We start from the raw sequence: 55,558 nt of genomic DNA on the forward strand, positions 1-55,558 counted from the left end.
CGTGGAGCTCGCACGCGCGGCGCGGTCCGAGGCGCCCGCGTCGTGGTGACGCTTTCTGAGACGTGCGGGGAGACGCCCCGCGCGATGGATTCGGAGGTTCTTCTGATGGCTCCACGGGGGCGGCGAGACGGCACGCCCGGACCGGAGGCCCGGTCCTGCGCGCACGAGGTGCTCGCCGGGGGACGGCGACGTGACCGGGGACGGCGACGTGACCGGGGACGGCGACGTGACCGGGGACGGCGACGTGACGGGGGAATCGCGTGAACGGCGTCGCGGAACCGGTGCGGGGCGAGCCCGCACGCTGGACGCGGCGGCACCTCGCCGCGCCGGTCGGCGGCCCGGCGACGACGGCGCCGGTCATTGGCCTTCCCGCGCCGCCGCGCGTGCTGCCCCACGACGACGTCTGGGATCTGTGGCCGATCCAGGAGGAGGACGGCTCGACGACCGTGGTCGGGGGCCGCGAGTTGTGGATCGCGCTCGCCGCGCCCGCCCTCGGCCACCCCGAGGAGCGTCACGACCACGCCCGTCTCCGGCTGCTCGGCAGGGACGCCGGCGGCTGGACCGACCTCGGCCACGTCTTCGCCGACGGCGCCTCGCCGGGCAGCCGCGAATGGTCGGGATCGACGGTCCGCAGACCGGACGGCACGGTGTCGGTGTTCTACACGGCCGCCGGCCGCCGAGGTGAGGCCCGCCCGACGTTCACCCAGACCGTCGTGGAGGCCCGCGCCCGGCTGGTGACCGACGGCGGCCGGATCCTGCTCGACCCGGCCGCCGAGCACCGGGAGGTCCTCCGTTCGGACGGCGTGACCTACCTGCCGGCCGACGACATCGAGGGCGGACCCGGGCGCATCAAGGCGTTCCGCGATCCCGGCTGGTTCCGCGACCCCGCCGACGGACGCGAATATCTGCTCGTCGCCGCGTCCGTCGCGGCGTCACCCGGCGCGGGCCACGCCTTCATGGGCGCGGTGGCCCTCGCCGCGGCGACGCCGGGCGGCTGGTCGCTGCGGCCGCCCCTCCTCGTGGCCGACGGAGTCAACCACGAGATCGAACGGCCCCACATCGTGGTGCACGGGTCGTCGTACTACCTCTTCTTCTGCACGCAGCGGCAGTCGTTCCACCCGAGGGGAAGCGCCCCCACCGGGCTCTACGGCTTCGTCGCGCCCACCCTCGCCGGGCCGTACACGCCGCTGAACGGCTCGGGGCTCGTGCTGGCCAATCCGGCGGAAGAGCCCGACCAGGCGTACGCCTGGCTGGTCCTGCCCGACCTGAAGGTCGTGAGCTTTCTCAACTACCGCTCCATCGGAGGGCCGGATCCGTGGACGGCCGGGCCCGGCGCGGCGCGGGCCGCCTTCGGCGGGACGATCGCGCCGGTGCTCGAACTCACCCTGCGCGAGGACGCCACCTCCGTGGTCGTTCCCGCGTCGGCGGGAGCCGTCAGCGGGTGAACCTCGCGATTGCCTCCGGGGTGACGGGGGTGAAGAAGTTGACCAGGTTGCCGTCGGGGTCGCGGAGCAGGAGCGACCGGTTGCCCCACGGCATCGTGGTGGGCTCCTGGACGAACTCCTCGACGTGGCCGGTCAGGCTCCGGTGCACGCCGTCCACGTCGTCGACGAGGAACTCGACGATCACGCTGTGGTCGGCGGACGGCCGGGCGGCGCCGGGTGCGAAGAGCGGGACGGTGCGGGTGCTGCCGATCGCGAGGGTCGCGGAGGCGGTCTTGATCTCGGCGAATTCCGCGCTCGCCCAGCGTGCCCGCACGCCCGTGGCCCGCTCGTAGAAGCCCGCGAGGCGCGCGACGTCGTCGGTGATGATGCGGATCGACACGAAGTCCATGGTGATCTCCCTGGTTCCCGGGTTGTTCGTCCCGGGAACACTAGGGCGGATACCGGACAGAAACCGCCCAGTATTGTCACTAGATTGTGTGACGTGGCCCGACCGACTCATCGCGTTCTCACGCTGCTGGAGCTCCTGCAGTCGGGCGGCACGCGGACGATGGCCGAGCTCGCCGACCGGCTCGGGGTCGACGAGCGCACCGTGCGGCGATATGTGGACCACCTGATCGACCTCGATGTGCCCGTCGAGTCGGTGCGCGGCCGATACGGCGGCTATCGCCTCGCCCCCGGATATCGCATGCCCCCGCTCATGCTGAGCGACGACGAGGCGCTCGCCGTGCTGCTCGGCCTGGTCGCCGGTCGCCGCGCGGGGCTGACGACGGCGGCGGGCACGGCGAGCGAGACGGCGGCGGCCAAGATCCGGCGCGTTCTGCCCGAGCGGCTCGCCCGCAGGCTCGACACCGTGCTCGAATCCCTCGCCTTCACGGCCCCGCCCGGCGAGTCCGCCGTTCCCGAGACCGCCGTGTTGCTCTGCGTCGCCGACGCGGTGCGCCATCACCGGCCGATCTCGATCAGGTATACCGCCGCCGATGGTCGGCGCAGCGAGCGCACGCTGCATCCGTACGGGCTCGTCGCCCATTCGGGCCGGTGGTACGTCACGGGCGCGGATCCGGAGATCGGCGAGGACCGGACCTTCCGGCTGGATCGCATCGCGGACGCGAGGACGCTGCCCGGCTCGTTCGAGCCGCCCGCCGGGTTCGATCCGGCGCAGCACGTCCTGGCCGGATTCGCGACGGCTCGATATCGGTACGACGTGGTGCTGCGGATCCAGGGGACGGTCGAGCAGATCCGCGCCCGGCTTCCCGCCGCCGTCGCGACCCTGGCGGATCCCGGGGACGAGGGCTGGCTCCGCGTCGAGGTGCGCGCGGAGCGGCTCGACTGGCTGCCTCCGGTGCTCGCCTCACTCGACCGGCCGTTCGTCATCGAGCGGCCGGACGAGCTGCGCGACCGTGTCGCGGCGCTCGCGGACCGGCTCGCGGCTTCCGCCCGCAGGACCGCAGAGTGACTGCGGGCGGGTGACTGCGGGCGGGTGACTGCGGGCGGGTGACTGCGGGCGGGTGACTGCGGGCTAAGCGCTGGTCGCCGGCGAACCGGCCGCGTGCAGATGGCGGTCGATCGCGGCGAAGGTGGCCGCCGGCTGTTCGATGTGCGGCAGGTGACCGGCCTCCGGGATCACCTCCAGCCGGCCGTTGGCGAAGGCGCCGGCGTAGGCGGCTCCGTAGGCGGGGGTGACGATCCGGTCGCTCTCCCCCACACCAGGAGCGCGGGCACGTCGACGTGCCGCAACCGGCGGAGCAGTTTGGGATCGTGCATGTAGGGGTCGCCCGCCAGCGTGCGCATGGTGGCCATGTCGGCCGCCCGGGCTGCGAGCTGGTCGGCGGGGACGCCGGCCGGGTCGACGTAGAAGCGCTGCGAGTCGTGCCAGGCGTATTCGGCCACGCCGCGCGCGTCCAGGGCGAAGAAGTCGCGGATCGGCTCGCCGGGGACGTCCACGCCCACGGCGTCGACCAGCACCAGCCCGGTGATGATCCCCGCCGTGTCGCGTACGGCCATCTCGGCGGCGGTCCAGCCGCCGAGGGAGGAGCCGGCGACGAGAACGTCGCGCAACCCCAGGCGATGCAGGCAGTGCAGGTAGGCGAGGGCGAGGTCGTCGATGCCGGTGAGCCACGGGGGACGGTCGGTGCCGTCCCAGCCGGGATGCACGGGCGTCAGGGTGTGTGCCGTCCGGGAGAGGTGCCCGGCGAGCCCGGCGACCGTGGCGGGGCCGCCGCCGCCGTGCAGGATCAGGGCCGGTCTGCCGGTGCCGGCCTCCGACATGGTGAGGGACAGGTCGCGATCTGCAACAACTCGGGCGGGCGGTCAAACAGGTCCAATATCGGCAGCACCGGGCCCTGGAGAGCGGGCTGTCGGCGATCGGCGCGACGCTCGCCCAGTGGGACGCCCTCCGGGCGATCAGCCGTACCCCCGGGGCGTCGGCCCGGGAGCTGGCCGCGGCGACGTTCCAGACCGAGCAGGCCTTCGGCACCCTCGCCGGGCGGCTCGTGGCCCAGGGATGGATCGAACGCAGGCCCGGGCACGGCAGGCGCATCGAGCACCATCTCACCCCTTCCGGCGAGCGGGTCCTGGAAGCCGGGCACAAGGTCGCCGACGAGGTGCTCGCCAGGTGCTACACCGCCCTGCCGGACGCGGACCGCGCGACCCTGCTGGCCCTGCTCCGGCGCCTCGTCGTGGAGGACGCGTAGCCTCCGGCCACGCCCTCGGCGGAGATGCGCTGCGCGGCGGCGCGTCTCCACCGAGGGCGTCCCGGGTCAGACGCCGGGGCGTACGGCGGTGAGGAAGCTGCCCCTCCAATAGGCGTTGAGCCTGTCGACACTGACCACCGCGCCGCTGTGGGGGGCGCTGATCACCTTCCTGTGCCCGAGATACATGCCCACGTGGCCGCCGCCACTGGTGAAGATGAGGTCGCCGGGCTTGAGGTGCGACAGCGAGACCCTCTTCTTGGCGTGCCTGAGCATCGCCCACGTCGTACGCGGGAGCTTGACGCCGGCCTTGCGCCAGGCGAACTGGACCAGCCCGGAGCAGTCGAACGCTCCTGGGCCCGTGGCGCCCCACACGTACGGGTCGCCGAGCTGCTTCTTCGCCACCTTGATGGCGCGCTCGGCCTTCTCCTGCTGGAGAGCCGCCTTGGTGAGCTTCCTCGTGGCGGAGTTCTCGGCCACGGGCGCGGGATGCAGGGGGGTGGTCGTTGTGGGGGGCACGGGCGGGATGACCGCCGAGGTGAGGGCGGGGGCGGGGGCGGGGGCCGGGGGTGGGGATGTCACCGTCGCGGACGCGGCGGCTGCGGGGAGTGCGCTCAATGCTCCGGCCGACGCGGTGAGCGCCGCGCTACCGATCGTGACGCAGGCGATGCGGAGCAGAGTGGTGGAGTTGGTGGACAGGAGGATCTCTCCCTTTGGTCTTCCGCTTGCGCCTACCGGGTTAGCTGACGGATTCGGGCAGGGAAGATCGCCCTACGGCGCCGGCGCGCCGATTCACCCCAGACCTTCGTCGAAGGTCGATTGGTTCCCCGGCTCCGAGCCTCCTAGCTGCTCGGATTCGGCATCACCGGCGCCCAGGGGGGCGGAGAGGCGGGGCGACGGCGACTGTGGATGGTCGAACCCGGCGGGGCCGGGTTCGTAACGACGAGGTCACGTGGATCCCGCCGATGGGCAAGGAAACTACCAAGAGCCCCATATATCCGCAAAGAGCATCAAAAGGATAAGAAGCGCATAAAAGGGATCAAATGCGCGAAGTTGCAGGTCAGAGTGCATCTGCGGAAGAGATGTGGCGCTGGTCACGCTCGTCCCATGGTGGGCCTGACCTGCGGAGGAAGGCGAGTAAGCCCTGTCGGCGGCGTACATCCTGACCCTGGCGGCCTTCGGCCCCTCGGCTGCCCGCCTGTGGTCCGGGGGGCGTTGATCGTCGCTTGCGCCGCCCGGCTGCCGCCCTGCACGAGCGGGCGTGACCTGCCGGATGGCTAGTTCGTACGCCAGAAGGCGCCGTTGGCGGAGGGGTCGTCGGGGTCGCCCTGCGGCGCGGTGAACCCGGCGCCCCACAGCGTCGTCGTCCCGGGCCTGCGCGCGATCGAGAACAGGGCGGCGTCGGTGCCGGCCTTCCGGGGGATCGGGGTGCTCCGCCACGTCGAACCCGTGACATGCCACAGGGTGGAGTTCCAGTCGCTCTGCACGATCCACACGCCGCCCGCGCCGTCGGGCTCCACCTCCGTGTACGGCTGGGCGTTGACGGCGCCGACCGAGGCGGTCCACGAGCGGCCGTTCCAGTGCATGACCAGGGGGCGGTCGTAGATCTTGTCGTCGCCCTGGTCGTCGGCGCCCTCCCAGCTCACGCCGCCGACGGCCCACACGTTGCGGGGGCCGAGGACGGCGATGTCGGTGAGCACCGCGGCGGCGTCGCGAGCGGGCAGTTTGATCGCGGGGGTGGGCACCAGCGCCCAGGACTTCCCGTTCCACCGCATGATCGCGGGACGGGTGCCCTTGGCCCCCGCCGCCCAGACGTCACCGGCCTTGTACGCGTCGACGGCGGCGGCGTGGGCCGGCAGCGGGACGCTCCGCCACGACGACCCGTTCCAGTGCCTGGCCGAGGCCGAGGAGTCGGCGACCGCCCAGACGTCCTTCGCGCCCGTGCCGTCGGCGTCCGTCGTGGAGAAGCCGCTGCCGAGCGAGAAGGTGGTCCATGTCCGGCCGTTCCACCGGCTCGCCTTCCCCGGGCCGAAGACCCACACGTTCTTGTCCGAGCCGGCGGTCACGGCCGTCAGCTCGTACGACGGGCTGCCGGGGAGCACCTTCCACGATCGGCCGTCGAACCGCTCGACCAGGCCCCGCCGCGTGCCGTTCACGACCCGGTGGCCGGCCGCCCACACCGACCCGTTGCCGAGGACCGTCACGTCGTCGAGCACGTCGTCCCCGGGCAGGGTGTTCACCTTGGCCAGCCGCCACGTGGGCGCGGTCTCCCCGGCCTGGCCGCCCTGGTGGGCCGCTCCCGAGGCCGCCGCGGCCGGCAGGAACGCCAGCCCGATCGCCGATATGCCCGAGACGAGTACGGTGCGCACGATGCTTCCCCTTCCGCTCACCAGTACGACGTTTGACCGAGGGGAGTCGTTCACACGTCGCGGAAGGGCCGGAGTCACTTCTTCTCCGTCCACGGCTCGTACGCGTCGTCACCGGGGAGCACCCAGATCTTCGCGTCGGGCCTGACCAGGCTCCGCACCCGCGTCACCACGCCGGTCGTCTTCGAGACCCGGTAGACCGTCACTCCGGTTTCGGTCTTCGACCGGACGACCAGGTGTCCCGCCTTGTCGAAGTCGAGGTCGTCGATCCGCCGCCCGCGCGGGAGCCGTACGGTCACGGTGCGGCTCGCCTTGCCGGTGCGCAGGTCGACCAGGCGCAGCGTGCGCGACTTCGGCCACGAGCCGACCGGCTCCGCCGCCGTGACGTGGTCGTTCGCCAGGGCCGTCGCCCACAGCCGCGTCTTCGACCGCAGGCGGGTGCGCAGCCCCCGGTCGAACACCGTCATCCGGCCGTCTTCCCCTTGCATCAGCAGCCGCGCGCCGTCCGGGCTGAATCCCGCGAAGTTCCAGGTGTCCGTCTTTCCGGGCAGCGGCAGGCTCCTGCCCTTCCGCAGGTCCAGCAGGGCTCCCAGGCCCGGTGCCGAGGTCTTGGTGACCACGAAACCGCCGTCGTACGACACCGACGGCCATTCTTCGCCGGTCGTGGCCACGGTTAGGTCGCGGATCACATGTTCCCTGCCGTGCAGGGTCCGCTCGGCGAACCGGCCGTCCGACTTGCGGAAGTAGAAGAAGCGCCGGCCGTCCCCGCTGACCAGGAACGCGGCCCGCGCCCCCGGGTTGACCGCGTCGGGGGCGCCACGGCGAGCGCTTCCGGCACCTTCACCACGTGTCCGTCGGTCAGCACCAGTTCCCAGGTGTGCGTCCACCTGGCGTACGCGATCGTGACCGGAGTGGCGGCCGTCGCGGGCTGCCCGCCCAGCGCAACGGCGGCCAGGACGAGTGTCGCGAGAACCGTGCGCAGTCTCATGCGGGGTGAGATGCCGGACAACCCGGAAATGTTGCCGGTGCGTGCGGGTGGCTACGCGGCCTGGGCCCGGTAGTCCCTGATCGTGATCGCGGTCGCGGCCTTGCGGATCGGCTCGGTGACCCGCTCGATCATGCGGTTCCTGCCCGGCAGGTGCGGCATCAGCCGCAGCATCAGCATCTGGAACCGGATCTGCGCCGCGGACTTCAGCACCATGCCCCTGAGGTTGCCCTCGGCGAGCTTCTGGTTCTCCTCCACGAAGTGCCGCAGCTCGCGCTCGTACGCGGTGAAGGCGGCGGCGTGGTCTCCCGCGGCCTCGGCGAGGCAGCCCGCGAGAACGTAGGCGCCGACCAGGGCCAGGCTGGTGCCCTGACCGGACGCGGGCGAGGCCGAGTAGGCCGCGTCGCCGACGAGTGTCACCCGGCCCGACGACCAGTGGTCCATGCGCACCTGGCTGATCGAGTCGAGATAGAAGTCGGGCGCGTCCTCCATGGCGTCGAGGAGGCGCGGAACCTCCCAGCCCTGGCCGGAGAAGAGGCCGGCGAGCAGCTTCTTCTGCTGGGCGGGGTCGCGCCGGTCGTACTCCAGCGGCGGCGAGGAGAACAGGAACATCGCCTTGGCGTCGTCGGCGCGCGCCGTGCTGTACATCCCGGTGCTCCTGCCCGGCGCCGGATGCATCATCTCCGTGCGGTCCAGGCCGAGGTGGTTCGGCACCGTGAAGATCGAGATGTAGTGCCCGAGGTCGTGGACGAACCGCGACTCCTCGCCGAAGGCCAGCGCGCGCACGTTCGAGTGCAGGCCGTCGGCCCCCACCACCACGTCGAACGTGCGAGGAGCGCCGTTCGCGAAGGTGACGTGCACTCCTTCGGGGGTTTCCCGCAGGGCGGTGATGGAGTCGTCGAAGACGTACTCGACGCCGTCTCCGGCCGCCGCGTGCAGGAGCCGGGTGAGGCCGCCGCGCATGATCTCGACGTCGTCGCCCTCGCGGCCGCCGAACAACTGCGCGCTCATCGTGCCGATCTGCCGGCCCCGGGCGTCGACGAAACGCGCGACCCGCATGTCCGTGCTGTGCCGCCGCACCTCGTCGAGCAGGCCCATGCGGGAGACGACGTCGAGCGCCGCTCCCCGGATGTCGATCTTGTAGCCGCCGTCCCGCAGGGAGGGGGCGCGCTCGACGACGGTCACCGCGAAGCCGTGCTCGCGGAGCCAGTACGCCAGCGTCAGCCCGGCGACGCTTCCACCGGAGATCAGGATGTTCGTCATGCCAGGAACTGTACAAGCGTCTTAATCATCTGTCTAGCACGATTGTCCAAGACATTTGTGTGAACCGTAGGCTAGGCTCTGAGCATGGGAAACCGGGAAGATCTGCTCGCGGGCGCCAAGCGGTGCCTGATGGAGAAGGGATACTCCGGCACCACCGCGCGTGACATCGCGGCGGCCGCCGGCACGAGCCTCGCCGCCATCGGCTATCACTTCAGATCGACGAAGGCCCTGCTCGACGCGGCCCTCATCGAGGCGATGGAGGAGTGGGGAAAGGAGATCGAGCAGACCCTCGCCGCGGACGCGTCACTCGGCGGCTCGCCCGCGCAGCGGTTCGAGGCGACCTGGACGCGGATCATCGAGTCGTCCGCCGCGATGCGGCCGCTGTGGGCCATCCAGTTCGAGCTCATCGCCCAGATGGACCGGCAGCCGGAGCTGCGCGAGGCGTTCGCCGCGGCCAACCGGCAGGCGAAGCTGGGCCTGGCGGCGATCTTCGAACATCTGGATCCGGCCGCGGACGAACGCAAGGCCATGGCCGTCGGCGCGTTCTACCAGGCGCTGCTCGGCGGGATGGCGTCCCAGTGGCTCGTGGATCCCGAGCAGGCTCCGTCGGCCCGCGATCTCCTCGAAGCGCTGCGTACGATCAGCGGGCGGCTCGGAACGGAGTGACGGCGGAAATCGCGGCTCCGCCGCGTGAGGCCGGCCGAGCGGCGGGTGGGCGCGCCCCAGCGCGTTTTGACGCGCTCCGGCACGCGCCCGGCGCGCCCGGCGTGCTCTGGCACCCTCCCAGCGCGCGCGGCGTGCTCTGGCACCCTCCCAGCGCGCCCGGCGCGCTCCTCGGCCGGCCTGCTTACCGGCGCCCGCCGGGTGGGCGGGCGCCGGTTGGGGTCAGTCCGTCGTGGACAGGGGTCCGTCGGCGTGCGGAACCCGCTCGGCGGGGATGACGCCCAGGCGGCCCGCCTGGTAGTCCTCCATCGCCTGGATGATCTCGGCGCGGGTGTTCATCACGAACGGCCCGTAGTGCACGACCGGCTCACGGATCGGCCGCCCGCCGAGCAGCAGCACCTCAAGATTGGGCTCGGCCTGCGGCTGGGCGGTGTCCGCCGCGAGGGTGAGCGACCCGCCCGGGCCGAAGACGGCGAGCTGTCCCTTGCGGATCGGCCGCCGCTCGGCGCCCACGGTGCCCTGACCGGCCAGAACGTAGGCGAGGGCGTTGAACTCCGGGTTCCACGGCAGGTCGAGCCGGGCGCCGGGGCTGACGGTGGCGTGCACCATCGTGATCGGGGTGAACGTGACGCCCGGGCCCGCGTGCCCGTCCAGATCACCGGCGATCACCCGCAGCAGCGCGCCGCCGTCGGCAGAGGCGAGCAGCGCCGCCTCCTTCCCCCGGATGTCCTGGTAGCGCGGCAGGTGGAACTTGTGCGCGCGAGGAAGGTTCACCCACAGCTGGATGCCGTGGAAGAGCCCGCCCGAGACCACCAGGTGCTCCGGGGGCTTCTCGATGTGCAGCAGGCCGGACCCGGCGGTCATCCACTGAGTGTCGCCGTTGGTGATGGTGCCGCCGCCGCCGTTGGAGTCCTGGTGCTCGAAGATGCCGTCGATGATGTAGGTGACCGTCTCGAAACCGCGGTGCGGGTGCCACGGCGTGCCCTTCGGCTCGCCGGGGGCGTACTCGACCTCGCCCATCTGGTCCATGTGGATGAACGGGTCGAGCATCTGCTGCGGCACTCCGGCGAACGCACGCCGTACGGGGAAGCCTTCGCCCTCGAAACCGCTGGGCGCGGTCGTCACCGAGCGAACGGGGCGTGGTGCCGCGACGGCGGGGTCCGGCGCGGCGACGTGCGGCAGTGTCAGGGTGTCGGCGGTGACAGCGGGCATGGCCGCCTCCTAATTGAATGTTCAACTTCCCTTGAAACGATCGGCGATCGTCCGGCATTCCCCGAAGATCGCCCGGTGCCTTTCGCATATCGTCACGCCCCACGGGGAGGGACTGATATGGCTGAACGCATGATCTCCGTACCTCGCACCCTCCGGGCCGCCGCGCTCTCCCTTGCCGTCCTTCCGATCACCGCTGTCGCGATCGCCCCGCAGGCCGCCGCCGACGCCCGCGGCCGGGCGGACGCGGGCGCGTCGGCCAGCCGCATGCTGGCGGATCTGAGGGTGGCCAAGCCGTTGTCAATACGCGGTTACAGCCACCGGCGGTTCCAGCCGCGATGGGCGCAACACAAGGGGGAGTGCGACGCACGGGAGGTGGTCCTCGCCCGCCAGGGCCGGGGCGTACGGAGGAACGCGGCGTGCCAGGCCGTGAAGGGCGTCTGGCACAGCCCGTACGACGGCAAGGTGCTGAAGAGCGTGAAGGAGATCGACGTCGACCACGTCGTCCCCCTGGCGTACGCCTGGCGCTCCGGCGCGAAGAGATGGAGCCAGGCGAAGCGGCGCGCGTTCGCCAACGACCTGAGCCGCCCCGAGCTGGTCGTGGTGAGCCACTCCGTCAACATCGCCAAGGGAGGCCAGGGACCGCAGAGCTGGCGTCCGCCGCGCCGCGCCTACTGGTGCCGCTACGCGACCTCGTGGATCACGGTGAAGCACCACTACCGGCTCTTCGTGACCCGTAAGGAGAGGACCGCCCTGCTCAACATGCTCCGTACGTGCGGCAGGTGAACGCCGCGAGGCGATCGGCGGCCCGGGATCGGCCCAGCTCTTTCCGGATGCGGGCGAGCACGTCGAGCCGTGCCGGGAGGCCGGACCGGCACGGCGGAGCGTGTCTTCAGGCGGTGGGCAGGGCGGCGAGCCATTCGGTCAGGAGCCGGTTGACCTCGGCGGGACGTTCCTGCTGCACCCAGTGGCCGCAGCCGTCCAGCAGGTGGGAGGAGACCAGCCCGGGAAGGGTCGCGGGGAAGGCGTCGATCGCGCCGGCCATCCAGGTCACGGAGGCGTCCGAACTGCCGCCGATGAACAGGGAGGGCTGCTTGACGGGGGCCCCGCGGAAACCGGCGAGGTCCTCCCAGTCGCGGTCCATGTTGCGATAGCGGTTGAGCGCGCCGGTCATGCCGGTGCGTTCGAACTCCCCGGCGTACACCTCCAGGTCGTCCTCCGTGAGCCAGGACGGCAGCGGCCCGCCGGGGAACCGGTCGCGCAGCGTCGCCCCCGGGCTGACGAAGTGCGGGGCGGGAGCGTCGGGGCCGGGCATGGTGTCGCCGGACAGCGCCGCGTAGATGCCCGCGAGCCAGCCCCGCACGTCGGGTTCGATCTCGGCCTCGGCACGGCCGGGCTCCTGGAAGTAGGAGATGTAGAACTCCTGGTCACCGCTCATCCGGGCGAAGACGTCGGTGGGCCGGGGGCCGCCGGGCGGAGTGTAGGGCACGCTCAGCAGCCCCACCGCGCGGAACACCTCGGGGTGCAGCAGGGCGGACGTGGCCGCGATGGGGGAGCCCCAGTCATGACCGATGATCACCGCGGACTCCTCGCCCAGGGCGCGCACCAGCGCGACGTTGTCCTCCACCAGGGCGAGCATCCGGTAGCCGTCCACCGCGGCGGGCTTCGAGGATCGGCCGTAACCGCGGACGTCGAGCGCGACGGCCCGATATCCGGCCTGCGCGAGCGCCGGAAGCTGATGGCGCCAGGAGTACCACGACTCGGGGAAGCCGTGGACGAGCAGCACCAGCGGCCCGGTCCCCCGCTCCGCGACATGGATCCGGCCGCCCGGCACGGACACCGTACGATGCGTGATCTCTGCGACGTGGTGCGACATGCGTCTCCTCCAAGTGGCGGTGCTCCAGGCCTTGTCCGCTCCGCGAGAGCCGCCACCGATCATCCCGCCGGCCTGGCCGTTCGCCCGAATCCCGTTGCCGGATCGGCAAATCTCATGCGGCCCGCCCTCAGCCGCCGCTCATGGCGTGGGCCTGCTGGATGACCTTGCGGAGGGCCGGTGTCGCCGGGCCGCCGCGTTCGGACAGCAGGGCGATGCGCTGCTTGTACGCCCGTCGCCTGGCGCGCGGGAGGATCGTCCCGAGCTCCGCCGCCGCGGCCAGGCCGACAAGGGCGGCCTCGTGGTCCCCGACGCGGGAGACCGGGCCGGTGAGAGCGGCGGAGACCCGCGTCGCGAGTCGCTTCACCACTCGCGTGTCGCGTACGCGGACGTGGCTCCGGTTGAAGACGAGGAACGGCTGTCGCAGCTCGACCCTGATCCAGCGTTTCGTCTCCAGCTCGTCGCGGACCGCCCGGGCCGTCGCGCGGGTGTCCTTGCCGATCCAGTGCCGCCACGGCCGGGGCCCCGACTGGGCGATCTGGTGCAGCAGGCCGTCGAGAACCGGGTCGGCGAGCCGCTCCTCCGACACCACGCGCACCTTGCCGCCGTCGTCGGCGATCCGGCCGGTCAGCAGCAGGTCGGTGAGCGCGGCGGCGCGCAGCAGGTAGGGGAAGCGGAAGTTCGTCACCACCCGCTCCTTGCGGGGGTCGTAGGCCAGCAGGTAGAGCTGGGCCGTCAGGGAGCGGGGGACGTCCACGGAGCTGCCTTCCTCTCAGTCGTCGTGTGGATCGGCGGCGGGCGGACCGGCGGCGGGCGGACCGGCGGTGGGCGGACCGGCGGTGGGCGGATCGGCGGTGGGCGGATCGGCGGTGGGCGGATCGGCGGTGGGCGGATCGGTGACGGGAGGCTTCGTGACGGGAGCCTCCGGAGGCGGGGCCTCCTTCTTGGCGGGCCTGCCGCGCCGGGGGATGCGACCGGCGTTGCCGGGCAGCCGTCCCGCCTCCGACAGCGCCCGGCGCAGCAGGAACTCGATCTGGGCGTTGGTGCTGCGTAGTTCGTCGCCGGCCCAGCGGGCCAGCGCGTCGTGCACCGCCGGGTCCAGCCTGAGCAGGATGCTCTTTCTTTCGGTCGCCACGGTCTAGTGGTACAGGGAGCCGGTGTTCACCACGGGCTGCACGTCGCGGTCGCCGCACAGGACGACGAGCAGGTTGCTGACCATGGTGGCCTTGCGCTCCTCGTCGAGCTCGATCACGTCGTGCTCGTCGAGGCGGGCCAGGGCGGCCTCGACCATGCCGACCGCGCCGTCCACGATCCGCTGGCGGGCCGCGACGACCGCTCCGGCCTGCTGGCGGCGCAGCATCGCCTGCGCGATCTCGGGGGCGTACGCCAGGCGGGTGATGCGCGACTCGATGACCTTGACCCCGGCGGAGGCCACCCGGGCCTGGATCTCGGCCGACAGGCGGCCGGTGATCTCCTCGGCGTTCTGCCGCAGGGACAGCATGTCGTCGTGCCCGTCGTACGGGTAGCTGCCGGCGATGTGACGCACCGCGGTCTCGGTCTGGAAGGCGACGAACTCCACGAAGTCGTCGACCTCGAAGACGGCCTTCGCCGTGTCCTCGACCTGCCACACGACCACGGCGGCCATCTCGATCGGGTTGCCGTCGGCGTCGTTGACCTTGGTGATGTCGGTCTCGTGGTTGCGGATCCGGGTCGACACCCGGCGCTTCTGCGTGAAGGGAGCCACGAACCGGAGGCCGGGCGTGCGGACCGTGCCCACGTAGCGGCCGAGCAACTGGATCACGCGTGCCTCGCCGGGGGCGACCGCGGTGAGCCCGCTGAAGACGACGATGGCCGTCAGGAGGAGCAGCACCCCGGCGATGATCAGCGCCGCTCCCGTGCCGCCGTTGCCGCCGGCCGCGACGACGGCTCCGATCGGGATCAGCGCGAACGGGCTCAGCAGGGCGAGCAGGGCCAGGACCAGCAGCGGCCACCCGGCCGTCGCCCGCGCCGTCCGCTCGTGGGTCTGGGGGGCCGGCATGTCGACGGAGATCTGCAGGTCTGTCATGTCTTCTCCTCGGTGTCTAGCACGACACTAGCAAAGTGATATCACTTTTCGCCAGACCCGCTCTGGTCCGAGGAGCCGAACCTTCAGTCGCCGGCTTCCAGGCCGCTGCGCAGGAGCGCGGTGAGCCGCCGGGCGTGGGCCACATCGGTTCCGGTGAGTGCCGCGCCGCCCGCGAGGGCCAGCAGGTCGGTCACGGTGACGCCGGGCCGTACGGCGCCTGCGTCCTGCGCCCGCCGCAGCAGGTCGGACGCGGTGGCGCGGATCGAGGCGTGCCACTGGTCGAACAACGCGCTGCGACGGCCGGTGGGACCTTCCGTGGCCGCGAGGGCGAGCGGCCGCTTCGTCGCGACGTGCACGACGAACGCGTCCAGCCAGGAGAAGAGCGCGTCGGCGGGGGACACGCCGGCCGCGCACGGACGGGACAACTCCGCGACCTCGTCCGCGTACACGGCGACGAGGAGATCGGCGCGGGTGGGGAAGTGCCGATACAGGATCGCGTTGCCGACGCCGGCTCGCCGCGCCACCTCGTCCAGCGCGACCTCCGGCCCCGGCTCCGCGACGAGCTCGCGTGCGGCGGCGAGCAGCAGTGCGGCGTTGCGCGAGGCCGCGCTCGCCGGATCCCCCTGACTCCTTGAGGGGGGTCAGACGGTGACGACGACCTTGCCGGCGGGGTGGCCGTCCATGAGGCGGCGGATCGCGTCGGGCGCCTGGTTGAGGGGATAGGCGCGGTCGATCGCGGGGGTGACGGCGCCCGACTCGATGAGCCGCGTCAGTTCCTCCAGGTGTTCGGCGCGATCCCTGGACATCACCGGGCGCAGCCGCTGCCCTCTGAACATCGACCCCGTGACCATCGACAGCAGCGGCGCCCGGAACGTGCGTCCCATGCCCCCGGTGAAGCGGTACGCCACGTGGCCGCCCCCGACGATCGCCAGCGTCCCGCGCGGGGTCAGGACGCGGCGCAGCAGAGACAGCGGCCGGTTTCCCGCGGTGTCGATGACGACGTCATAGCGTGCGCCGTCGCGGTCGATCTCCTCGCGGGCGTAGTCGATGACGTCGTCGGCTCCGAGCGATCGCACGAGCCCGGCGTTCGCCGCCGAGCACACGCCGGTGACGCTCGCGCCGGCCGCCTTGGCGAGCTGTACGGCGAACGACCCCACGCCTCCCGACGCGCCGATCACCAGCACCCGCTGTCCCGGCCGGACGTGGGCGACATTACGGACGGCCTGCAGCGCCGTCATGCCGGAGACCGGCACCGCGGCGGCCTGTTCGAAGGTGAGACCGGCCGGCTTCGGCGCGAGCCTGCTCTGCCGCGCGCACGCGTATTCGGCGTACGAGCCGCTTTCGCAGGTGCCGTACACCTCCTGGCCTGGCCCGAAGCGGGTGACGCGGGCGCCGACGGCCGTCACCACCCCGGCCAGGTCGCGGCCCCGGACCCCGACCTTGGGCCGGCGCATGCCGAAGCCCGCGAGGCGCATGAGGTAGGGCCGGCCGGTCATGAGGACCCACACACCGGGGTCGACGGCGGCGGCGCGGACCTCGACGAGCACGTCCTCGTCGCCGATCGGGGGGTGGTCGACGTCACGCAGTTCGAGTACGTCGGCCGGGCCGTACGTGTCCTGGACGATGGCTTTCATGGCGGTCCTTCCGGGAGGTCGGGATACTGGAACACGTCGTCGAGCGGGACACCGAACACCCGGGCGATCCGGAACGCCATCTCCAGGGAGGGCGAGTAGCGCCCTTGTTCGATGGCGATGACGGTCTGCCTGGTCACGCCGATGCGCTCGGCGAGCTCGGCCTGGGTCATCTCGTCGTGGGCGAACCGCAGCGCGCGGATGCGGTTCGTCACATGCGTGGGCTTCACCACGTCGGAACGCTCCTGCGATAGAGAATGATCTTGGTGACGTCGCCGAGGATCGCCGACAGGACGAAGAAGAGGTAGATCACGTTGGCGATCCAGAACCTGTCCCACTCGGCCACTGCCATGAGCATCGCCGCGACCGCGCCGATGGCGACGAACGCCTGGCCGGTGTAGTCGCCGAACCGTCCGATCTCCTTGTCGCGGACGTCGATGACGCGCGATGCCCGCGGGTTGACGATCGCCATCCCGATCTCGGCCAGGATCGCCGCGGCGATCGCCCCGCCGATCGTCCACAGCAGGGCGGCGGCGTACGGCACGTCGGGTAACGGGCCTCCCTCCGCACGTCTGAGGATGACGACGACGTACGCGGTGTAGGCGATCACGGCGACGATCAGCCGGATCCAGGCGCGCTTCTCCTCGTGAGTCATGATCGATTCCCTTCGGGTGTACAAAATCTTTGACACCTCGAAGGTAATCTGTTTTTGACGTGATGTATAGAACTTTTTACATCGCATCGCGCGGCACCGCGCGCAGCGGCAACGCGGGAGGCGTCAGGCGCCGGCGGCCACCTGCTCGGCGCCCACCTGTTCGGCGCCGATGACCTTGAGGAACTGCAGGGACTCGTACGCCGGAGACCCGGGCTCGGCGGTGAAGATGACCACCTGCTGCTCCTGGTCGGGCACGGTCAGCACGTCGTAGTCCAGCTCGATCCGCCCGGCGCGCGGGTGCCGCACGGTGTGGTGCAGGTGCCGTTCGATGTGGAACCGCTGGGAGTTCCACAGGCGGGCGAAGTCGGCGCTCCCGGCCAGCAGCTCCTCGACCAGGCTCCTCAGCTCACGGCTGCCGGGATAGCGGGTGAGGGCGACGCGCAGGTAGCTGACGGCCGTGACGACGAACCGCTCCGAGATGCCCATGCCGTAGTGCCGCCGCTCGGGGTCGGGATGCAGGAAGTAGCGCCGGATGACGTTGCGCTCCTCGCCCGCCAGCGCGGAGAAGTCCTCGAACAGGGCCGCCGCCAGCGGGTTCCAGGCCAGCACCCGGCAGGTGTCGTCCACGACGATCGCGGCGGCGTCGGTCAGCCGGTCGATCAGTTGCCGCGTGCTCGGCCGCACCTCGCGTGCGGGCTCGGGCGATCGGCTCTCCTCCCGCTCCCCGGCCAGGTCGAACAGGTGGGCCCGCTCCTGGTCCGACAGGCGCAGGGCGCGGGCGATCCCGTCGAGCACGCGCCGCGACGGGTGCCGCCCTCGCGCCTGCTCCAGCCGCGTGTAGTGGTCCACCGAGATGTACGCGAGCTGGGCGACCTCCTCGCGCCGCAGGCCGGGCGTACGGCGGCGGCGTCCCTCGGGCAGGCCGACGTCGGCAGGGCTGACCTGCTCACGCTTGCCGCGCAGGAACTTCGCCAGGCCGTGCTTGTCCATACCTGCGACGGTACGTCGGAAATCGGCCATGCGTACCCCGCAGCCACGGACTCGTGGTCCCTGGTTGTGCGCGACGGCCCGGGCGACCGTGGGGATGGCATCGACCGGTGGCGGTGTGACGCGCCGCCGGTCACCGACCTCACGGAAGGCATGTGATCATGCGAGTTCTCATCACGGGCGCGAGCGGCTACGTCGGCGGCGTCGTGGCCGAGCACCTCGTCAGGGCCGGGCACGAGGTGGTCGCCCTGGCCCGGTCCGACCGGGCCCGCGAGCGGGTCGAAGCGCTGGGCGCCAAGGCGGTGTCCGGAAGCCTGCGAGACCTCGACGTCCTGCGCGGCGCCGCCGCATCGGCCGAAGCCGTCGTGCACACCGCCGTCGACTACACCGATCCCGAGATGGGCGACATCGAGCGCGCCGCCCTCGCGGCGCTGCTGGACGGCCTGAACGAGGGCGGCCGGTTCGTCTACACCAGCACGGGCCTGGTCTACCCCGACCGGCAGGGCGCGACCGTGGACGAGGACCACCCCGTCGCTCCCGAGACGTCACCCCAGCCCTACAAGGTCCTCGGCGAGCGGCAGGTCCTCGACGCCGGCCACGTGGCGGGCACGGTTATCCGGGCCGCGCTGGTCTACGGGCGCGGCGGGTCGGGCCTGCTCCAGGGGCTCATCGGCGCGGGCAGGCAGAACGGGATGGTGCCCTACATCGGCGACGGCGCCAACGAGTGGTCGTCGGTGCACGTCGACGACCTCGCGGCGTTGTACGTCGCCGTGCTTGAGCACGGCGGGCCGGGCGCCGTCGTCAACGCCGCCTCGGCCGAGCGCACCCCGATGCGACGGATCGCCGAGGCCGCCGCCGCCCTGACCGGCGCCCAGGCCGTGTCGCTCACGCTGGAGCAGGGGACCGCCGCGATGGGGCCGCTCGCCGCCACGCTCACCCGTTCGTCGCCGCTGGACGCCTCCCGCGCCCGCCGCCTGTACGGCTGGTCCCCCGCGGGCCCCGGGCTGATCGAGGAGCTGACCACCGGCTCGTACGCGGGGTCCTGACCGGTGCCACGGCGTACGGCCGGTGTCGGAGGCGGAAGGTCCCGATGCGGCGGAAGAATCCGGGCAGGAGAGATGGATGCTCTCGCGAAAACCCGTTCACGATTCGTCTTGTTGACGGGAACGGTCAAGACCGCTGTCTGTTTATTCGGCCGGCGTCTTTTTCGGTCGTTCCTCGCGGCGAATTGCGCGCCGGCGCTCGGGTGCCGCACACGGGGCAGCCGGGGCGCGGCGGGTGCCGGACCCACACGTGGTGGTCCGCGGCGATCAGGTTGAGGCCCTGGATGGTGCCGACCGGCGGCACGGGCACCCCGGTCAGCAGCCCGAGCAGCGCGTGGGCGACGAGCTGGCCGGACACGCCCGCCGAGGTGGCGATCACGCCGGGGCCGCCGAGGTTCACCGGCGTGCCGGGACGGCGCCGCGCCTCCTCGCCGCTGCTCAGGCACTCGTAGCAGGTGCCTTCCCTGGGGGCGAAGCACCCGACGGTGACCAGTGGTCCGCTGTATCCGCCGCCGGCCCAGGGGATGTTCGCGGCGGCGCAGGCACGGTTGGCCCACACCCTGAGGCTGTGCCCCGTGGGCCGGTCCGCGCAGAGGGCGAGCGCGTCGTAGCCCGTGATCAGCTCGTCCAGCTCGCGCCTGCTGCCGATGCTCCGGCGTTCGCCGGTGACTGTGATGTCGGAGTTGACGCTCCGGAGCCGGTCGACGGCCGCCTCCGCCTTCGGCCGCCCCACGTCGGCCTCGCCGTAGAGCACCTGGCGGTTGAGGTTGGACAGCTCCACCAGGTCGGGATCGACGCAGTGGATCGTGCCGACTCCGACGGCGGCGAGCGCCCAGGCCGCGTGGCAGCCGGTGCCGCCCAGGCCGAGCACTACGACCCGCGCGGCCTTCAGCCGGACCTGGGCCTCCCAGCCGTGGGCGCGCGGGACGGCGTCGACGGCGCGGAAGAACGCGTGGTTCCTGCTGTAACGGTCGAGTTCGCGCTCGCTCAGCCCGGCGGGCGGCACCGCCGCGGCGTCCTCCACATATCGGGTGGCCGTCAGTTCCTCGACGATCGACGTCGCGTCCGGCAGCTCCGGATGGGCCAGGCGCAGCCGTTCGGCGATCTCCTCGCGGGAACGGGTGCCGTCCATCAGCGTGAGGGCCGTCCACACCCAGCCGTCCGGGTCCGCGATTTCGGCGGCGATCCCGTAAATCTCGCCGCCGATGCGAATGGTGCCGTCCTCGTAACGGTGCGGACGGTGTTCGAATTTCACGCGAGGGAGTCGCACGTGACGACGATTAGTGGGCGATAAGTGCGCGAGTCAACAGCGATTTCCGCGGCGGGGAAAATCGGGTCGGCCGTAAAACGTTCCCTCGCAGCCTGGTGAAGAGGGCATGGATCGTCACCGCTGGGAATACGTTGGTGACGATGAACGATCAGCCTGCCGTGAACCCGCTGCCGCCGCGCCGTGCGGTGCTGGCCGCCGCGCTCGCCGCCGTCGTCGTCCCGCTCTCGGGATGCGCGGGCGCGGCGGGCGAGGCCGCCTCGGTCGCTCCCCGCGAGCGCGTGACCCCGGCCGCGCCGGAACGGTCCTCAGCCGGCCCCGGGAAGACACCGAGCCTGCCCGCGCCGGACGCGGCGATTCCCAAGGACCCCAAGCGGCTGGCCGACGCCCTTACCCGTACGGTGGAGCGGCTGCGTGACGCGATCGACGACTGGCGACGCACGGGCGACCCCGCGAGGGGCGAGGCGCCCGAGCCGGTGGTCCTGCTGTCCCTGTACGAGCAGCGCGTCTACCGCTATCTGGCCCGCAATCCCGGGGTCGCGTCCCGCACGTACGCGAAGCTGCCGAAGGACACGGCCGCGCGGGCGCGCGACAACGTGACGGCCATCCGCGACCTGCTCTCCCTCGCCCACCCCGTCAGCGGGCCCATCAAGATCAAGGTCAGACCGGCGGAGCCCGCCGACGCTCTGCTCGCCGCCTTCCGGCGCGCCGAACGGCGGTTCGGCGTCGACTGGGAGGTGCTGGCGGCGGTGATGCTCGTGGAGACCAAGTTCGGGCGGGTGCGCTCGCCGAGCTACGTGGGCGCGAAGGGCCCGATGCAGTTCATGCCGGGCACCTGGAAGGCGTACGGCATGGGCGGCGACATCAACGACACCGGCGATGCTCTCCTCGCGGCGGCCAACTACCTCCACGCGTCGGGCGCGCCCGGCGACTACCGGCGCGCGCTGTACGCCTATAACCACTCCAACGCGTACGTGGACGCGGTCCTGCTGCACGCGCGCCAGATGAAGCGGGACATCAGGAACTACTACGCCTACTACACCTGGCAGGTCTACGTGATCACACCCAAGGGCGAGCGCCGCCTGACCGGTCCCTGACGAGGCCGGCAGGCGGAGTTCCGTAACCGATGCGGCCTTCCGCGCGACTCACCCTTCGGGAGCGATCGCGTACGGGTGGTCGGTTGTGCGGGTGCTGCTGCTGTTCCTGGTGCTGACCGTCATGGGTGCTGACCGTCATGGCCGTCCCCATGGACGCGCGGACCCCCAGACCCGCCCGGGCGGTCTCGCGTCGCGGCTGACTCCGGTGGCCGTCGTCTACCGGCTCGGTGCGGCGGGCAGCGGGATCGCGCTCATCGTCGCGCGGGCGGCGGCCATTCTCGGCCTGTGGAGTCAGTTCGGGAACGGCATCGACATCACCTCGCAGGTGGACACCTCGGCCCAGGCGCCGCTCAGCGCCGACGCGCAGGTGCTCCTGGGCCGGGTGGACAGGTGAGAACGCGCCGCGTGCTCACAGCGCCGGGTAGGCGTTGTCGACCAGCATCACGAACTGCTCGTGGTGCCAGTCGCCCGGCAGCGGCGCGTTGGGGAGGGCGCCGGTCGGCCGGATCGAGTCCGACACGGGCCCGAGGGAGCCGTTGGGGTCGCACGTGCTGTCGAGCAGCCGGTCGGAACCCTCGGGCAGGATCGGCCCGCCCGCGCCGTCCGACTCGCCGGGCCGCTTGATCCACAGGTAGGCGTCGACGCCGGGGGCGGGAGCGGCGACCGGCCGAGTTCCCAGTCCCGCGCCCTTCTGGTTGCACATCGCGGCCCGCGACGGACGCCTGTCGATGCGGCTCTGATCGACGAAGGTGTTGACGTCGAGCGAGGTGCTCACCGCGGTGGGCCGGTCGGGCCCGCCCCAGCCGTTGCGGGAGGTGTCGACGACCACGCCGAGCGCGGCGGAGAAGCCCTTGGCGATCAGGGCGGTCCGCATCGCGAGGGCGTAGTCCCGTTCGTTCAGGTAGGGGTTCCAGTCGATGAACCTGCTCAGCTTGATCGGCTGACCGGCCACGGTCTGGTTCGCGTCGGTCAGGAAGGGCTCCACGAGGGGGACGTAGTCGGCGACGTTCGTGGCGATGCCGTCCAGGCTGTTCAGGCCGGCCGCTGTGCCGCGCACGGTGTCGGTGATCAGGTTCGTGAGCGCGTTGAAGTTCTCGTCCCAGCCGCCCCATCCCGCGCTGCCCGCGTCGAGGTAGGTGTAGACGTTGGGCAGGGGCGCGAGCTTGTCGAGGGCGTAGCGGATGCCCGTCACGTAGACGCCCGACGCCGCCGCCTGGTCGCACGGATAGATGCTGTATTGCCCAACGATGAGATCGATCAGGGCGCGCGGCTCGATGACGGCGGCGACGCGCAGGTCGCGATATTCGGGCCTGGCCAGGAGGGCGGCGATGGGGTCCACGAACTCCGCCTTGTAGCGGTTGAGGCCGTCCTCCTGAGTGTGCAGCTCGGCGTTGGAGACCAGCGACCGGCAGTCGCGGTCGGGCAGGTCGTGGAGGACGAGCGTGATGTAGCCGGCCCCCTGCTCGACGGCGGTGTCGAGATGGTCCTTCAGCGTACGGGTGACTCCGGAGCCACCGATGACGTCCGCGATGCGGTTCAGCCAGATCGCCGTGGGCGTCTGCTCCAGGCCGCGCATCTTCCGCGCGGTCGCGTCGTCCACCCGCGTGGCGGAGGATTCCACATCGGCCGCCCAATCGGGGTCGACGTACCCCTGGACGCCGAGGAACGGGTTGTCCACCGGCACGTCCCCGCTCGGACTCGGACTGGGGCTCGGACTGGGGCTCGGACTGGGGCTCGGGCTGGGGGACGGGCTCGGGCTGGGCGACGTGCCCGGCACGACGACCTCGCAGGGCACGCCGTTGAAGGCGAAGTCCGTCGGCGGCGGGTTGCTCCCTGTCCAGGAGCCGTTGAACCCGAGGTACAACGTCCCGCCGGACGTCACCGCGCCGTTCCACGGCTCGTTGTCGGCGACGACGCGGTTGCCGGACTGGGTCCACCGGGCCGACCAGCCCTGCGTGAGCTTCTGCGAGCCGGGGAAGGTGAACGTCAGCTTCCAGCCGGTCAGGGCTTCGCCGGTGTTCCTGACCTCGACCCCGGCCGTGAAGCCGCCCGAGTTCGTGCCCCACTGGGTGCTCGTGTAGGTCACCTGGCAGGTGACGGCGGCGTCGGCGGACGCGGCGCCCAGCACCGGTGTCGCCACGGCCGCCGCCGCGATGGGGAGGGCCGCCGCGGCGGCCGTCAGGATCCTGCGGGCGAACCGTTGGTGGCCGAAGGGCATGGGGTCGTCTCCAGGGGTGCGGTGACCGGCTCTGGCGTGCCGGCGCCCGTTCCGGCGCGCGCCCGGGTTCGTGAGCCCGGGGTTCGTGAGCCCGGGTCCGCGAACACGGGTTTCGCGCCCGGGCTCGTGAGCACGGGTCCGCGAACACGGGTTTCGCGCCCGGGTTCGCGAGCATGGGTTCGCGCATGGGGGCCGACGCTCCCCAGACTCGGCAATGGCCCGGCTCGTGTACACGATTCGCCGAAGCGGAAATATCCCGTTCCGGACGAATCAGCCGGGATCGCGCGGCACCTCGGAAAACTCCGCCCGAGGCCCGCCGCTCGTCGCCGGATCCGGTGAAATATTCACGGCGTGATCACACGCGCGCGGTTCACGGCATTTCCTGATCACCGGCGACCACCAGGCCGGATTCGTACGCGAAGACGACGGCCTGGGCGCGGTCGCGCAGGTCGAGTTTCGTCAGCAGGTTGCTCACGTGACTTTTGACCGTGTGCTCGGTGACCACCAGCTCCGCGGCGATCTCGGCGTTCGACCGGCCGCGGGCGAGCAGGCGCAGCGTGTCCATCTCCCGGTCGGTCAGCTCGCCGAGTCGCTGCCGCAGCCGGGGGCGGGCGCGGCCACGGCCGACGAACTCGGCGATCAGGCGCCGGGTGATCGCCGGGGCCAGCAGCGACTCCCCGCCCGCGACCAGGCGGACGGCGCGCGCGAGGTCGTCGCGGCGCACGTCCTTGAGCAGGAAGCCGCTGGCCCCGGCGCGCAGGGCGTCGCAGACGTACTCGTCGACGTCGTACATCGTCAGGACCAGCACCTTCGCGCCGGTCCTGCGGCACACCTCGCCGGTGGCCTCGACGCCGTCCATGCCGGGCATGCGGATGTCCATGAGCACCACGTCGGGCTCCAGCTCGACGGCCTTGGCGACGGCCTCCGCGCCGTCGGCCGCCTCGCCGACCACTGTGATGTTGTCGTGGGCGTCGAGGATCATCGCGAAGCCGCCGCGGAACAGGTCCTGGTCGTCGGCGACGAGCACGCGCAGCATGCCGTCAGCCGATCGGCAGGGTCGCGGTGACGGTGAGACCCGGGTTTCCGGCCCGTACGGCCAGGCGGCCGCCGCACGCCGCGACCCGCTCCCGCATCCCGATCATGCCGTGTCCCTCCCGCGGCTCCCGCGTGCCCCGCCCGTTGTCGGCGACCTCGACGTCCAGGGTGTCACCGGACCAGCGGAGCCCCACCCGGACGGCGCTCGCTCCGGCGTGCCGGATCGTGTTGGTCAGCGCCTCCTGGATGATCCGATATGCGGCGATGTCCACGTCGGAGGGCAGGCGGCGCGGCTCGCCGCGTACGTCGGCGGAGACCTCCAGGCCCGCCCGGCGGGCGTTGTCCAGCAGGCCGGGCAGAGCGTCGAGCCCCGGCTGCGGCCCCCGGGCAAGAGCCGGGCCGCCGGGTGTCTCGCCCGCGCGCAGCGCGCCGAGGATCAGGCGGAGCTGGCCGATCGCGTCGCGCCCGGCCGCCGCGATCGCCTCGAAGACCGCCTCGGCCTTCTCCGGGTGATCGCGCACGACCAGCGGGCCGGTCTCCGCCTGGATCACCATGAGACCGACCGAATGGGTCACGATGTCGTGCATGTCGCGGGCGATCCGGGTGCGTTCGCGTGCGACGGCGGCGGCGCGTTCCTCGCGGATGCGGGCCTCGCGCTCCCGTTCGGCGTCCCGGCCGGCCCGCCGGGCGCGTGCGCCCACGCCGAGGGCGTACGCGGCGACGATCGCGGTGAGGAGATACCGGTAGGTCTCCAGGTTCTCGTGCGGGACGACGAGCGACACGGCGACCCCGGCGGCGAGACCCGCGATGCCCACGGCGCGCCGCACCCGGGACAGATCCGCCGCCGCGAACGTGTAGGTGCACACCAGCACGCCGTACGGCAGCAGCAGCATCAGAGCCCCGGAGTGCGGCAGCGACTTCATCGCGATCGACAAGGCCGTCGTGGCGCAGCCGACCACCGCCCCGGCGGACAGGACGGCGCGGCGCCGCCACAGCACGGGCACCGACATCAGCACGGCGAGCGCCACGGCCCACCACGGCTGCCGATGGGGGACGAGCACGGGCGTCACCGTCATCACGGTGACGACGACGGCGATCGCGACGTCGGCCCTCGAATGGCTGAGGATGCTCGCCCGCATTGACCGGCTCCGGAGGTTGTCGGAGGGAACCCGGCAAGGGTATTCGGGCCACGCCCGCGGCCGCCTCCACCGCCCGGGCGATGACCGTCTCACTCCTTCGAGTGAGACGCGATGCCACCAGGCTCCGAGCGGTTCCGGTCCTCGCGACCGGCACCCGGTTCGCTCTCGCCGGTGATGTGCGCCGAGGCCGGATGCCGGAGGGTCGGGGCGGCTGGAGAAGGAGGCCGCTCGATGAATCCACCGATTCGGCGTCCGGTGGTGGCGCTCGCCGCCACGGCGCTGTCCGCGACGCTGTTCCATTTCGGCACCGGGCTCACGCCGGTGCCCTGGGTCACCTGGCTCGCACCGCTGCCGGTGCTCGTCCTCGCTCATCGCGCCGGCGCCCGCACCGCGTTCGTCGCGGCGTCGGCCGCGTGGCTCGGCGGTGAGACGGCGATGTGGGGCTACTTCCTCGGCACGGTGCGGATTCCGCCGCCGATGGTCGTGTCGATGCTCGTCGGGTCGGCGCTGCTGTTCGGGCTGGTCGTCCTGCTGTCACGGGCGCTGATGCTGCGGGGCCGTCCGCTGTCGGCCGCCGCCGTCGTGCCGGCGGCCTGGGTCGTCGTCGAGTGGGCGGTCTCGGTGCTGTCGCCGAACGGGGCGTGGTGGAGCCTGGCCTACACCCAGGCCGACGTCCTGCCGGTGTTGCAGACCGTCTCGGTCACCGGACCATGGGGGATCACCTTCCTGGTCCTCGGGGCTCCCGCGGCCGTCGCCGTGTTGCTCGCCCCGGGGGCGGCCGGGCGGCTGCGGATCGGGGCGACCGCCGTGGTCGTCCTGGCCCTTGCGGCGGGGTACGGCGCCTGGCGGCTGCGCACGCCGTACGAGGACGGCCCGGGCGGGGACGGGCCGGGCGCGGAGAAGGTGGCGCTGCTCGCCGCCGACCGGGGCGGCTGGGTCGCGGTCGACTCGGCGGAGGGACGCGCCCTGCTCGGGACGTACACGGCGCGGATCCCGGAACTCGCCGAACGCGGCGCACGGGTCGTGGTCATGCCGGAGAAGGTCTTCGCCGCCACCGACGCGACGCTGCCCGAGCTGGTGGAGCCGCTGGCGCGGCTCGCCGCCGACCACCATGTCGACATCATCGCCGGGCTGGTCCTCACGGGGGCGGGCGGCCTGCGCAACGTGGCCGTCGACGTGCCCGCCGACGGGAGCCGGCCGGTGGAGTATTTCAAGCGCCACCTCATCCCGGGGCTGGAAAGCGACTTCCGGCCCGGGGACCGAGATGCCTTCGTGCCCGGTTCGGGCTCCCGCTGGGGGATCGCGATCTGCTTCGATCTGGACCTGCCCGGCCTGGTGCGCGACTACCGCAGGAGCGGCGCCACGACGATGTTCGTGCCCGCCTGGGACTTCGACCGCGACCGGTGGCTGCACGGGAGGATGGCGGTCACCCGGGGCGTCGAGAACGGGCTCACGGTGGCCCGCGCGGCGCGCGACGGCGACCTGGTCGTGAGCGACCCCAACGGCCGGATCCTGGCCGAGGCGCACAGCGCCGACGCGCCGGTCGTGTCCGTCATCGCGACGCTGCCCGCCCGCTCGGCCGGCACGCTCTACACGAGGTTCGGCGACTGGTTCGCCTGGGCCTGCGCGCTCCTGCTGCTGCTCGCGCTCGCGCCCCCGGCCCGTGCCCGGCGGGTCCGTACGCGGGTGGCCGGCGCCGGGCGGGCACACGCCGCCGCGTCGTGACGGAGCACTACGGGGAGTTGCCGTCGAGACAGAGATGGCCGCCGAGCTGGGCCGCCACCTCCAACTGGTCGTAGAAGAGCCGGTGGCTGACGATCAGCCCGTCCTCCACAGTGGAGAAGCTGCACGAGCGCAGGAGGACGGACCGCCCGGTCGGTTCGAGAACCTCCCCGCCGGGGAAGAGAAGCGGTCCCTTGTGGGTGCCGGTGATCGTGAACTCCGCCGCCACGGTGTCGCCGAACATGGTCACCGACTGCGGAGTGATCACCATGTTGGGGTACGCCTCCAGCCACTGGCGGTAATAGGAGGTGATCTCCTCCCGGCTCTCGGCGATGCCGTCGGGGGACACCAGAACGGCCCGTTCGTCGAAGCACTGCGCCAAGGCGTCGAGGTCATGACGGTTGGTGGCCTGCCTCAGCCTGTCCACGGCCAGGAGCACTTCGGACATCGGACGTTCCCTTCCCCCTGTCGAGAGCGGCCGTTGATGCGTGCGCCGCGATCGGCACTACGAATGCGGACATTGATGTCTATTGGTGGCATTTTCACGATAACCCAGCTCACGCGCTGGGCCGTGTGAGCTCAGGGGCTCAGGAGCCGTGTGAGCTTCTCAGGACTCGTCGGCGGGGAGGGCGAACATCCGGATCTACAGGGGCCGCGCGCCGGGCGGCGGCGCCCTGCTCCTGCCGTAGGCCCTCTACCGGGGCCTGCCGCTCCCTTGATCGTGAGCAGGGGCGGGGGTCCGGCCGAGGTGGGCGAGGACGCCACCCGGACCTCGGCGGGCTGCTCGCCGGCACCGCCGACGGCGACGCGCACATGCGGGCCATCAAGGACGCGTTCGGCTACGTGCCGGCGCACCGCACCGTGCGCTACCGCCCCGACCTCTAGCGAGCGGCGAAACCGCGGCCGAGCGGCGGGCCCAGCCGCAGTTGGAGGGCCGGATAGCGGGGCGCGTCGAACCCGAGCGACTGGTACAGCTCGATCCCGTACGGCGTGGCGTTGAGGTCGATCGTCCGGACCTCGGTCTCGGTGCGATACCAGGCGAGCAGCGCGTCGAGGCAGGCGCGGGCGAGGCCGAGCCGGCGGCGGCGCCGGTCGGTGCAGATGTTGAAGACGTGGCCCTGCAGGCCGCTCGGGTTCGTCGGCCCCGGCGCGTGGGAGTCACAGGTGCCCGCCGCGCAGCTCACCACGCCGAGCTCCGGGTCGTCCACCACGAACGCGGCGAAGTCCCCCGGATCGCCCAGCCGCCGGACGAACCACGCCTCGGCCGCCGCCCGCCAGGGCGCGCTCTCGTCTCCGACGTCCGCCCCCATGTCCTCCAGCATCACGGCGCGCAGGCGGACGAGGGCCGCGGCGTCCGCCGCTTCCGCCCGGCGGACCACGGTCCCCGAGATCGTCATGGGCACCATTGTGGCCGCGCTCGCGGGCGGGTGACCCCGATCAGGCCGTGGCGGTGGCGCTCTCCGCGGCGGCCACGACGTCCTTCAGCCGGCCCATCGCGTGATAGGTGCCGAACACGTCCATGTAGTCGCGTGCATCCACGATCTCGCCGTTCCGTACGCGCAGGGTCAGCAGGCCCGTGGCCCGGAACGGCCGGCCGTCCGGCTCGATCGTGCCGGTGCCCTCCCACTCCCCGATGACGACCTCGGGGTCGGCCGCCTCGTGGACGACGACGTCGTGGATCTCGGCGATCCGTACGGGGGTCGCGCCCCACGCCGCCCGATAGAGGGCGCGGACCGCCTCCCGCCCCTCCAGGCGGGCGGGGAACAGCGGCGTCCGGAACGGGAACGTGTGCAGGGCGTCGGCGGCGTAGAGGTCGGCGAGGTCGTCGGCCGACCTGTCGGCCATCGCCCGGTGATAGCGGGCCAGGACCTCGCGTGCGGTGAGTGGCATCGGTTCACTCCGATCATTCGAGCGTTTCGCTCAACAGTTGTTGACTCAACGACTGTAGAGCGAACGGGCCGATCGGGTCAACACCGGTAGAGTCGACGCGTGGAGGGGACGCCGACGAGCCGGGCAGAGCGCCGGCGCCGCACCGAGGAGCGCATCATGTCCGCCGCGCGCGCGATCTTCGCCGAGCGCGGCTTCCAGCGCACGACGATCCGGGCCGTGGCGGCCGCCGCCGAGGTCGATCCGGCCCTGGTCATGCAGTACTTCGGATCGAAGCAGGAGCTGTTCGAGCAGGCCGTGCGGATCCCGTCGATCCCGCCGCTCGACGGCGAGCTGGAGCCGGTCGAGGAGCTGCTGGGCAGGATCGGCATGAAGACGGGGCCGCTGCCGCAGGCGACGGTGGCGATGATGCGCTCCATGCTCACCCATCCCGACGCCGCCGAGGATGTGCGCGGCAGGCTCGACGCGCAGGTGGCGCAACTGGCGGGCGCGCTCGACGCCGGCGACGCCGAGCTGCGGGCGGCGCTGATGGTCAGCATGATGCTGGGCGTGACGATCGCTCACCAGCTGCTCGGCCTCACGGCCCTGCGTGACGCGTCCCCGGAACGGATCGCCGAGACGCTCCGCCCGGCCCTGCGCGCCCTCGCAGACGGCTGAGGAGCCGTACGGCATCGGTGTGACGGCCGTGATCAGAGGGGCCGGCCGGGGGCGGTGCGGGCTTCCACGGTCATCTCCGTTTTCCCCGGCGCTCGGCGACGTGGGCGGGGGCTCTGCCCGGCCTGCGTGGTGTGAGCTGTTCGACCGGGCCGGCCGCGAGCCCGGCGCCGTCGCGCCTGAGTGCTTCTTGATGGATCAGGCGTCGGCGCAGATGGCGTAGACGCTGATGCCGACGGTGTCGTAGTGGTTCTGCCGGCCGAGTGCGGTCCATCCGGTGCCGTCCGGGGTGGGGAAGCTGCCCACGAGAATCGCGTCGCCGCCCTGCGCCTCGCCGCCGCCGCCCACGGCGCGCTTGCCCGGAGGGCAGTAGACGGTGCGCCGGGTGAAGTTCGGCACGTTCGCGTTGGGCAACGTCACGATCTGATAGCCGTCGACGACCGTCGGTGACGTGGTCTGCGGGCCGTCGTCGGCCAGCGCGCCCGCGCCGGTGACCGTGAGCCCGGTGAGAACCAGCGCACCTGTCGTGATTGCGTGAACAAATCGCACGTAAAAGCTCCGTCTTATCGGAAATGACCGGATTTCGAACCAGGAATCGGGTGTGAATGGCGTGATCGCCGTCCCCGTCGGTTCCGCGGCCACACCTACCCTTGATCGTCTTCTGTCACACTTGGCAATGATTTATTTACCGTGCGTAGTGCGGGCGTCGCTACGGCGAGACGCCCGGTCACGACCGTGCATGTGAGGCACGGCGCGGCGCGGGGAGCGGCCGTTCGCCCGTGGGTACGTTCCTGACCGGGAGGATCGCCATGAGAAAGATCGTCGCTGTCGCCGTGCTCGCTGCGATGACCATGCTCGGCACGGTCGCCGCAGTCGCGTCGGTGGCCACCGAAACCGGCGGCCACCCGGAGACCGGCCAGTGGGCCGGGAGTGCACCGAAGGCGCCCGCACCGCCCAAAGGGGGTGTGCAGCGCCAGGAGGTGAGCCAGGAGCAGTACGACATCCTCATCGGCCAGTGTCGCTACGCGAAGACGAAGGAGGACCGGCAGCGCTGCCGCACGCAGGCGCGTGAGCAATACACGGTGGGCGAGTTCAACCCGGCCCTCGACTGCCGCACCTACTCCGGGGTCAGCGTCTGCGGCGTGCTCGAACTCAGCGCCCCGCAGCGCGCCTGCGTCGAGGAGTCGGTGAGCGGAGGGCTGACCCGCCGCCGGGCCGAGGTGGAGTGCTACGCCTTCCGCTGAGGCCGCCCTTTCCGGCCAGATCTCCGGTCCAACCTAATAATTTGGCCAAACCGCAACTTTCCGTGATCTACCCTGCGGGAGTGGACGCCAACAGTCAGGCCGCCGCCGAACTTCTGAACGCGTTGATGCGAACGGCGGCGCGGTTCAGCGAGATGGGGCGGTCCGTCTCCCGCGACTTCTTCCCCCACGTCCGCGCCGAGCCCGTCTCCGACCTGGCCGGGCCCGCCGTACGGCTCGGCGCCGCGCTGGCGCTCCCGGGGCACGACCTCGTGTTCGAGACCGCCGTCGCGGTCGGTGAGGGGACGTTCGGCGTGCGGGGCGGCCTCGTTCTGGACGGCGAGGAGGAGATCCTCGTCCTGCCGCCGGTCGAGACCGCCGACGCGGTGGCGTGCGCGGCCCTGCTGGACCGCTACGCCGACGAGCTGACGACACCGGCCCGCTGGCACGTGCAGCGGCTGATCGAGTCCTGCGGGGAGGACTCCTGACGCCTCACAGCGCCTGGAGTCCCTGGATCACCTCGCGAAGGATGCGCTCCTCGGGCAACTGGGCGACCGTCGCCTGCGGCCGCGCGGTGATCAGCCCCTGGTCCCGCAGGTCGCCCAGCAGGATGCGTACGACGTTCAGCGACAGGCCGAGCTCCGAGGCCAGGTCGGCCACGGACAGCGGAACCCGGCACAGCTGCAGGATCCGCCAGTGCTCGGGGGCCAGCCCGGAGACCCCGCTGTAGGCCGCGGGAGCCGTCCTGATGACGGTCATCAGGTCGAACTCGGGCCCGCTCGGCCGGGTGCGGCCACGGGTGAGCGTGTAGGGGCGCAGCAGCGGTCCGTCCTCGTGCGCGGTCACGAGTCCTCCTGACCGCGTTGCCAGCCCGCGCGGAAGGAGGAGTACAGGTCGCCACGCTCCTCCTTGAGCTGCGGCGCCAGGCTGGCCTGCCGCACCCGGCGGGGGAGGGAGTCCTGGGCGCCGCCGCCGATCGGCGGCGTGAGGGCCAGGGCGGGAGGCGGGGTGTCCGGCTGGGCGAGCCGCTCGACCACCGGCTCCCTGGTGTCGTTCTCCACCACGATCTCCTGCGGGAGCAGGAGCACGGCGCTCGTCCCGCCGTACGGCGAGGTGCGGAGGGAGACGCGGATGTTGTGCCGCCGGGCCAGTAGCCCGACGACGAACAGCCCGAGCCTGTCGCTGTCGGCCAGGTCGAACTCCGGCGGGTCGGCGAGCCGCGCGTTGAGGTGCGCCAGCTCCTCCTGGGGGATGCCGAGCCCACGGTCCTCGATCTCGATGGCGAAGCCCCGGGCGACCGGCTCTCCCCTGACCTGCACGCGGGTCTGCGGCGGGGAGAAGACCGTGGCGTTCTCGATCAGCTCGGCGAGCAGGTGGACGACGTCGGTGACGCTGCTGCCGGCGAGGGAGTAGCCGTGCGGCATGTTCACGTCCACCCGCAGGTAGTCCTCCACCTCCTCGGTGGCGGCGCGGGCCACGTCGTACAGCCGGACCGGTCTGCGCCAGCCGCGGCCGGGGACGGCGCCGGACAGGATGATCAGGCCCTCGGCGTGGCGGCGCATGCGGGTGGTGAGGTGGTCGACGCCGAACAGCCGTTCCAGCAGGTCGGGGTCGTTGATCTCCTTCTCCAGGCCGTCCAGCATGCCGAGCTGGCGCTGCAGCAGCGACTGGCTGCGCCTGGCCAGGTTCAGGAAGACCTTGTTGACGCCCTTGCGCAGCTCGGCCTGACCGACGGCCGCCTCGATCGCGGTGTGCTGCACCGAGCTGAACGCGCGGCCGAGGTTCTCGACCTCGACGGTGCTGCTCGTGCGGACCACCGGCGGCGTCTCGGCCGTCACGTCGACGTCCTCGCCGCGCCGCAGCCGCCGTACGAGGTCGGGCAGCCGCCGCCCGGCCAGGTCGGCCGCGGCCTGATGCAGGGCGATCAGCTCGCCGGTCACCGTACGGGCGAACCGGAAGGAGATGAACGCGGTCGCGAGCACGGCCGCCAGGCCGAGCCCGCCGACGATGCCGATGTCCCAGAGCACGCTCCGCGCCAGCGGCGCGGCACTGGCGGCGGTCGCGGCGGCGGCGGTGTCGGTCGTCTCGGTGAGCTGGCGGGTCAGGGCCTGGGCCGTCGTCGGCCAGGCGATGGCCTCCGGCGGGAGCGGCTGGCCGGGCCGCACCCGGGAGATCACGTCGTCCTCCAGGGCGACGAACGCCGTGTAGACCGGGGCGGAGTTCAGCGCGCCGTATTGCCTGAGCAGGTCGGCGTTGAGCTGGCTCGTGCCGAGCTGGTAGAGCAGGCGGCGCTTGCCGACCATGCCCGAGAAGGCGTCGCGCTCGTCCTGCGTCATCCGCCCGGCCGCCTGCGCGCCCAGCACGAGCGCGGACTGCTGGCTGACCAGCTCGCGGCTGCGGGTGACCAGGATGAGCGCCTTGGCCTGCTCGATGATGTCGATGTCCGGGGAGATCATCAGCCGGTCGTAGACCTGGTGGGCGGTCTCGACGACCGAGCTGTACTCCTCGATCGCGTCGAGGCGGGTGAGCCGATGGTCGTCGATCTGGCCGCGCAGGATGTCGAGCCGCTCCATCTGCCGGATCAGGTCCTGGAGCCGGTCCCACATGGCGGGCGGCGTCTCGTCCCTGGCCTCCTCCGACAGGCGGGTCAGCAGGACGGCGGAGGCGTCGGTCTTGCGGCGCTGCACCTGGAGATCGGTGCGCAGCGAGGAGGTGCGCCAGGCGAGGTAGCTCACCGACACGAACCGCTCGGTCTGCAGCTCGTTGATGGCCTGACCGACGGGGGAGACGACGTTGTCATAGACCTTCTGAATGCGCAGGAGCTGCTGCCCCTGCTCGATGGTCAGCTTGGCGGCGAATCCCCAGATCACCACCAGGGCGGTCACAGGCACCAGCAGAATCGCGAATATCTTGAAGCGGATGGACCGTTTCCGACCAGCCATTAGACCTGCCCGTCGGTTACATATGTGTTAACAGTGGCGAAACCATAGCAATCCGTGAGTCCTGTCACCAGGGATCGTTCCTAACGACTTGGGCCACAGCCCCATATCGGGACAGTCTCGACGTTGCGGGGGGAAATTGCTTGCTCAGCGCTGTCTAGTTGTCAGACAATCCTCGCATGAACTCACGATCGGGCCCGCTCGCCGTGGTCGCGGCGGCCGTCCTGTGGGGGACCGCGGGCACCGTGGGCACCCTCGCCACCGCCGGCTCCGTCTCGCTGGCCGCGGCCCGCCTCGTGCTCGGCGGGGCCCTGCTGGGCGCGCTGGCGCTGGCCGCGCACCGCCGCACCCCTGGCCGGAACGTTCCGCTGCGCTGGTCGCTGATCTTCGGAGCCGCCGCGGTCGCCGCCTACCAGCTGTGCTACTTCGCCGCCGTCGGCAGGACGGGCGTGGCGGTCGGCACCGTGGTGGCCATCGGCAGCGGGCCGGTCTTCACCGGGCTGCTGTCCTGGATCGTCGGGCACGAGCGGCCGAGCGGGCGCTGGGCGCTCGCCACGGCCGCCGCGGTGGCCGGATGCGCGGTGCTCGTCACCGGCGGGCGGGGAACGGGCGGGGTGGACGCCGGCGGCGTCGCGCTCGCCCTCCTCGGCGGGCTCCTGTACGCCTTCTACGCGGTCGTGGCGGCCCGCGCCATTGGCAGGGGCATGGAGTCGGGGATCGTCATGGGCGTCATGTTCGGCGGCGCGGCCGTGCTCATGCTGCCGGTCCTCGCCCTGACCGGGCCGGGCTGGCTCGCGAGCCCGGGCGGCCTGCTCACCGCGCTCTACCTCGGCTGCGCCACGACCGGGCTGGCCTACCTCCTGTACGGCCGGGGCCTGCGCACCACACCCGTCGCCACGGCGGCCACGCTCGCGCTGGCCGAGCCCGCCGTCGCGGCCCTGCTGGGCGTCGTGGCGCTGCGCGAGCACCTGTCGCTCGTCTCGTGGGCCGGTCTAGTGCTGCTCGCCCTCGGGCTGGTCGTGGTGGCGCTGCCCGCCCGGACGCGTACGGACATCGCGGCACCCGGGACGCCGAGGGCGCCGGCCCGGAGCCCCCACTAGGCTCGGCACGTGACCACCCTGAGACCCGTCTCCACCGTCGAGGCGCTCGCCGCCGCGCTGCGCGAGCGGGTGCTGTCCGGGGACATCGAGCCGGGGGCCGCGCTGCCCGAGCAGGAACTGTCCGCCCGATACGGCGTGGCCCGCCCCACCGTGCGGGAGGCGCTGGCGCTGCTCGTCCACGAGGGACTGCTGCGGCGCGAGCGCAACCGCAGCGCGTACGTCCCGGTGATCACCTCCGCCGACCTGGCCGACCTCATGTACGTGCGCGCGCCTCTGGAGGAACTGATGGCGCAGGCCGTCGCGGGGCGCCGGGTGACGGCCGCCGAGGAGGCGCTGGACCGCCTGTCCGGACTGCCGCCGGGCGCGCCGTGGGCCGCAGTGGTGGCCGAGCACATGGCGCTGCACGAGGCGCTCGTCGCCGCCGCCGGCAGCCCCCGCCTGGAGCGCCTGTACGCCACGCTCGCGGCCGAGACACGGCTCGGACTGGTCGGGCTCAGGCACGCGTACGAGGATCCCCACGAGCTCGCCGCGGAGCACGCCGCGCTGCTGCGCGTCATCGCCGAGGGGCCGGCGGACGCGGCCGTCCGGGCGGTGCGCGAGCACCTGCGGTGGCGGCACTCCTGAGCCCCGGTAGGAGCTCCGGGCGATTCGCCTCGCACCGTTTCCCCCGGGCGGATCGCCTCGCACCATCGCTTCGGGCGCGGTTTCCCTCGCACCGCCTTCTTAGGCGCGGTTTCCCTTGCACCATGCCGCTTCAAGTCGTCACAATCGCGCCCATGCACGGCAACCCAGTGCCGGACACCTATGTGTACGTCACCGAAGAAGGCGTGACACGTCACTACGCCGACGGCAGCGTCGAGGCCCTCGCTTGGGAGGACGTGGTCGAGGTCCGCGTCGGCGGCCACGGCGACCAGCATCCGCCCGGCCCCGGCCAGCCGGAGGACGTCTTCATCGTCCTGCTGGACCGTGAGGGCGAGGGCTGCGTGGTGCCGCACTCGGCGACCGACGCGAGCTTCCTGGCCCGGTTGCGCTACCTGCCGGACTTCGACCTCGACCGGCTGAGCACGGCGGTCGCGAGCGCGCGTTCGGACTACGTCGTCGTGTGGCGCAGCCCGGAGCCGCCGTCCCCGTTACCCGACCTCGAATACGACTAGAGGTCCCGGGAACGGCCGGGGGTCACCTGACGAAGGAGGACTCGTTCAGCCCGCCCTGGTCGGCGAAGTAGCGCTCCAGCGTGTCGTCCCGCAGCGCGTCGGCGAGCTCGGCGCCCTCCTTCGCCTCGAGGCGGACGATGCTCGCCCCCTTGACCGTGTCCGTGCCGGCGACGGGGTAGGTCGTCGAGCGCAGGTCGTCGCCCCGTATGTCGCGGAGTTCGAGCGCCAGGTTCCTGAGGGTCTTCATGTCGACCCCGGAGTCCACCGTCACGGAACGGGTCAGCGCCTGAAGGAACTCGTCGAGTGCGAACGGATTGGTCAGCATGCCCTTGCTGACCACTTTTTGGGCCATCGCCCGAAGGAACGCCTGCTGTCGTTTAATACGGTCGAAATCCCCGCCGGGCAGTCCGTAACGCTGACGTACGAATAGCAATGCCCGCTCGCCCTCGAGATGGACGTTTCCCTGAGGCCACGTGACTTTGTTGGCGGGGTCGTAGACCTGGCGGGCCACGTAGAGGTCGACGCCGCCCAACGCCTTGCTCATGTCGACGAAACCCCGGAAATCCAGGGCGGCGAAGTGGTCGATCCGCACCTTGACCAGCTTCTCCACCGTCTTGATGAGCAGGCGCGGGCCGCCGTACGCGTAGGCAGCGTTGATCTTGTCGTGCCCGTGACCCGGGATGGTCACATAGGAGTCACGAGGTATGCCGATGAGGAAGATCCGCTTCCTGTCCGCGGGGATGTGAGCGATCATGATGCTGTCCGACCGCTGGAAGCCGCTCTCTCCCGGGCGTCTGTCAGCGCCGATGACCAGCCAGTTCTGTGCGGCTCCCACCACCTTGGCAGGTCGGTCCCACTCCTCGGGGAACACCTGCTGCACCCGCTGGAGGTTGGTGTCGTACACGTGCTGACGCTGCATCAGCACCGCGAAGAGCGCGGCCGGCGGGAGGAGGAGCACGAGGGTCACGACGATCAGCACCTTGCGCCGGCGTGACACCCGCGCCGGTGGGGTCGCGGTGAGAGGTAACTGCCCGGATGTCGTCACGAGGCGTCCAATGCTCGGTTCCTTGTCCTGCACGGATGTATTCCAAAGCAGAGATCTACCGTAACTGGCCCATACCAGTCACACGAGACGTACCAATACGTAGTGAAATCGGAACCACGTGTGGGGCGTCTTGTCCAGCATCCGACTATGGCCGCATGTGGACGTATGGTTGAACTTCCCTGTAACTTCTGTGATCCCCTAGGATCGTTCCAATCATCACCTTCTGGCGCGGAGTTGAACCGGGCGGTCTTCCTCCGAGAAGGAGGATGGGCAGAGGCGAGGGCGTATGGACATTGCCGTTGACGACGCGTTATACGCCGTGAGGGAGGCAACGGACCGGGCCGGTTGGGCGCGTCGTCACATCCGCGTGACGATGGCGCGCGACGTGGTGTGCGGCGCGGTGTCCGTCCTCGGCGTGCTGGGAGTCAGGCTCCTGCTGGGCGAGGCGGGGACGTGGGAGAGCGTACTCGCGGCGACGCTGGTCGTCGCCTGGCCGCTGGTCGTCGCTCTCATCGGCGGATACGACACCCGTCATCTCGGGGACGGCGCCGAGGAGTACCGCAAGGTTCTTCACGCGACGGCCACCCTCGCCTCGGTCGTGGCGATCTCCGCCTACCTCACCCAGACCCTCCTGGCCCGCAGCTACGTGATGGTCGCCATCCCGCTCGCCGGTCTGTCCTGCCTTCTCCTGCGTTACACCCTGCGCAAGCGGCTGCACCGGAGGCGCCGGGCCGGCGAGTGCCTGCGACGGGTCGTCGTGGTGGGGCACTGGGGTTCGGTGCTGGAGTTGCACGCCCAGCTGAGCCGCCAGCGCCACCACGGCATGCGCATCGTGGCGGCGTGCGTCCCGCCGGAACAGCAGATGGACCTGCCCGCCCAGTTCGACGGTTTCCCGATCCTCGGCGACTTCTCGGACGTCGCCAAGGTGGTCGAGCGGGTGGGCGCGGACACGGTCGCCGTCCTGTCCTGCCCGGAGCTGGACGGGTCGATGCTGCGCCGTCTGACGTGGCAGCTGGAGGAGACGGGCACCGAGCTCTACGTCGCCTCGGCGCTGATGGAGGTGGCCGGGCCGAGGATCAGCATCCGCCCGGTCGCCGGCCTGCCGCTGCTCCACGTCGCCCACCCCGACCTGAGGGGGGCCAGGCAGTTCGTCAAGAGCGTCTTCGACCGGGTGGTCGCGGCGATCACCCTGATCGTGATCCTCCCGGTCCTGCTGATGATCGGCCTGGTGATCAGGGTGACCAGCGAAGGGCCGGCCCTGTTCCGGCAGCCCCGCGTCGGCAAGGACGGCAAGCTGTTCGTGCTCTACAAGTTCCGGACGATGGTGCAGAACGCCGAGGCCGTCAAGCACGAGCTGGCGCAGCGGGACGACGGGAACGGCGTGCTGTTCAAGATGCGCAGGGACCCGAGGGTGACGCCGGTCGGGGCGGTGCTGCGCCGCTACTCCCTCGACGAGCTCACCCAGCTCGTCAACGTGCTGCGCGGCGAGATGTCCCTCGTGGGCCCCCGCCCGCCGCTCCCCGAGGAGGTGGCCCAGTACGGCGACGACGTGCGGCGGCGTCTGCTGGTCAAGCCGGGCATGACGGGCCTGTGGCAGGTGAGCGGCCGGTCCGACCTGACCTGGGAGGAGTCGGTGCGGCTCGACCTGCGCTACGTGGAGAACTGGTCGCTCATCATGGACCTGCAGATCCTCTGGAAGACGTGGTCGGCGGTCGTCGGCGGGGAAGGTGCGTACTAGGTGAAGGCGCTCGTGCTGGCGGGCGGATCGGGAACGCGGCTGCGGCCCATCACGAACACCTCGGCCAAGCAGCTCGTGCCGGTCGCCAACAAGCCGGTGCTCTTCTACGGCCTGGAGGCGATCGCGGCGGCCGGCATCCGGGAGGTCGGCATCGTCGTGGGCGCCACCCACGCCGAGATCGAGGCCGCCGTCGGAGACGGGCACGGTCTCGGCCTCGAGGTGACCTACCTGCGGCAGGAGGCCCCGCTCGGGCTCGCCCACGCCGTGCTCATCGCCGCCGACTACCTGGGCGACGACGACTTCGTCATGTATCTCGGCGACAACTTCATCGTCGGGGGGATCACCGAGATCGTCCGCCGCTTCGCGGCCGAGAGGCCCGCGGCCCAGATCATGCTGACCCGCGTTCCCGACCCGCGGCAGTTCGGCGTCGCCGAGATCGGCCCGGGCGGGCGCGTGGTGGGCCTGGAGGAGAAACCGGAGTCGCCGAAGAGCGACCTCGCCCTGGTCGGCGTCTACCTCTTCACCCCGGCGGTGCACCGGGCCGTGGCCGAGCTCAAGCCGTCGCGGCGGGGCGAGCTGGAGATCACCGACGCCATCCAGTGGCTGATCGACGAGGGACACCGGGTGGAGTCCACGGTCATCTCCGGATACTGGAAGGACACGGGGAACGTCGCCGACATGCTGGAGGTCAACAGACTCGTGCTGGAGGGCCTCGAACCGGCCGTCCGTGGGCGGGCCGACGAGGCCAGCGAGCTGATCGGCCGGGTCGTGATCGAGGACGGCGCACTGGTGACCGGGTCGCGCATCGTCGGTCCCGTCGTCATCGGCGCGGGCTCCCGGATCAGCGACTCCTACGTGGGCCCGTTCACGTCCATCGGCGCCGACTGCGTCGTGGCGGACAGCGAGATCGAGTACTCGATCGTGCTGTCCCGGTCCTCCATATCCGGTGTACGCAGGGTCGAGGCCTCCCTCATCGGCCACGATGTCGAGGTCACGCCGGCCCCCAACACTCCCCGGGCACATCGGCTCGTGCTCGGCGACCACAGTAAGGTACAGATTTCATCGTGAGGGTCCTCGTCACGGGCGGGGCCGGGTTCATCGGCTCGCACTACGTCCGCACCCTGGTCTCCGGCGGCTATCCCGCGTTCGCGGGGGCACGGGTCACCGTCCTCGACAAGCTCACCTACGCGGGCAACCTCGCCAACCTGGAGCCCGTCTCCGGCGGGTACGACTTCGTCCGCGGGGACGTCTGCGACACCGCGCTGCTCGCCGAGGTCGTCCCCGGGCACGACGTCGTCGTGCACTTCGCGGCCGAGTCGCACGTCGACCGTTCCATCGACAGCGCCGCGGAGTTCGTGCGGACCAACGTGCTGGGCACGCAGACGCTCATGCAGGCGTGCCTGGACGCCGGTGTCTCCAGGGTCGTGCACGTGTCCACCGACGAGGTCTACGGCACGATCGAGTCCGGCTCGTGGGACGAGGAGGCGCCGCTGCGCCCCCGCTCGCCGTACTCCGCCTCGAAGGCCGGCGGCGACCTGATCGCCCGCGCGTACGCGGTCACCCACGGCCTGCCGGTGATGACCACGCGCTGCGGCAACAACTACGGCCCCTACCAGTACCCGGAGAAGCTCGTGCCGTTCTTCGTCACGCGGCTCATCCAGGGCAGGAAGGTCCCGTTGTACGGCGACGGCGGCAACGTCAGGGACTGGGTCCACGTCGAGGACCACTGCAGGGGCATCCAGCTCGTGGCCGAGCGCGGGGCGCCGGGCGAGACCTACCACATCGCCGGGACGGCGGAGCTGGCCAACAAGGAGCTGACCGCCCGCCTGCTGGAGGCGTTCGGCTGCGGCTGGGACATGGTCGAGCAGGTGCCCGACCGGAAGGGCCACGACCGGCGTTACTCGCTCAGCGACGCCAAGCTGCGGGTGCTCGGCTACCGCCCGTCCGTCGCCTTCGACGACGGGATCAGGGACACCGTCGCCTGGTACGCCGGCAACCCCGGATGGTGGAAGCCGCTGCTCGGGGAGCGGTGATGCGCTGGCTGATCACGGGCGGCGGCGGCATGCTGGCCGCCGACCTCGCCCGGCGGGCCGGCAGGGAGGCCGAGATCGGGGAGGTCGTCGCGCCGAAACGGGCGGATCTCGACATCCGCGACCCCGCGGCGGTGCGCGCGTGGGTCCTCGGCCACCGCCCGGACGTGGTGGTGAACTGCGCGGCCTGGACGGCCGTGGACGACGCGGAGAACCACGAGGACGAGGCGCTGGCGGTGAACGGCCACGCGGTCCGTGAACTGGCCGCTCGCGCGGCCGAGTCCGGCGCGCGCTTCGTGCAGGTCTCCACCGACTACGTGCTGGCGGGGACGGACCGTGAACCCGCCTCCGAGGACGCCAAGACGGCGCCGCTCAACGCGTACGGGCGGACCAAGCTGGCGGGGGAGCGCGCGGCGCTCGAGCACGGCGGCCACGTGGTGCGCACCGCCTGGCTGTACGGCTCCGCCGGGCCGAACTTCGTCCGCACGATGATCCGGCTGGCCGCGGAGCGGGAGACGGTCGACGTGGTGGACGACCAGCACGGACAGCCCACCTGGACCGCCGACCTGGCCGACCAGGTGATCCGGCTGGTCCGCGCGGCCGCTCCGCCGGGGGTCTACCACGGCACCAACGCCGGCCGCACGACCTGGTATGGCCTGGCCCGTGAGGTCTTCACGTTGCTCGGCGCGGATCCCGGGCGGGTGCGTCCGGTCTCCAGCGCCGCCTTCCCGAGGCCCGCGCGCCGTCCGGCGTTCAGCGTGCTGTCCCACGGCAGGTGGGCCGAGGTGGGGCTGCCCGCCATGCGGGACTGGCGGGAGGCGCTGCACGACGCCTGGCCCGAGCTCGTGGCGCGGCCGTAGCCCACCGCGAGCCCACCGCGAGCCCGCCCTGGGCCCAGCGTGCGCTCGCGGCGAGGTCGCCGCCGACTCACCGCGGCCCTCTCCGCGGCCTGGCCGGCGGCCTCGTCACGGCCTCACCGGGCCGAACGCGGCGCCTCTCTGCCGATGTCGACGACCCGCAGCTCCTCGTCGTCCACGTTGTAGTTCAGCAGGGCGTTCCGGTCGTAGACCGCCGTGCTGTCCTCGTCCTCGGCCGGGAGGCTCTGGGCGGCCGGCACAGTGGCGGGCGTCGGGAGCGCGGGCTCCTCCTCCTCGGCCCGGAGGCGCCGTACCGGCTGGGCCTTGGCCAGCACGACCCGCCGGCGCTTGCGCTGACCGAGGCCCGTGGTCACGCGGCGGACGCCCGCGATGGGATTGGTGGCCCGGAGGAACGACACCACCACGGCGATGAGCACGCCGAGCGCCAGCCCGATCGCCACGTTCTTCGGCAGCTTGCTCGGCGAGATGCGCAACGGGTTGGCCTGGTCGATGAAGCGCGTTCCGTCGTTGTAGGTGGCCAGGTCGATCTGGGCGTCGCTCTCCTTCAGCCGGAGCTGGACGAGGACCTCTGCGAGGGAGGTCGCGAGGGCGCTTCCCGCGGGCGCGGACTTGAGACTGTCACGGATCTGGGTCTCGGTCGCCTTGATGCTCTTGAGCAGCTTGGCCTGATCCGCCTTGGCGGACTCGGCGGTGAGGGTCTGGTAGGCCGCGACCACGGAGTTGGCGATGTTCGCGGCGACCCGGTCCGTGCGCGCCGACGCCTGCACCTCAATGATGCCGCCGCTCGTGCCGGGAGACGCCTGGACGGACTCACGCAGGGTCTCGAGATCGACCTTGAGCGAGTACTGGGACGTGAGGATCTCCTGCGCCTTCTCGAAGACCTTCTCCGACTGGGCGAACGCCGCCCGCTGAGCGGTGTAGGCGATGTAGCTGCTGTCGGAGGAGACGCCCTGCCGCAGGAACGAGGTGCTCCGCGGGTCGGTGACGGCGAAGCGGGCGGTGGCCGTGACGTTCGTCAGAACCAGCAGGGTGGCCCCCGCCGCGATCACCCCGGACAGGAGGATGATGAGGAAAGAGGACCAGCGGTAGCGCCATACCGCCTCGAGGAGTCCGACATCGGCCAGGGTTTCCTCCACGTCGTCGGTTGCCACCGTCCCTTTTCCTCCCCGTTTCTGATCCTCATGCAGTTTATGCTGACGCTATCGGCGCTGAAAGGACGCGGATGATGTCGCTGTGATAACGCGCAATGGCGAAACGTTCACGTGCGGCATTCCTGCCGCTTCTCGCCAGGTCCAGGGCGTGCGGCCAATCATCGAGCAGGGATTCGACCGCCGCGGCGAGCGCCTGGGGATCGCCCGGCGGGATGAGGAGGCCGGTGCGGCCGGTCTGAATGATTTCGTCGAGGCCCTGCACGTCGCTGGCGACCACGGGACGTTCGGCCAGCATCGCCTCGACCGCGACGTTGCCGAACGACTCCCCGAACGACGGCACCAGCACGATGTCGGCGTCGTCCACGAAGGGGGTGACGGGGTCCTGGAATCCGGCGAAGACCACGCCGTCATCGGCCAGGTCGCGCAGTTGCTCCTCGAACCATTCGTAGCCGGGGAAGACCGAACCGACGAGCGTGAGCGTCACGTCGCGCCCGCGCGCCCGCAGCAGTGCGACGGCCCGGACGGCCACGTCGCAGCCCTTGCGCGGCGACAGCCTGCCGACCACCACCAGTCTCCCCTGAGGTGCCTCGCGAGGAGGCTTCACCTCGTCGTGGTCGGGCACGCCGTTGTAGACGACGCTCACGTGGTCGCGGGACACCCCTGCGCCGACCAGGGTCCGGAGGCAGACGTCGCTGTTGGCGACCACGTGATGCGCGAGCCGTACGGGAGCCGTGAGGAGACGTCGCATCAACGACGGCAGGTACTGCTCGGCCTCGTGGGCATGGCAGACGACGCGAACGCGAGCCAGGCGCCCGGCGACGATCCACAGCGGAATCGTGATCGTGTTGACATAGAGAGCGGTCGGGCGTTGCCGCCTGAGCAGCGCGACCATCCGCGGCAGGACCGTGAGCGTCCGCCACGCGAGCGCGAGCAGGCCGGAGGGGGAGAGCAGGGACTTGCGGAGCACGGGCGTCGGCATGATCATGATCTCGGCGCCCACCTCCTTCAGGCGATCCGCGAGCGGGCCGTCCGCTGGAAGGATAAATAGGACACGATGCGTATTCGCTACCGCTCGCACAGACTCTAGGACCATCCGGTCAGACCCGTATAAATCAGGCGATGGATGGGCGATTACCACGCGTTTCATGTCGAAGTTTCCGCAGCCTAAGGTATCGTTCTCCTGATTTTTCATTCTGTCATCACTTCGACGCCAGATCTCCTTGGAGGGCCGGTTGCAGATCGCGATGATCGGCACGAGAGGGGTTCCCGCACGTTACGGCGGATTCGAGACCGCCGTCGAGGAGATCGGCCGGCGCCTGGTGCAGGCAGGGCACGAGGTGCGCGTCTACTGCCGCTCCGGAGAAACCCGGATGCGGGAGTACCAGGGAATGCGACTCGTGCACCTGCCCGCGGTCCGTCACAAGGTGCTGGAGACGCTGAGCCACACCGCCCTTTCGGTCGGGCACCTGCTCGGCAGGCGCACCGACGTGGCGCTGGTCTTCAACGCCGCGAACGCGCCGCTGCTGCCCCTCGTGCGCGCGGCCCGCATCCCGGTGGCCACGCACGTCGACGGCCTGGAGTGGAAGCGCGCCAAGTGGAACGGCGCCGGTCGCAAGTACTACCTCCTCGCGGAACGGCTCTCGGTGCGCTGGTCCCAGGCGATCATCGCGGACGCCAGGGCGATCCAGGACTACTACTGGGAACGTTACAAAGCGCCGAGCGTGATGATCCCGTACGGCGCTCCGATCCAGGAGCGGAGCGACGAGGAGATCCTCAGGGAGGCGGGTTACGAACCCGGGCGATACCACCTCGTGGTGGCCCGGTTCGAACCGGAGAACCACGTGGACCTCATCGTCGAGGGCTACACCCGCAGCGCGGCGGAGCACCCGCTGATCGTCGTCGGTTCGGCCCCCTACGCCGCCGAGTACACGCGGAAGATCGAGAGCTTGGCGGAGAAGGATCCGCGCGTCCGCCTCGTGGGCGGGGTCTGGGACCAGAGGCTGCTCGACGCGCTCTACGCCGGCTGCTCCTCCTACCTGCACGGCCACTCGGTGGGAGGCACCAATCCCTCCCTGCTGCGTGCCATGGGCGCGGGCGCCCCGGTCATCGCCTATGACGTGGTCTTCAATCGTGAGGTGCTGGACGACACCGGAGCGTTCTTCGCCGACGCCGAAGCGCTGGCCAAGACGCTGGAGTCGGCGGAGAAACGGCGCGACCAGGAGGTCGCCCGCGGCGCGGCCGCCCGGGAACGGGCTCGCACCTTGTACACCTGGGACGATGTCGCGGCCCGTTACGAACGGCTGTGCCTGGACCTGGTGGCGGGGCGAGTCATGGCCGAGGACTGACGGGTGCCGGGTCTCGCCGGACGGGTACGCAAGGTCGTCGCCTCCGCGGGTGGATCGGTCGTCGCTCAGTTCGTGACCGCGCTGAGCAGCCTGCTGCTCCAGCTCGTCGCGGCCAGGGAACTCGGCGCCACGGGGTTCGCCGCCTTCACGTTCCTGAGCACCACGCTCGTACTGATCACCACATTGCACACCTCCTGGGTGGGCGACTCGCTGACCGTTCTGGATCGCTTCGAGTCGCCTGTCCGGGCCGCCATCGCCGCCTCGCTGGTGACGTCACTGGCACTGGGCGCCGTCGCGAGCGTGATCCTGGCGATCGTGCTGCGCGCGGCGGCCGGGCCGGGCGCCCTGCTGTTCGGCGGGCTCGTCCTCCTCTGGCTGCTGGAGGACACCGTGCGCCGGCTGCTCTCCGCGCGCCTGGAGTTCGGCCGGTTGGCCACGAACACGGTGGTGGACTTCGTCGTCGCCTTCGCGACGCTGAGCGGCTTCTGGCTCGCGCACGCGCTGAGCTTGGAGACGATGCTGGTCGCGATGTGCGCCGGATCCCTGGCAGGAGTCGTGCACGCGGTCATCGGGCTGCCTCGGGACGAACTCCGCTGGCCGCGTCTGCGGGAAGCCGATCTGCAGCGGATCGTTCCGTTCGCCACCTGGAGGGTCGCGCAGGCGGCTTTGCGCCCGCTGACCCTGATGGTGACCCGGGTCGCCATCGTCGCCATGGTCTCCAGCGCGGCGCTCGCCGCCAACGAAGGCGCTCGCCTGCTGCTGTCGCCGGCACTCACGCTGGTCTACGGTGTCGGTGCGTTTCTCCTGCCGCGGATGGTGCGGCAGCGGCAGGCCGGCCTGCCGCTGCGTCCTCGCCTTGCGCTGACCGCCTCGATCGCGCTCACCGCCGTCACCGCCGTCACCGGTACGATCGCGACTCTGCTGACGAAGCCGCTGGAGCCGTTCGTGACCGGAGGCAACTTCCCGCTCGACCCGATCACGGTGGCGGCATGGGCGGCGTACTCGGTGAGCATCGCCGCGACGCTGCCGGTCAGCATGCTCGCCACCGCGTACCGGCACTCCCGGCTGGTGTTCGCGGTCCGGCTGGGCGAGTCCGTGATCGGCGTCGGCCTGCTCCTGGCGTTGCTGGGCGCGCGGCCCGATCTGGTGAAGCTTGCTCCGTTTTGTATTGGCATAGGGGGCGTTGTGACATCTGTGATCCTTGTCATGCGACTACGTGTATTGCGGGATCAGGGGGCCGCTCTGCCCACGGAGAGGATGAGCCGTGTGGCGCAAGCTGATTCTTAGCGCTCTTCTGCTGACCGGGATCGGGATCGGGATCGCGGTGCCGGTGGCCGCGAACGCTCGCGAGCCGCTGCCTCAGCCGTCCCCGCTGCCCACTTCGCTGTGGACGCGTGCTTTCGACCTCGCCGACGAGCGGATCGACCAGTCCAGCGGGCTTTTCGCGAGCCGGGTCAACCCCGGAGTGGTGTGGACGTTCAACGACAGGGAGGGCCCGCTCCGGCTGTTCGCCGTGGGGCCCGACGGCCGCACCAGAGCCGTGCTGACCGCGGGGAACGTCACGGCGATCGACCCCGAGGCGATGGGGGGCATGTCCGCCCCGGACGGTACGGCCTACCTGTACGTCGGAGACACCGGCGGCAACGCCACCCCTCGCTCCGAGGTCGTCGTCTACCGGCTGGTGGAGCCGACCAGGCTCGCGGACGCGTCGGTTAAGGCCACCGGCTACCGCCTGACCTATCCCGACGGCGCGCACGACGCGGAGACGCTGCTGGTCGACCCGCGTACGGCGGAGCTCTACGTGGTGACCAAGAGCCCGAAGGGCGGCGCCGTCTATCGAGCTCCCGCCGAGCTCTCCGAGACCGGCCCCAACCCCATGACGCTGGTGCGGACGCTGCCCTACGTGGTCAGCGACGGCGTGATGGCGGCGAGCGGCCACATGATCTTGCGTAGCTACAACAAGGCGCGGGTCTGGGACGCGGTGAACGGCAACGAGACGATGCTGCTCAACCTCCCTCAGCAGAAGCAGGGCGAGGGAGTCGCGCTGACGCCCGACGGAAAGTCCCTGCTGATCTCCAGCGAGGGAGTCAAATCGCCGGTGTGGCGGATGAACCTGCCCACGGCCCTGGTGCCGCAGCAGCCCCGGCTGCGTGACGTCTCCGACTCGGCACCGGAAGCGGACGCGAGGTCCATGCCGTCCATGCCGGTGACGCTGGGACTCGGCATGGCGGTGGTCGTCCTGACGGCCGCGCTGATCTTCGTGGTGCGTGCGGAGAATCGGAGGGTGTGACATGGACGTCACGCGACAGCCTGTGCCGGGCGCCACGCCGCCGCCCGTGTCCCGGTGGACCGATGTCTGAGCGTTATCTGGCCTACCCGCCGGGCCGGGGAAACGTCTGGATCCCGGCGCGCGGGAGCCGGTCGGCCGCCGCCGGTCTCTCGCTGCTGACGTTCTCGAAACCGTTGCCGCTCGCGCTGCAGTTCGCGCTCTTCGCCGCGGTCCGGGCGGCGGGTCCGCTGTTGTTGCCTGGCCGCCGCAGGCCATGGTCCCCACCCGTCGCCGAGGAGGCGTGGAAGGCGGTGGGCGAGCAGGCGGCGGACGTCGTCGGGCCCTGGGACAGCCTCGCCGGCTACGTGCGCCCGCAGGCGTCCCGGGCGGACGGCGCCGCGTTGCTGCTGCTCCGCGCCGGACGGCCGCTGGGGTTTCTCAAGATCCGGCAGTCACCGGCGGAGCTCGAACGGGAGGCCGTCGCCCTGGCGGCGCTCGCGGCCGAGGATCAGGTGCTGTTCCGCGTGCCCCGGGTGCTCGGCAGCGGTGCCGCGCAGGGGCTGCACTGGCTGCTGTTGTCGCCCATGGAACCGGTGCCCGCGCGCCCGGCACGAAACGTCGACATCGCGCGACTGACCGAGCGGATCAGTTCCGGTCTCGAGGGCGAGCTGCCCCGGCCGTCCCACACGCCGGGGCACTGGCGGCCGATGCACGGCGACCTGACTCCTTGGAACCTGCGGCGCACCCGTACTCCCACGCCGTGGCTGATCGACTGGGAGGACGCGGGATACGGCCCGCCGGAGGCCGACGAGGCCTACTTCCTGGCCACCCGTCAGGCCGTCTACGGGGGTCCGCCTCCCGGGCGAACCTACGGCGAGGCCGCTGTCTACTGGCACGACGTGGTGAGCCGCCGAACGACGGATGACCCCGATCTCGCTCAGCGGCTCCTGCGGATCCTGCGGGAGCTGGCCGGTTAGAGCTCCCCGTGGTTCACGGTTCAGGGAGCCGCCCAGTCCGGGAACGAGCGGCCGACCAGTTTCTCCAGCGCGGCGTTGTGCGGGGCGAAATGCTCGATCAGGCGGCGCTTGGTCGACGCGGAGATTTCCGCTTTGGGGGCGGAGTTCCATACTTTCCCGGCCCGCGCCAGCGGGGCGGGCGGCAGGCCGAGAAACGCGGCCGCCTCGTCACAGACGCGCTGGGGGTCCCGGTAGAACTCTTCGCTGCTGGTCACGTGGAACCTGTCCGCGGGGAAGTGGTCGAACCATCGCCGCAGCGCCTTCTCGTATTCGCTCTGAGCCACGTAGGACTGCTGCTCGTGGGCGTAGCTCCGATAACCCGGATCCTTGAGGAGGCGCTCCTCCTCGCCCGCGGTCCGCTCCGCTTCCGCGTCCAGCGCCTCTTCGAACGACAAATGCTCGGCGCCGTTGCGCACTCGCTCCCGATAGTGCGAGAACGTGCGCTCGACCGGGTCACGCAGGATCAGAAGGATGCGGGCATCCGGCACGTCCCGGCCCGCGCGCTGGGCCGCCAGCGGGTGATAAAGGTAGTACGGCGAAGCCTCGCCCGTCAGCACCGGCATCCCGCTCCGCCGCGCGGCGCGCCCGCGGGCCGCCTGGCTGGGCAGGTGCGACCGGTACCACCGCATGCCGCGTTCGTAGTTGCTGTCGAAAAAGTGCACCCCTTTTGTATGGTTCGCCTTGGGGAGCAGGTCGGCGCTGGGAAAAAGGGGGATGATCCCCGGGTGCTCCAGGAGCGCGTAGTAGAGTGACGTGGACCCTCCTCGCTTGGCGCCGATGAGAAGGAAGTCGGGGTCTTTCCTCGCCCGCGCCGTCGCCATTCCATACGCTCTGAACGCACTGCGTCCGATTCCGAGGACGGACTCCGGTAACAGGTCCCGCACGCTCATACTTTCGGTTCTCCTTGATGTGTGGCGGCCGCCTGCCTAGAATGTCGACCTATTCGGGTGCATACCTGGAGGTCGGCTCAGGGCGAGGAGAGTCTGCATGATTAGGGCTCGTCATCGCCATAAATACCATCATTGGTGGCCCGTCCTCATACCTATCGCACTCATCCTCGCAAGCGAGTACAAACTGCGCTCTCGCGCGGCCAGTGAGTCGATCGGCGGGGGTGTCGACGCGACGATCCTGCTGGAGGTCGGCGTCTACGGGGTGGTCGCCCTCTACCTCTACCGCCGGTTCGGCATCGGCGCCCCGCGACGGCGGCCCTCCTCCATCCGGCTGCTCACCTGGGGATGGACCGCCTACTCGGCGCTGAGCGTGCTCTGGACCCCGTTTCCCGCCTTCGCCGCGGTACGCGCCGTCCAGTTGCTCATCATCGCCGCGGTCTGCCAGGTCATGATCAGCTGGGCGGACCGAGAGGATCTGTGGCGGTTGGCCCACGCGTTCATCGTGCTCGTCGTGGTCTCCGTCGGTATCGGCGTCGCCATGCCCTTTCCGCGTACGCCGCTGACCGCGGACCGTTTCAACTGGCTCTACGTCCATCCCGTCACCGCGGGCATCTTCCTCGGCATCGCCATCCTGCTCATCGCCGGGTTCGTGCTGCCCGGGGGGCCGCCGCGAAGCTGGCCCCTGTCCGCCTACCTGGTCGCGGCCGCGATCCTGGTCGCCGCTCTCATCGGCACCGGCACCAGAGGAGCGGCCGGCGGCTGCCTGGCCGGGCTGGCGGTGATGTGCTGGCTGGCCCGCGGCACCCGCGGCCGGGTGATGTTCCTGATGATCGCGGTCCCCGCGGCCATCGTGGCCGGACTGGCCTTCACCGATCGGCTGGTCGGGTTCGCCACCCGTGGGGAGACCGTCGAGCAGCTGGAGACCCTCAACGCTCGCACCGACCTGTGGACGTTCGCCCTGCGGGCCTTCGAGACGGAGCCCTTCTTCGGGAACGGCCTGTCGTCGACCCGGGGGCTCTTCCTCGACGAGATGGGACTGGGGGGCGGCCACAACGCGTTCGTCAACGTCCTGGTCGAGGGCGGGGTGGTCGGCCTGGTCCTCTTCTGCATGCTGGCCCTGGCGCTGATGGTTCGCCTCGTGACGCTGACCCGGCTGCGGCACATCCGTACGGAGGCCGCCATGCTGCTCGGGCTGATGGTGTTCTTCGCCGTGGACGGCATCACCACGGAGACCGTGGCGGCCCCGGCCAACGTCGACTCGGTGTGGCTCTTCGTCGTCATCGCATGGACGATCATTCTGGCGCGTCAACCGGCGGCGGACGAGACGCGTTCCGTGGCCGGCGGCGCGACGAACGCTCCCGAACCGCCGCCAGACGCGGCGTCGCCCGAGGTGGTCAGATGAGAACTCCGTACCTCAAGAGGAAGGCCGGTGCCGCCGGTCTGGCGATGCTGGCGTTCGTCGGCACCGCCGTCGTGGTCTGGAACCACAAGACGGCCGACGCGGCGGTCACCGACTGGCGTACGGCCGGGCCGCTCACCATCGGAACCACGAACTACACCGTGCCCCCGGGGGCGTACTTCGTGGCGCCGTGGGGCGACGACGCCGCCGCGGGGTCCGAGGCCACACCGTGGCGCACGGTGGGCAGGGCGGTGCGGATGGCCCCCGCCGGAGCGGTCATCGTGCTCCGCGGCGGCGTGTACCACGAGTCCGTCGAGGTGTACGGCAAGCGGCTGACGCTGCAGGCGTACCCGCACGAGGCGGTGTGGTTCGACGGCTCCGAGCCGGTGTACGGCTGGGTGCGCGACGGGTCCGTCTGGCGCAGGGACGGCTGGACCGTCCGTTTCGACAACACCGATCCGACGGCGGGGGGCGGCCCGGCCTGGCACATGGTCGGTCCGGAGAACCCGGTGGCCAACTGGCCCGACCAGGTGTTCGTCGACGGTCAGCAGCAGAGGCAGGTGGCCGACCGGGACAAGGTCACCCCCGGCACCTTCGCCGTCGACTACGACACCGGCAGGCTCTATCTCGGGTCCGATCCGACCGGGCACGAGGTGCGCGCCAGCACTCTCGCGGAGGCGCTCTACCTCAACCTGGCCCACGGCTCCTCCGTTCTCGGCATCGGGTTCCGCCGCTACGCCACGCCGCTGAAGCGGATGGGCGCGGTGAAGGGATACGGGAACGACATGACGTTCGAGAACGACGTCTTCGCCGACACCGCGGTCGCCGGGCTCAGCATCCTGGGCGACCGGATCGTCGTGCGGCACAACGCGATGCTGCGCAACGGGCAGCTCGGGCTGCACGCGCACCGCACGAACGGGGCCGTCGTGACCGGCAACCTGATGGAGGGCAACAACTGGGAGCGCTTCGAGCAGGCTCCCGTCTCCGGCGGCATGAAGATGACCAAGTCGACGGGGCTCCAGCTCACGGGCAACCGCGCCCAGCGCAACCACGGGCCGGGCCTGTGGCTCGACGAGTCCGTGTCCGATGCCGTGATCGCCCGCAACCTCGCCTGGTTGAACGCCGGGCACGGCATCGACTTCGAGATCTCGGCGCGTGCGCTCATCGTGGGAAACCTCGTGGCCGACAACGGCAAGAACGGGCTGTACGTCAACGAGTCGAGCGACGTCCGGCTGTGGAACAACACGGCGCTGCGCAACGGCGAGTCGCAGATCAACATCGTCGACGGCGCGCGGGAGCAGGCCGACCCGAAGATGCCGTGGAACGTCTCCGGGGTCGAGGTGCGCAACAACCTGCTCCAGGGAGGCGGCAGCGGGCCGCAGATCTCGGTGCAGGACCTCACCGGCAGGCGTACGGCCGAGCAGATGGCCACGCTGGACTACAACGCCTATATCCGCAGAAGCGACGACCACGGGGCGCTCGTCAAGTGGGCGGATCGCTCACGGGGCGGCGGGACTTACATGAAGCTGAACGGAATTCAGGAACAGGCGCAAATAGAACGTCACGGTCGTGAGGTTCCGGCGGAAAACGCCCAATCCGGTCTTCCTGCCGGCGCCCCGCTCCCGTCTGATGTCGCAGGCTGGCTGGGCGCCCAGTCGGGCGCGCGCGACGTTCCCGGAGCCCCGTCCTAGGGCTCCTCGCGCGGTACTAGACCCAATCGTGATCGCATTGGAACCAATAAGGTAATGATCTGGCGGGTGTAATTAGACCGTTCCATTACGATCTATTTCGTAACGCAGCCCATAAGGGCGCACGGGACGAAGTAGGTATAAGTGCGCACCAAATTACCCCTGTTAAAGCGCTCTGCGCTCGCACTCCTCATCGTCGCCGGATTCGGCCTCGCCCAGAGCGGGGTCGCCGCGGCCGATATCGACCCCGAACCCGGCGTACCCGAGACCGTGACGGCCGACGCGCTGCCCACGTGGCAGATCAACGGCGTCGTGTGGAAGCAGGCCACGGTCGGCAACACGGTCTACGCCGTAGGCAGCTTCTCGAAGGCCCGGCCGCCCGGCACGAGTCCCGGCGACCCGCAAGAGGTCAACCGCGCCAACATCCTCGCCTACGACATCACGACCGGGAACCTGCTGCCGTTCACCCACACCCTGAACGCGCAGGCCCGCTCGATCGCGGCCTCCCCGGACGGCTCGCGCATCTACGTCGGCGGCGACTTCACCACGGTGGACGGGGCGACCCGCAACCACATCGTCGCCTTCAACACCGCCACGGGAGCGGTCGACACGGCCTTCAACGCGTCGGTCTCCAACACCGTGTGGGCGATCACGGTCTCGAACAGCACCGTCTACGCCGGCGGCAACTTCTTCAACGTCAACGGCTACTCGCGCAACCGCGCCGCGGCGCTGGCGCGGAGCAACGGCGCCCTGCAGTCGTGGGAGATCGATCCGGACGACGAGATCCGCGCCCTGCTGATGGCCCCGGACCAGAGCCGGGTGATCGTGGGCGGCAAGTTCCAGAACTTCAACGGGGAGGCGCGGGTCGGCATCACCGCCGTCGACCCGGTCACCGGCGCCTCGCTGCCGTGGAGCAGCCGGCCCACCCCCACACGCCTCGACAGCAACAGGTTCTCCTACGTCGACGACCTCGTGACGGACGGCACGCTGGTGTACGGCGCCAACGACGGCGAGGGCGGCCATTGGTTCGACGGACGCTGGGCGGCCGACCCCTACACTGGTGACCTCGTCTGGCTCGACAACTGCTACGGGGCCACCTACGGGGTCTTCGTGACCGGCCAGGTGCTCTACAGCGTCGGCCACGCGCACGACTGCAGCTCCCTCGGCGCGTTCCCCGAGACCAGCCCGACGACGTGGCACCGGGCGCTGGCCGAGACGACCTACCCCGTCGGCACCGACCACGCCCCACCGGGCTCGAACAGCAACTACAGCGGCCAGCCCGTGCCGGGCCTGCTCCACTGGTTCCCCTCGCTCAACGCCGGCAGCTACACGGGCATGTACCAGGGCGGCTGGTCGGTCACCGGCAACTCCCAGTACGTGGCCATCGGCGGCGAGTTCACCAACGTCAACGGCAACCCCCAGCAGGGCCTCACCCGGTTCGCGGTCAAGTCGATCGCGCCGAAGAAGGCCGCGCCGATCCCCGGCCCCGACCTCACCCCGACCGCGATCTCCTTCCAGTCGGGCACGGCCAGGGTGAGCTGGAAGGCGACCTGGGACCAGGACAACGAGAAGCTGACCTACGAAGTCCTGCGGGACGGGAACAGCACGCCGGTCGGCACCGTCACCGCCAAGTCGAACTTCTGGACGCTGCCCGCGCTCGGCTTCAAGGACACCGGCCTCGCCCCGGGCTCCACGCACACCTACCGCGTGCGGGTGAAGGACCCGCAGGGCAACTCGGTCGGCAGCGCCACCTCCGACCCCGTCACCATCGCGAGCACGGGATCGTCCAGCGACTACTCCGAGGCCGTGCTCGCGGACAGCCCGGCGAGCTTCTGGCGGCTCGGTGAGACCAGCGGCACCACCGCGTACGACTACGCGGCGTTCAACGACGTCACCGAGAACAGCGGTGTGACGCACGGCGCGACCGGTGGCGTCGGCGACTCCGACGCGGCCTCCCACTTCGACGGCACCTCGAGCGGGTTCGCCGTCACCCAGTCGCAGATCCCCGCGACTGCGAGCTTCACCGCCGAGGCGTGGGTGAAGACGACCACGAACAGGGGCGGCAAGATCGTCGGTTATGGCAGCGCGGCCACCGGCAACAGCGGCAGCTACGACCGGCACGTCTACATGGACAACGCGGGCCGGATCTTTTTCGGCGTCTACCCCGGCGCCGTCCGCACCGTGAACTCGGCCCCGGGCTTCAACGACGGCAAGTGGCACCACATCGCGGCCAGCCTCAGCGAGACCGCCGGCATGACCCTGTACGTCGACGGCCGCAGGGTCGCCCAGTCCGCCGCCACCACCAGCGCGCAGCAGTACAACGGATACTGGCGCATCGGCGGGGACAACCTCAGCGGATGGCCGAACCAGCCGACGAGCTCCTACCTCAACGGCGACATCGACGAGGTCGCGATCTACCCGTCGGCCCTGTCGCAGGACGAGGTCATCGACCACTACGTGGCCAGCGGCAGGACCAGCCCCATCCCGCCCGCCCCCTCGGACGCGTACGGCAAGGCCGTCTACGGTGACGGGCCCACGCTCTACTGGCGGCTGAACGAGGCGAGCGGCACGGTGGCCGCCGACTCGGGCAAGGGCGGCATCGCGGGCAACTACACCGCGAGCGGCGTCACCTACGGCCAGGCCGGCGCGATCATCGACACGTCGGACAAGGCGGTGGCGTTCGCCAACGGCGGGGTCGCCTCGGCGACGACCTTCGCCAACCCGACGAACTACTCCGAGGAACTGTGGTTCAAGACGACCACGACCAGCGGCGGCAAGCTGATC

56 protein-coding genes, 1 pseudogene and 1 riboswitch (2 of these 58 only partly in view) are annotated in these 55,558 nt (G+C 71.0%); of the genes and pseudogenes, 27 read left to right on the forward strand and 30 right to left on the reverse strand.

Features of this window, described 5'->3' with window-relative positions:
- Both HCK04_RS15355 and HCK04_RS15360 read left to right on the forward strand, forming a co-directional pair.
- Nucleotides 1–49, forward strand: the 3' portion of a protein-coding gene (locus HCK04_RS15355) for an ROK family protein (protein WP_205830251.1). Its footprint begins 866 nt before the window's first position; only the last 49 of its 915 coding nucleotides appear in the window; its start codon lies beyond the left edge, outside the window; its stop codon occupies nucleotides 47–49.
- A gap of 211 nt (nucleotides 50–260) precedes the next feature.
- On the forward strand, nucleotides 261–1,445 hold the full coding sequence (locus HCK04_RS15360) for a glycoside hydrolase family 68 protein (protein ID WP_142648003.1): 1,185 nt from the start codon (nucleotides 261–263) through the stop codon (nucleotides 1,443–1,445).
- Here the strand turns inward: HCK04_RS15360 and HCK04_RS15365 are convergent.
- A complete protein-coding gene (locus HCK04_RS15365) occupies nucleotides 1,435–1,833 on the reverse strand; it encodes a VOC family protein (protein WP_142648004.1) in 399 nt (132 codons plus the stop codon). The genes HCK04_RS15360 and HCK04_RS15365 overlap by 11 nt on opposite strands.
- Before the next feature lie 93 nt (nucleotides 1,834–1,926).
- On the opposite strand from HCK04_RS15365, the gene HCK04_RS15370 reads away from it, so the two are divergent.
- Nucleotides 1,927–2,898 carry a YafY family protein gene (locus tag HCK04_RS15370; RefSeq protein ID WP_142648005.1) on the forward strand — a complete coding sequence of 324 codons (972 nt, stop codon included), beginning with the start codon at nucleotides 1,927–1,929 and terminating at the stop codon, nucleotides 2,896–2,898.
- Between the two features lie 167 nt (nucleotides 2,899–3,065).
- Here the strand turns inward: HCK04_RS15370 and HCK04_RS15375 are convergent, their stop codons facing one another.
- Nucleotides 3,066–3,710: an alpha/beta hydrolase gene (locus HCK04_RS15375; protein WP_205830253.1), complete on the reverse strand. Its 645-nt coding sequence runs from the start codon at nucleotides 3,708–3,710 to the stop codon at nucleotides 3,066–3,068.
- Nucleotides 3,711–3,805: 95 nt separating this feature from the next.
- Here HCK04_RS15375 and HCK04_RS43605 point away from each other — a divergent pair, with 95 nt between their 5' ends.
- A complete protein-coding gene (locus HCK04_RS43605; protein ID WP_260617278.1) occupies nucleotides 3,806–4,135 on the forward strand; it encodes a MarR family winged helix-turn-helix transcriptional regulator in 330 nt (109 codons plus the stop codon).
- 66 nt (nucleotides 4,136–4,201) lie between these two features.
- On the opposite strand, the gene HCK04_RS15385 is transcribed toward HCK04_RS43605, so the two are convergent.
- From HCK04_RS15385 to HCK04_RS15400, 4 genes are all read right to left on the reverse strand, one after another.
- Complete coding sequence (locus tag HCK04_RS15385) at nucleotides 4,202–4,612, reverse strand: C40 family peptidase (protein ID WP_260617274.1); 411 nt, start codon at nucleotides 4,610–4,612, stop codon at nucleotides 4,202–4,204.
- 233 nt (nucleotides 4,613–4,845) lie between these two features.
- Nucleotides 4,846–5,004: riboswitch (cyclic di-AMP (ydaO/yuaA leader) on the reverse strand.
- A 405-nt stretch (nucleotides 5,005–5,409) separates the two neighbouring features.
- Entirely contained in the window at nucleotides 5,410–6,501 is a 1,092-nt protein-coding gene (locus HCK04_RS15390) for a hypothetical protein (RefSeq protein ID WP_142648008.1), read from the reverse strand.
- 74 nt (nucleotides 6,502–6,575) lie between these two features.
- The gene (locus tag HCK04_RS15395) at nucleotides 6,576–7,385 is read right to left on the reverse strand and encodes a hypothetical protein (protein ID WP_142648009.1); all 810 of its coding nucleotides are present in this window, start codon (nucleotides 7,383–7,385) and stop codon (nucleotides 6,576–6,578) included.
- A gap of 152 nt (nucleotides 7,386–7,537) precedes the next feature.
- The gene (locus tag HCK04_RS15400; RefSeq protein ID WP_142648010.1) at nucleotides 7,538–8,746 is read right to left on the reverse strand and encodes an FAD-dependent monooxygenase; all 1,209 of its coding nucleotides are present in this window, start codon (nucleotides 8,744–8,746) and stop codon (nucleotides 7,538–7,540) included.
- A gap of 84 nt (nucleotides 8,747–8,830) precedes the next feature.
- On the opposite strand from HCK04_RS15400, the gene HCK04_RS15405 reads away from it, so the two are divergent.
- Entirely contained in the window at nucleotides 8,831–9,412 is a 582-nt protein-coding gene (locus HCK04_RS15405; protein WP_142648011.1) for a TetR/AcrR family transcriptional regulator, read from the forward strand.
- A gap of 219 nt (nucleotides 9,413–9,631) precedes the next feature.
- Here HCK04_RS15405 and HCK04_RS15410 read toward each other — a convergent pair whose 3' ends face one another.
- Nucleotides 9,632–10,621 (reverse strand): pirin family protein, encoded by a 990-nt coding sequence (locus tag HCK04_RS15410; protein ID WP_142648012.1) that lies wholly within the window; start codon nucleotides 10,619–10,621, stop codon nucleotides 9,632–9,634.
- Nucleotides 10,622–10,750: 129 nt separating this feature from the next.
- Between HCK04_RS15410 and HCK04_RS15415 the strand changes: the two genes are divergently transcribed.
- On the forward strand, nucleotides 10,751–11,404 hold the full coding sequence (locus tag HCK04_RS15415; RefSeq protein WP_142648076.1) for an HNH endonuclease family protein: 654 nt from the start codon (nucleotides 10,751–10,753) through the stop codon (nucleotides 11,402–11,404).
- 106 nt (nucleotides 11,405–11,510) lie between these two features.
- Here the strand turns inward: HCK04_RS15415 and HCK04_RS15420 are convergent, their stop codons facing one another.
- The 9 genes and pseudogenes from HCK04_RS15420 to HCK04_RS15460 form a co-directional block, all read right to left on the reverse strand.
- Nucleotides 11,511–12,494: an alpha/beta hydrolase gene (locus HCK04_RS15420; RefSeq protein WP_142648013.1), complete on the reverse strand. Its 984-nt coding sequence runs from the start codon at nucleotides 12,492–12,494 to the stop codon at nucleotides 11,511–11,513.
- Nucleotides 12,495–12,621: 127 nt separating this feature from the next.
- Nucleotides 12,622–13,248, reverse strand: coding sequence for a GPP34 family phosphoprotein (locus HCK04_RS15425; RefSeq protein ID WP_142648014.1), 627 nt, complete (start codon nucleotides 13,246–13,248; stop codon nucleotides 12,622–12,624).
- A 183-nt stretch (nucleotides 13,249–13,431) separates the two neighbouring features.
- A pseudogene (locus tag HCK04_RS44205) lies at nucleotides 13,432–13,626 on the reverse strand (hypothetical protein); the annotation flags it as partial.
- A gap of 3 nt (nucleotides 13,627–13,629) precedes the next feature.
- Complete coding sequence (locus tag HCK04_RS15435; RefSeq protein ID WP_142648015.1) at nucleotides 13,630–14,556, reverse strand: SPFH domain-containing protein; 927 nt, start codon at nucleotides 14,554–14,556, stop codon at nucleotides 13,630–13,632.
- Nucleotides 14,557–14,639: 83 nt separating this feature from the next.
- Nucleotides 14,640–15,143 carry a TetR/AcrR family transcriptional regulator gene (locus HCK04_RS15440; protein WP_142648016.1) on the reverse strand — a complete coding sequence of 168 codons (504 nt, stop codon included), beginning with the start codon at nucleotides 15,141–15,143 and terminating at the stop codon, nucleotides 14,640–14,642.
- 54 nt (nucleotides 15,144–15,197) lie between these two features.
- A complete protein-coding gene (locus HCK04_RS15445) occupies nucleotides 15,198–16,190 on the reverse strand; it encodes an NAD(P)-dependent alcohol dehydrogenase (protein ID WP_142648017.1) in 993 nt (330 codons plus the stop codon).
- Nucleotides 16,187–16,420 (reverse strand): helix-turn-helix transcriptional regulator, encoded by a 234-nt coding sequence (locus tag HCK04_RS15450; RefSeq protein ID WP_142648018.1) that lies wholly within the window; start codon nucleotides 16,418–16,420, stop codon nucleotides 16,187–16,189. The genes HCK04_RS15445 and HCK04_RS15450 overlap by 4 nt, the downstream gene beginning before the upstream one ends.
- The gene (locus HCK04_RS15455) at nucleotides 16,414–16,842 is read right to left on the reverse strand and encodes a hypothetical protein (RefSeq protein ID WP_142648019.1); all 429 of its coding nucleotides are present in this window, start codon (nucleotides 16,840–16,842) and stop codon (nucleotides 16,414–16,416) included. Before HCK04_RS15455 ends, HCK04_RS15450 begins: the two co-directional genes overlap by 7 nt.
- A gap of 123 nt (nucleotides 16,843–16,965) precedes the next feature.
- Nucleotides 16,966–17,832: a helix-turn-helix transcriptional regulator gene (locus HCK04_RS15460; protein WP_142648020.1), complete on the reverse strand. Its 867-nt coding sequence runs from the start codon at nucleotides 17,830–17,832 to the stop codon at nucleotides 16,966–16,968.
- Between the two features lie 158 nt (nucleotides 17,833–17,990).
- Here HCK04_RS15460 and HCK04_RS15465 point away from each other — a divergent pair, with 158 nt between their 5' ends.
- Nucleotides 17,991–18,875 (forward strand): NAD-dependent epimerase/dehydratase family protein, encoded by an 885-nt coding sequence (locus HCK04_RS15465; RefSeq protein ID WP_142648021.1) that lies wholly within the window; start codon nucleotides 17,991–17,993, stop codon nucleotides 18,873–18,875.
- 124 nt (nucleotides 18,876–18,999) lie between these two features.
- Here HCK04_RS15465 and HCK04_RS15470 read toward each other — a convergent pair whose 3' ends face one another.
- Nucleotides 19,000–20,127, reverse strand: coding sequence for a ThiF family adenylyltransferase (locus HCK04_RS15470; RefSeq protein ID WP_142648022.1), 1,128 nt, complete (start codon nucleotides 20,125–20,127; stop codon nucleotides 19,000–19,002).
- A gap of 155 nt (nucleotides 20,128–20,282) precedes the next feature.
- Between HCK04_RS15470 and HCK04_RS15475 the strand changes: the two genes are divergently transcribed.
- Both HCK04_RS15475 and HCK04_RS15480 read left to right on the forward strand, forming a co-directional pair.
- A complete protein-coding gene (locus tag HCK04_RS15475) occupies nucleotides 20,283–21,236 on the forward strand; it encodes a lytic murein transglycosylase (RefSeq protein WP_142648023.1) in 954 nt (317 codons plus the stop codon).
- 85 nt (nucleotides 21,237–21,321) lie between these two features.
- The gene (locus HCK04_RS15480; protein ID WP_142648024.1) at nucleotides 21,322–21,630 is read left to right on the forward strand and encodes a DUF6185 family protein; all 309 of its coding nucleotides are present in this window, start codon (nucleotides 21,322–21,324) and stop codon (nucleotides 21,628–21,630) included.
- A 15-nt stretch (nucleotides 21,631–21,645) separates the two neighbouring features.
- Here the strand turns inward: HCK04_RS15480 and HCK04_RS15485 are convergent, their stop codons facing one another.
- The 3 genes from HCK04_RS15485 to HCK04_RS15495 form a co-directional block, all read right to left on the reverse strand.
- A complete protein-coding gene (locus HCK04_RS15485) occupies nucleotides 21,646–23,454 on the reverse strand; it encodes a glycoside hydrolase family 6 protein (protein WP_142648025.1) in 1,809 nt (602 codons plus the stop codon).
- Between the two features lie 370 nt (nucleotides 23,455–23,824).
- Nucleotides 23,825–24,490, reverse strand: coding sequence for a response regulator transcription factor (locus tag HCK04_RS15490; protein WP_142648026.1), 666 nt, complete (start codon nucleotides 24,488–24,490; stop codon nucleotides 23,825–23,827).
- Nucleotides 24,491–24,494: 4 nt separating this feature from the next.
- The gene (locus HCK04_RS15495) at nucleotides 24,495–25,628 is read right to left on the reverse strand and encodes a sensor histidine kinase (RefSeq protein ID WP_168065956.1); all 1,134 of its coding nucleotides are present in this window, start codon (nucleotides 25,626–25,628) and stop codon (nucleotides 24,495–24,497) included.
- A gap of 231 nt (nucleotides 25,629–25,859) precedes the next feature.
- Between HCK04_RS15495 and HCK04_RS15500 the strand changes: the two genes are divergently transcribed.
- Nucleotides 25,860–27,353 (forward strand): nitrilase-related carbon-nitrogen hydrolase, encoded by a 1,494-nt coding sequence (locus tag HCK04_RS15500; protein WP_168065958.1) that lies wholly within the window; start codon nucleotides 25,860–25,862, stop codon nucleotides 27,351–27,353.
- Between the two features lie 7 nt (nucleotides 27,354–27,360).
- Here HCK04_RS15500 and HCK04_RS15505 read toward each other — a convergent pair whose 3' ends face one another.
- From HCK04_RS15505 to HCK04_RS15515, 3 genes are all read right to left on the reverse strand, one after another.
- Entirely contained in the window at nucleotides 27,361–27,798 is a 438-nt protein-coding gene (locus HCK04_RS15505; protein WP_142648029.1) for a nuclear transport factor 2 family protein, read from the reverse strand.
- 433 nt (nucleotides 27,799–28,231) lie between these two features.
- Nucleotides 28,232–28,747, reverse strand: coding sequence for a GNAT family N-acetyltransferase (locus tag HCK04_RS15510; RefSeq protein WP_205830255.1), 516 nt, complete (start codon nucleotides 28,745–28,747; stop codon nucleotides 28,232–28,234).
- A gap of 40 nt (nucleotides 28,748–28,787) precedes the next feature.
- Nucleotides 28,788–29,240, reverse strand: a complete 453-nt coding sequence (locus tag HCK04_RS15515) for a nuclear transport factor 2 family protein (RefSeq protein WP_142648030.1) — start codon at nucleotides 29,238–29,240, stop codon at nucleotides 28,788–28,790.
- A 156-nt stretch (nucleotides 29,241–29,396) separates the two neighbouring features.
- Here HCK04_RS15515 and HCK04_RS15520 point away from each other — a divergent pair, with 156 nt between their 5' ends.
- Nucleotides 29,397–29,894, forward strand: coding sequence for a TetR/AcrR family transcriptional regulator (locus tag HCK04_RS15520; RefSeq protein WP_142648031.1), 498 nt, complete (start codon nucleotides 29,397–29,399; stop codon nucleotides 29,892–29,894).
- Nucleotides 29,895–30,089: 195 nt separating this feature from the next.
- Here HCK04_RS15520 and HCK04_RS15525 read toward each other — a convergent pair whose 3' ends face one another.
- A complete protein-coding gene (locus HCK04_RS15525; protein ID WP_260617275.1) occupies nucleotides 30,090–30,440 on the reverse strand; it encodes a hypothetical protein in 351 nt (116 codons plus the stop codon).
- Between the two features lie 260 nt (nucleotides 30,441–30,700).
- Here HCK04_RS15525 and HCK04_RS41145 point away from each other — a divergent pair, with 260 nt between their 5' ends.
- On the forward strand, nucleotides 30,701–31,135 hold the full coding sequence (locus HCK04_RS41145; protein WP_205830256.1) for a hypothetical protein: 435 nt from the start codon (nucleotides 30,701–30,703) through the stop codon (nucleotides 31,133–31,135).
- An 80-nt stretch (nucleotides 31,136–31,215) separates the two neighbouring features.
- Complete coding sequence (locus HCK04_RS15535) at nucleotides 31,216–31,620, forward strand: hypothetical protein (protein ID WP_142648032.1); 405 nt, start codon at nucleotides 31,216–31,218, stop codon at nucleotides 31,618–31,620.
- Nucleotides 31,621–31,624: 4 nt separating this feature from the next.
- On the opposite strand, the gene HCK04_RS15540 is transcribed toward HCK04_RS15535, so the two are convergent.
- Nucleotides 31,625–31,978: a DUF742 domain-containing protein gene (locus HCK04_RS15540; protein WP_142648033.1), complete on the reverse strand. Its 354-nt coding sequence runs from the start codon at nucleotides 31,976–31,978 to the stop codon at nucleotides 31,625–31,627.
- Nucleotides 31,975–34,017: a nitrate- and nitrite sensing domain-containing protein gene (locus HCK04_RS15545; RefSeq protein WP_168065960.1), complete on the reverse strand. Its 2,043-nt coding sequence runs from the start codon at nucleotides 34,015–34,017 to the stop codon at nucleotides 31,975–31,977. Before HCK04_RS15545 ends, HCK04_RS15540 begins: the two co-directional genes overlap by 4 nt.
- A 233-nt stretch (nucleotides 34,018–34,250) precedes the next feature.
- Between HCK04_RS15545 and HCK04_RS15550 the strand changes: the two genes are divergently transcribed.
- The 3 genes from HCK04_RS15550 to HCK04_RS15560 all read left to right on the forward strand — a co-directional run bounded on the left by HCK04_RS15550 (nucleotide 34,251) and on the right by HCK04_RS15560 (nucleotide 36,325).
- Nucleotides 34,251–35,171, forward strand: coding sequence for an EamA family transporter (locus HCK04_RS15550; RefSeq protein WP_142648035.1), 921 nt, complete (start codon nucleotides 34,251–34,253; stop codon nucleotides 35,169–35,171).
- 9 nt (nucleotides 35,172–35,180) lie between these two features.
- Complete coding sequence (locus HCK04_RS15555) at nucleotides 35,181–35,795, forward strand: GntR family transcriptional regulator (protein WP_142648036.1); 615 nt, start codon at nucleotides 35,181–35,183, stop codon at nucleotides 35,793–35,795.
- Nucleotides 35,796–35,947: 152 nt separating this feature from the next.
- Entirely contained in the window at nucleotides 35,948–36,325 is a 378-nt protein-coding gene (locus HCK04_RS15560; protein WP_142648037.1) for a hypothetical protein, read from the forward strand.
- A 22-nt stretch (nucleotides 36,326–36,347) separates the two neighbouring features.
- Here HCK04_RS15560 and HCK04_RS15565 read toward each other — a convergent pair whose 3' ends face one another.
- A complete protein-coding gene (locus HCK04_RS15565) occupies nucleotides 36,348–37,370 on the reverse strand; it encodes an LCP family protein (protein WP_142648038.1) in 1,023 nt (340 codons plus the stop codon).
- Between the two features lie 373 nt (nucleotides 37,371–37,743).
- Between HCK04_RS15565 and HCK04_RS15570 the strand changes: the two genes are divergently transcribed.
- The 4 genes from HCK04_RS15570 to rfbD are packed head-to-tail and all read left to right on the forward strand — an operon-like array spanning nucleotide 37,744 to nucleotide 41,998.
- Nucleotides 37,744–39,108, forward strand: a complete 1,365-nt coding sequence (locus tag HCK04_RS15570; protein WP_240971438.1) for a sugar transferase — start codon at nucleotides 37,744–37,746, stop codon at nucleotides 39,106–39,108.
- The gene (locus HCK04_RS15575; protein ID WP_142648040.1) at nucleotides 39,109–40,176 is read left to right on the forward strand and encodes a glucose-1-phosphate thymidylyltransferase; all 1,068 of its coding nucleotides are present in this window, start codon (nucleotides 39,109–39,111) and stop codon (nucleotides 40,174–40,176) included. It begins immediately after the preceding gene.
- Nucleotides 40,173–41,141 carry a dTDP-glucose 4,6-dehydratase gene (gene rfbB, locus HCK04_RS15580; RefSeq protein WP_142648041.1) on the forward strand — a complete coding sequence of 323 codons (969 nt, stop codon included), beginning with the start codon at nucleotides 40,173–40,175 and terminating at the stop codon, nucleotides 41,139–41,141. The genes HCK04_RS15575 and rfbB overlap by 4 nt, the downstream gene beginning before the upstream one ends.
- Nucleotides 41,141–41,998 (forward strand): dTDP-4-dehydrorhamnose reductase, encoded by an 858-nt coding sequence (gene rfbD / locus HCK04_RS15585; RefSeq protein ID WP_142648042.1) that lies wholly within the window; start codon nucleotides 41,141–41,143, stop codon nucleotides 41,996–41,998. The genes rfbB and rfbD overlap by 1 nt, the downstream gene beginning before the upstream one ends.
- A gap of 113 nt (nucleotides 41,999–42,111) precedes the next feature.
- On the opposite strand, the gene HCK04_RS15590 is transcribed toward rfbD, so the two are convergent.
- Both HCK04_RS15590 and HCK04_RS15595 read right to left on the reverse strand, forming a co-directional pair.
- Nucleotides 42,112–43,167, reverse strand: coding sequence for a hypothetical protein (locus HCK04_RS15590; protein WP_142648043.1), 1,056 nt, complete (start codon nucleotides 43,165–43,167; stop codon nucleotides 42,112–42,114).
- Between the two features lie 37 nt (nucleotides 43,168–43,204).
- Complete coding sequence (locus tag HCK04_RS15595; RefSeq protein ID WP_260617276.1) at nucleotides 43,205–44,422, reverse strand: glycosyltransferase family 4 protein; 1,218 nt, start codon at nucleotides 44,420–44,422, stop codon at nucleotides 43,205–43,207.
- Between HCK04_RS15595 and HCK04_RS15600 the strand changes: the two genes are divergently transcribed.
- From HCK04_RS15600 to HCK04_RS15615, 4 genes are all read left to right on the forward strand, one after another.
- Entirely contained in the window at nucleotides 44,412–45,512 is a 1,101-nt protein-coding gene (locus HCK04_RS15600) for a DUF1972 domain-containing protein (RefSeq protein WP_142648044.1), read from the forward strand. The two genes, HCK04_RS15595 and HCK04_RS15600, sit on opposite strands and share 11 nt — an antisense overlap.
- Before the next feature lie 3 nt (nucleotides 45,513–45,515).
- Nucleotides 45,516–46,799 carry a hypothetical protein gene (locus HCK04_RS15605; protein ID WP_142648045.1) on the forward strand — a complete coding sequence of 428 codons (1,284 nt, stop codon included), beginning with the start codon at nucleotides 45,516–45,518 and terminating at the stop codon, nucleotides 46,797–46,799.
- Nucleotides 46,777–47,802, forward strand: a complete 1,026-nt coding sequence (locus HCK04_RS15610) for a hypothetical protein (protein WP_142648046.1) — start codon at nucleotides 46,777–46,779, stop codon at nucleotides 47,800–47,802. The genes HCK04_RS15605 and HCK04_RS15610 overlap by 23 nt, the downstream gene beginning before the upstream one ends.
- Before the next feature lie 62 nt (nucleotides 47,803–47,864).
- On the forward strand, nucleotides 47,865–48,758 hold the full coding sequence (locus HCK04_RS15615) for a phosphotransferase (RefSeq protein ID WP_142648047.1): 894 nt from the start codon (nucleotides 47,865–47,867) through the stop codon (nucleotides 48,756–48,758).
- 20 nt (nucleotides 48,759–48,778) lie between these two features.
- Here HCK04_RS15615 and HCK04_RS15620 read toward each other — a convergent pair whose 3' ends face one another.
- Nucleotides 48,779–49,687, reverse strand: a complete 909-nt coding sequence (locus HCK04_RS15620) for a sulfotransferase (protein WP_142648048.1) — start codon at nucleotides 49,685–49,687, stop codon at nucleotides 48,779–48,781.
- Between the two features lie 97 nt (nucleotides 49,688–49,784).
- On the opposite strand from HCK04_RS15620, the gene HCK04_RS15625 reads away from it, so the two are divergent.
- From HCK04_RS15625 to HCK04_RS42400, 3 genes are all read left to right on the forward strand, one after another.
- Nucleotides 49,785–51,089, forward strand: coding sequence for an O-antigen ligase family protein (locus HCK04_RS15625; protein ID WP_142648049.1), 1,305 nt, complete (start codon nucleotides 49,785–49,787; stop codon nucleotides 51,087–51,089).
- On the forward strand, nucleotides 51,086–52,777 hold the full coding sequence (locus HCK04_RS15630; RefSeq protein WP_168065962.1) for a right-handed parallel beta-helix repeat-containing protein: 1,692 nt from the start codon (nucleotides 51,086–51,088) through the stop codon (nucleotides 52,775–52,777). Before HCK04_RS15625 ends, HCK04_RS15630 begins: the two co-directional genes overlap by 4 nt.
- Before the next feature lie 141 nt (nucleotides 52,778–52,918).
- On the forward strand, nucleotides 52,919–55,558 hold the 5' portion of the coding sequence (locus tag HCK04_RS42400) for a LamG-like jellyroll fold domain-containing protein (protein WP_168065964.1). 1,560 nt of this gene lie beyond the right edge of the window; only the first 2,640 of its 4,200 coding nucleotides appear in the window; its start codon is at nucleotides 52,919–52,921; its stop codon lies beyond the right edge, outside the window.

The sequence above is a fragment of the Microbispora sp. CL1-1 genome, from assembly GCF_012034195.1.
Classification (GTDB): domain Bacteria; phylum Actinomycetota; class Actinomycetes; order Streptosporangiales; family Streptosporangiaceae; genus Microbispora.

Excerpts from the sequence above, each read along its gene's own strand:
- HCK04_RS15520 (WP_142648031.1), top strand. The coding sequence starts at position 29,397 with ATGTCCGCCGCGCGCGCGATCTTCGCCGAGCGCGGCTTCCAGCGCACG.
- HCK04_RS15460 (WP_142648020.1), bottom strand. The coding sequence starts at position 17,832 with ATGGACAAGCACGGCCTGGCGAAGTTCCTGCGCGGCAAGCGTGAGCAG.
- HCK04_RS15415 (WP_142648076.1), top strand. The coding sequence starts at position 10,751 with ATGATCTCCGTACCTCGCACCCTCCGGGCCGCCGCGCTCTCCCTTGCC.
- HCK04_RS15435 (WP_142648015.1), bottom strand. The coding sequence starts at position 14,556 with ATGACAGACCTGCAGATCTCCGTCGACATGCCGGCCCCCCAGACCCAC.
- HCK04_RS15505 (WP_142648029.1), bottom strand. The coding sequence starts at position 27,798 with ATGTCCGAAGTGCTCCTGGCCGTGGACAGGCTGAGGCAGGCCACCAAC.
- HCK04_RS15625 (WP_142648049.1), top strand. The coding sequence starts at position 49,785 with ATGATTAGGGCTCGTCATCGCCATAAATACCATCATTGGTGGCCCGTC.
- HCK04_RS15500 (WP_168065958.1), top strand. The coding sequence starts at position 25,860 with ATGAATCCACCGATTCGGCGTCCGGTGGTGGCGCTCGCCGCCACGGCG.
- HCK04_RS15600 (WP_142648044.1), top strand. The coding sequence starts at position 44,412 with ATGATCGGCACGAGAGGGGTTCCCGCACGTTACGGCGGATTCGAGACC.
- HCK04_RS15400 (WP_142648010.1), bottom strand. The coding sequence starts at position 8,746 with ATGACGAACATCCTGATCTCCGGTGGAAGCGTCGCCGGGCTGACGCTG.
- HCK04_RS15515 (WP_142648030.1), bottom strand. The coding sequence starts at position 29,240 with ATGCCACTCACCGCACGCGAGGTCCTGGCCCGCTATCACCGGGCGATG.
- HCK04_RS15375 (WP_205830253.1), bottom strand. The coding sequence starts at position 3,710 with ATGTCGGAGGCCGGCACCGGCAGACCGGCCCTGATCCTGCACGGCGGC.
- HCK04_RS15475 (WP_142648023.1), top strand. The coding sequence starts at position 20,283 with ATGAACGATCAGCCTGCCGTGAACCCGCTGCCGCCGCGCCGTGCGGTG.
- HCK04_RS15510 (WP_205830255.1), bottom strand. The coding sequence starts at position 28,747 with ATGACGATCTCGGGGACCGTGGTCCGCCGGGCGGAAGCGGCGGACGCC.
- HCK04_RS15570 (WP_240971438.1), top strand. The coding sequence starts at position 37,744 with ATGGCGCGCGACGTGGTGTGCGGCGCGGTGTCCGTCCTCGGCGTGCTG.
- HCK04_RS15550 (WP_142648035.1), top strand. The coding sequence starts at position 34,251 with ATGAACTCACGATCGGGCCCGCTCGCCGTGGTCGCGGCGGCCGTCCTG.
- HCK04_RS15620 (WP_142648048.1), bottom strand. The coding sequence starts at position 49,687 with ATGAGCGTGCGGGACCTGTTACCGGAGTCCGTCCTCGGAATCGGACGC.
- HCK04_RS15445 (WP_142648017.1), bottom strand. The coding sequence starts at position 16,190 with ATGAAAGCCATCGTCCAGGACACGTACGGCCCGGCCGACGTACTCGAA.
- HCK04_RS15410 (WP_142648012.1), bottom strand. The coding sequence starts at position 10,621 with ATGCCCGCTGTCACCGCCGACACCCTGACACTGCCGCACGTCGCCGCG.
- HCK04_RS15630 (WP_168065962.1), top strand. The coding sequence starts at position 51,086 with ATGAGAACTCCGTACCTCAAGAGGAAGGCCGGTGCCGCCGGTCTGGCG.
- HCK04_RS15465 (WP_142648021.1), top strand. The coding sequence starts at position 17,991 with ATGCGAGTTCTCATCACGGGCGCGAGCGGCTACGTCGGCGGCGTCGTG.
- HCK04_RS15455 (WP_142648019.1), bottom strand. The coding sequence starts at position 16,842 with ATGACTCACGAGGAGAAGCGCGCCTGGATCCGGCTGATCGTCGCCGTG.
- HCK04_RS15485 (WP_142648025.1), bottom strand. The coding sequence starts at position 23,454 with ATGCCCTTCGGCCACCAACGGTTCGCCCGCAGGATCCTGACGGCCGCC.
- HCK04_RS15560 (WP_142648037.1), top strand. The coding sequence starts at position 35,948 with ATGCACGGCAACCCAGTGCCGGACACCTATGTGTACGTCACCGAAGAA.
- HCK04_RS15615 (WP_142648047.1), top strand. The coding sequence starts at position 47,865 with ATGTCTGAGCGTTATCTGGCCTACCCGCCGGGCCGGGGAAACGTCTGG.
- HCK04_RS15495 (WP_168065956.1), bottom strand. The coding sequence starts at position 25,628 with ATGCGGGCGAGCATCCTCAGCCATTCGAGGGCCGACGTCGCGATCGCC.
- HCK04_RS41145 (WP_205830256.1), top strand. The coding sequence starts at position 30,701 with ATGAGAAAGATCGTCGCTGTCGCCGTGCTCGCTGCGATGACCATGCTC.
- HCK04_RS15420 (WP_142648013.1), bottom strand. The coding sequence starts at position 12,494 with ATGTCGCACCACGTCGCAGAGATCACGCATCGTACGGTGTCCGTGCCG.
- HCK04_RS15490 (WP_142648026.1), bottom strand. The coding sequence starts at position 24,490 with ATGCTGCGCGTGCTCGTCGCCGACGACCAGGACCTGTTCCGCGGCGGC.
- HCK04_RS15365 (WP_142648004.1), bottom strand. The coding sequence starts at position 1,833 with ATGGACTTCGTGTCGATCCGCATCATCACCGACGACGTCGCGCGCCTC.
- HCK04_RS15405 (WP_142648011.1), top strand. The coding sequence starts at position 8,831 with ATGGGAAACCGGGAAGATCTGCTCGCGGGCGCCAAGCGGTGCCTGATG.
- rfbD (WP_142648042.1), top strand. The coding sequence starts at position 41,141 with ATGCGCTGGCTGATCACGGGCGGCGGCGGCATGCTGGCCGCCGACCTC.